51 protein-coding genes and 4 pseudogenes (1 of these 55 only partly in view) are annotated in these 55398 nt (G+C 71.9%); 16 read left to right on the forward strand and 39 right to left on the reverse strand.

Annotated features, from left to right (window positions below):
* The 3 genes and pseudogenes from ACZ4LX_RS28080 to ACZ4LX_RS28090 all read right to left on the reverse strand — a co-directional run.
* Window positions 1-103, reverse strand: a pseudogene (locus ACZ4LX_RS28080) (IS5/IS1182 family transposase); the annotation flags it as partial.
* Window positions 104-459: 356 nt separating this feature from the next.
* Window positions 460-884, reverse strand: a pseudogene (locus ACZ4LX_RS28085) (maturase); the annotation flags it as partial.
* A 539-nt stretch (window positions 885-1423) separates the two neighbouring features.
* Window positions 1424-1633 (reverse strand): hypothetical protein, encoded by a 210-nt coding sequence (locus ACZ4LX_RS28090; RefSeq protein ID WP_467649731.1) that lies wholly within the window; start codon window positions 1631-1633, stop codon window positions 1424-1426.
* 575 nt (window positions 1634-2208) lie between these two features.
* Here ACZ4LX_RS28090 and ACZ4LX_RS28095 point away from each other — a divergent pair.
* Window positions 2209-2478 (forward strand): annotated as a pseudogene (locus ACZ4LX_RS28095) (DUF5753 domain-containing protein); the annotation flags it as partial.
* A gap of 108 nt (window positions 2479-2586) precedes the next feature.
* Here ACZ4LX_RS28095 and ACZ4LX_RS28100 read toward each other — a convergent pair.
* From ACZ4LX_RS28100 to ACZ4LX_RS28115, 4 genes are read right to left on the reverse strand one after another with little or no spacing between them, the layout of a single operon-like run.
* On the reverse strand, window positions 2587-3744 hold the full coding sequence (locus ACZ4LX_RS28100; protein ID WP_467649732.1) for an acetyl-CoA C-acetyltransferase: 1158 nt from the start codon (window positions 3742-3744) through the stop codon (window positions 2587-2589).
* Window positions 3745-3779: 35 nt separating this feature from the next.
* Window positions 3780-4382, reverse strand: a complete 603-nt coding sequence (locus ACZ4LX_RS28105) for a TetR/AcrR family transcriptional regulator (protein ID WP_467649733.1) — start codon at window positions 4380-4382, stop codon at window positions 3780-3782.
* Entirely contained in the window at window positions 4379-5164 is a 786-nt protein-coding gene (locus tag ACZ4LX_RS28110; RefSeq protein ID WP_467649734.1) for an SDR family oxidoreductase, read from the reverse strand. The genes ACZ4LX_RS28105 and ACZ4LX_RS28110 overlap by 4 nt, the downstream gene beginning before the upstream one ends.
* On the reverse strand, window positions 5161-6327 hold the full coding sequence (locus tag ACZ4LX_RS28115) for an acyl-CoA dehydrogenase family protein (protein ID WP_467649735.1): 1167 nt from the start codon (window positions 6325-6327) through the stop codon (window positions 5161-5163). Before ACZ4LX_RS28115 ends, ACZ4LX_RS28110 begins: the two co-directional genes overlap by 4 nt.
* A gap of 46 nt (window positions 6328-6373) precedes the next feature.
* On the opposite strand from ACZ4LX_RS28115, the gene ACZ4LX_RS28120 reads away from it, so the two are divergent.
* Genes ACZ4LX_RS28120 through ACZ4LX_RS28140 form a run of 5 tightly spaced genes read left to right on the forward strand, consistent with a single transcriptional unit; the run spans window position 6374 to window position 11283 of the window.
* A complete protein-coding gene (locus ACZ4LX_RS28120) occupies window positions 6374-7222 on the forward strand; it encodes an enoyl-CoA hydratase (protein WP_467649736.1) in 849 nt (282 codons plus the stop codon).
* Window positions 7222-8397, forward strand: a complete 1176-nt coding sequence (locus tag ACZ4LX_RS28125; RefSeq protein WP_467649737.1) for an acyl-CoA dehydrogenase family protein — start codon at window positions 7222-7224, stop codon at window positions 8395-8397. Before ACZ4LX_RS28120 ends, ACZ4LX_RS28125 begins: the two co-directional genes overlap by 1 nt.
* On the forward strand, window positions 8397-9389 hold the full coding sequence (locus ACZ4LX_RS28130) for an acyl-CoA dehydrogenase family protein (protein WP_467649738.1): 993 nt from the start codon (window positions 8397-8399) through the stop codon (window positions 9387-9389). Before ACZ4LX_RS28125 ends, ACZ4LX_RS28130 begins: the two co-directional genes overlap by 1 nt.
* On the forward strand, window positions 9386-10459 hold the full coding sequence (locus tag ACZ4LX_RS28135; protein WP_467649739.1) for an acyl-CoA dehydrogenase family protein: 1074 nt from the start codon (window positions 9386-9388) through the stop codon (window positions 10457-10459). The genes ACZ4LX_RS28130 and ACZ4LX_RS28135 overlap by 4 nt, the downstream gene beginning before the upstream one ends.
* Before the next feature lie 35 nt (window positions 10460-10494).
* Window positions 10495-11283, forward strand: a complete 789-nt coding sequence (locus tag ACZ4LX_RS28140) for an SDR family oxidoreductase (protein ID WP_467649740.1) — start codon at window positions 10495-10497, stop codon at window positions 11281-11283.
* 64 nt (window positions 11284-11347) lie between these two features.
* Here ACZ4LX_RS28140 and hsaA read toward each other — a convergent pair whose 3' ends face one another.
* The 4 genes from hsaA to ACZ4LX_RS28160 form a co-directional block, all read right to left on the reverse strand.
* Window positions 11348-12514, reverse strand: a complete 1167-nt coding sequence (hsaA, locus tag ACZ4LX_RS28145; protein ID WP_467649741.1) for a 3-hydroxy-9,10-secoandrosta-1,3,5(10)-triene-9,17-dione monooxygenase oxygenase subunit — start codon at window positions 12512-12514, stop codon at window positions 11348-11350.
* Between the two features lie 41 nt (window positions 12515-12555).
* Window positions 12556-14139: a FadD3 family acyl-CoA ligase gene (locus tag ACZ4LX_RS28150; RefSeq protein ID WP_467649742.1), complete on the reverse strand. Its 1584-nt coding sequence runs from the start codon at window positions 14137-14139 to the stop codon at window positions 12556-12558.
* A gap of 54 nt (window positions 14140-14193) precedes the next feature.
* Window positions 14194-14988 carry an SDR family NAD(P)-dependent oxidoreductase gene (locus tag ACZ4LX_RS28155; protein WP_467649744.1) on the reverse strand — a complete coding sequence of 265 codons (795 nt, stop codon included), beginning with the start codon at window positions 14986-14988 and terminating at the stop codon, window positions 14194-14196.
* A 108-nt stretch (window positions 14989-15096) separates the two neighbouring features.
* Window positions 15097-16662: an FAD-dependent oxidoreductase gene (locus tag ACZ4LX_RS28160; protein ID WP_467649745.1), complete on the reverse strand. Its 1566-nt coding sequence runs from the start codon at window positions 16660-16662 to the stop codon at window positions 15097-15099.
* Window positions 16663-16866: 204 nt separating this feature from the next.
* Here ACZ4LX_RS28160 and ACZ4LX_RS28165 point away from each other — a divergent pair, with 204 nt between their 5' ends.
* Window positions 16867-17478, forward strand: a complete 612-nt coding sequence (locus tag ACZ4LX_RS28165; RefSeq protein WP_467649746.1) for a TetR/AcrR family transcriptional regulator — start codon at window positions 16867-16869, stop codon at window positions 17476-17478.
* 37 nt (window positions 17479-17515) lie between these two features.
* Here the strand turns inward: ACZ4LX_RS28165 and ACZ4LX_RS28170 are convergent, their stop codons facing one another.
* From ACZ4LX_RS28170 to ACZ4LX_RS28240, 15 genes are all read right to left on the reverse strand, one after another.
* Window positions 17516-18457 carry a 3-oxoacyl-ACP reductase gene (locus ACZ4LX_RS28170; protein ID WP_467649747.1) on the reverse strand — a complete coding sequence of 314 codons (942 nt, stop codon included), beginning with the start codon at window positions 18455-18457 and terminating at the stop codon, window positions 17516-17518.
* A gap of 96 nt (window positions 18458-18553) precedes the next feature.
* Window positions 18554-19369 carry a 2-keto-4-pentenoate hydratase gene (locus ACZ4LX_RS28175; RefSeq protein ID WP_467649748.1) on the reverse strand — a complete coding sequence of 272 codons (816 nt, stop codon included), beginning with the start codon at window positions 19367-19369 and terminating at the stop codon, window positions 18554-18556.
* Window positions 19362-20249, reverse strand: a complete 888-nt coding sequence (locus tag ACZ4LX_RS28180) for a MaoC/PaaZ C-terminal domain-containing protein (RefSeq protein ID WP_467649749.1) — start codon at window positions 20247-20249, stop codon at window positions 19362-19364. Before ACZ4LX_RS28180 ends, ACZ4LX_RS28175 begins: the two co-directional genes overlap by 8 nt.
* Entirely contained in the window at window positions 20246-21427 is a 1182-nt protein-coding gene (locus ACZ4LX_RS28185) for a lipid-transfer protein (RefSeq protein WP_467649750.1), read from the reverse strand. Before ACZ4LX_RS28185 ends, ACZ4LX_RS28180 begins: the two co-directional genes overlap by 4 nt.
* Window positions 21424-21870 carry a MaoC family dehydratase gene (locus ACZ4LX_RS28190; protein ID WP_467649751.1) on the reverse strand — a complete coding sequence of 149 codons (447 nt, stop codon included), beginning with the start codon at window positions 21868-21870 and terminating at the stop codon, window positions 21424-21426. Before ACZ4LX_RS28190 ends, ACZ4LX_RS28185 begins: the two co-directional genes overlap by 4 nt.
* On the reverse strand, window positions 21867-22985 hold the full coding sequence (locus tag ACZ4LX_RS28195; protein ID WP_467649752.1) for an acyl-CoA dehydrogenase family protein: 1119 nt from the start codon (window positions 22983-22985) through the stop codon (window positions 21867-21869). The genes ACZ4LX_RS28190 and ACZ4LX_RS28195 overlap by 4 nt, the downstream gene beginning before the upstream one ends.
* A complete protein-coding gene (locus ACZ4LX_RS28200) occupies window positions 22985-24025 on the reverse strand; it encodes a bifunctional MaoC family dehydratase N-terminal/OB-fold nucleic acid binding domain-containing protein (RefSeq protein ID WP_467649753.1) in 1041 nt (346 codons plus the stop codon). The genes ACZ4LX_RS28195 and ACZ4LX_RS28200 overlap by 1 nt, the downstream gene beginning before the upstream one ends.
* Window positions 24022-25188, reverse strand: coding sequence for an acyl-CoA dehydrogenase family protein (locus ACZ4LX_RS28205; RefSeq protein WP_467649754.1), 1167 nt, complete (start codon window positions 25186-25188; stop codon window positions 24022-24024). The genes ACZ4LX_RS28200 and ACZ4LX_RS28205 overlap by 4 nt, the downstream gene beginning before the upstream one ends.
* A gap of 49 nt (window positions 25189-25237) precedes the next feature.
* Entirely contained in the window at window positions 25238-26893 is a 1656-nt protein-coding gene (casI, locus tag ACZ4LX_RS28210) for a steroid-22-oyl-CoA synthetase (RefSeq protein ID WP_467649755.1), read from the reverse strand.
* Between the two features lie 206 nt (window positions 26894-27099).
* Window positions 27100-27861 carry an SDR family NAD(P)-dependent oxidoreductase gene (locus ACZ4LX_RS28215; RefSeq protein ID WP_467649756.1) on the reverse strand — a complete coding sequence of 254 codons (762 nt, stop codon included), beginning with the start codon at window positions 27859-27861 and terminating at the stop codon, window positions 27100-27102.
* Between the two features lie 13 nt (window positions 27862-27874).
* Window positions 27875-28522 (reverse strand): PaaI family thioesterase, encoded by a 648-nt coding sequence (locus tag ACZ4LX_RS28220; RefSeq protein WP_467649757.1) that lies wholly within the window; start codon window positions 28520-28522, stop codon window positions 27875-27877.
* Complete coding sequence (locus tag ACZ4LX_RS28225; protein WP_467649758.1) at window positions 28519-29409, reverse strand: MaoC/PaaZ C-terminal domain-containing protein; 891 nt, start codon at window positions 29407-29409, stop codon at window positions 28519-28521. Before ACZ4LX_RS28225 ends, ACZ4LX_RS28220 begins: the two co-directional genes overlap by 4 nt.
* Window positions 29410-29411: 2 nt before the next feature.
* Entirely contained in the window at window positions 29412-31598 is a 2187-nt protein-coding gene (locus tag ACZ4LX_RS28230) for an acyl-CoA dehydrogenase (RefSeq protein ID WP_467649759.1), read from the reverse strand.
* Between the two features lie 10 nt (window positions 31599-31608).
* The gene (locus tag ACZ4LX_RS28235; RefSeq protein WP_467649760.1) at window positions 31609-32769 is read right to left on the reverse strand and encodes a steroid 3-ketoacyl-CoA thiolase; all 1161 of its coding nucleotides are present in this window, start codon (window positions 32767-32769) and stop codon (window positions 31609-31611) included.
* Window positions 32770-32933: 164 nt separating this feature from the next.
* Window positions 32934-33680 carry an SDR family NAD(P)-dependent oxidoreductase gene (locus ACZ4LX_RS28240; RefSeq protein ID WP_467649762.1) on the reverse strand — a complete coding sequence of 249 codons (747 nt, stop codon included), beginning with the start codon at window positions 33678-33680 and terminating at the stop codon, window positions 32934-32936.
* Between the two features lie 217 nt (window positions 33681-33897).
* On the opposite strand from ACZ4LX_RS28240, the gene ACZ4LX_RS28245 reads away from it, so the two are divergent.
* A complete protein-coding gene (locus tag ACZ4LX_RS28245) occupies window positions 33898-35055 on the forward strand; it encodes a Rieske 2Fe-2S domain-containing protein (protein WP_467649763.1) in 1158 nt (385 codons plus the stop codon).
* Window positions 35055-35330 carry a ferredoxin gene (locus ACZ4LX_RS28250; protein ID WP_467649764.1) on the forward strand — a complete coding sequence of 92 codons (276 nt, stop codon included), beginning with the start codon at window positions 35055-35057 and terminating at the stop codon, window positions 35328-35330. The genes ACZ4LX_RS28245 and ACZ4LX_RS28250 overlap by 1 nt, the downstream gene beginning before the upstream one ends.
* Window positions 35331-35359: 29 nt before the next feature.
* Here ACZ4LX_RS28250 and ACZ4LX_RS28255 read toward each other — a convergent pair whose 3' ends face one another.
* Window positions 35360-35743, reverse strand: a complete 384-nt coding sequence (locus tag ACZ4LX_RS28255) for a hypothetical protein (RefSeq protein ID WP_467649765.1) — start codon at window positions 35741-35743, stop codon at window positions 35360-35362.
* 75 nt (window positions 35744-35818) lie between these two features.
* Window positions 35819-36157, reverse strand: a complete 339-nt coding sequence (locus ACZ4LX_RS28260; protein ID WP_467649766.1) for a maleylpyruvate isomerase N-terminal domain-containing protein — start codon at window positions 36155-36157, stop codon at window positions 35819-35821.
* 229 nt (window positions 36158-36386) lie between these two features.
* Here ACZ4LX_RS28260 and ACZ4LX_RS28265 point away from each other — a divergent pair.
* Window positions 36387-36665, forward strand: a pseudogene (locus ACZ4LX_RS28265) (carboxymuconolactone decarboxylase family protein); the annotation flags it as partial.
* A gap of 73 nt (window positions 36666-36738) precedes the next feature.
* Here ACZ4LX_RS28265 and ACZ4LX_RS28270 read toward each other — a convergent pair.
* The 8 genes from ACZ4LX_RS28270 to ACZ4LX_RS28305 form a co-directional block, all read right to left on the reverse strand.
* Window positions 36739-38202 (reverse strand): FAD-dependent oxidoreductase, encoded by a 1464-nt coding sequence (locus ACZ4LX_RS28270; RefSeq protein WP_467649767.1) that lies wholly within the window; start codon window positions 38200-38202, stop codon window positions 36739-36741.
* A gap of 14 nt (window positions 38203-38216) precedes the next feature.
* Window positions 38217-39146, reverse strand: a complete 930-nt coding sequence (locus tag ACZ4LX_RS28275; RefSeq protein ID WP_467649768.1) for a VOC family protein — start codon at window positions 39144-39146, stop codon at window positions 38217-38219.
* A gap of 41 nt (window positions 39147-39187) precedes the next feature.
* Window positions 39188-40372 carry an acyl-CoA dehydrogenase family protein gene (locus ACZ4LX_RS28280; protein ID WP_467649770.1) on the reverse strand — a complete coding sequence of 395 codons (1185 nt, stop codon included), beginning with the start codon at window positions 40370-40372 and terminating at the stop codon, window positions 39188-39190.
* An 8-nt stretch (window positions 40373-40380) separates the two neighbouring features.
* Window positions 40381-41436, reverse strand: coding sequence for a 4-hydroxy-2-oxovalerate aldolase (gene dmpG, locus ACZ4LX_RS28285; protein ID WP_467649771.1), 1056 nt, complete (start codon window positions 41434-41436; stop codon window positions 40381-40383).
* A 28-nt stretch (window positions 41437-41464) separates the two neighbouring features.
* Window positions 41465-42319, reverse strand: a complete 855-nt coding sequence (locus ACZ4LX_RS28290) for an acetaldehyde dehydrogenase (acetylating) (RefSeq protein WP_467649808.1) — start codon at window positions 42317-42319, stop codon at window positions 41465-41467.
* A 114-nt stretch (window positions 42320-42433) separates the two neighbouring features.
* Window positions 42434-43471, reverse strand: a complete 1038-nt coding sequence (locus tag ACZ4LX_RS28295) for a 2Fe-2S iron-sulfur cluster-binding protein (RefSeq protein ID WP_467649772.1) — start codon at window positions 43469-43471, stop codon at window positions 42434-42436.
* Window positions 43468-45165, reverse strand: coding sequence for an FAD-binding protein (locus ACZ4LX_RS28300; protein WP_467649773.1), 1698 nt, complete (start codon window positions 45163-45165; stop codon window positions 43468-43470). Before ACZ4LX_RS28300 ends, ACZ4LX_RS28295 begins: the two co-directional genes overlap by 4 nt.
* On the reverse strand, window positions 45162-46031 hold the full coding sequence (locus ACZ4LX_RS28305) for an alpha/beta fold hydrolase (RefSeq protein ID WP_467649775.1): 870 nt from the start codon (window positions 46029-46031) through the stop codon (window positions 45162-45164). Before ACZ4LX_RS28305 ends, ACZ4LX_RS28300 begins: the two co-directional genes overlap by 4 nt.
* 317 nt (window positions 46032-46348) lie before the next feature.
* Between ACZ4LX_RS28305 and ACZ4LX_RS28310 the strand changes: the two genes are divergently transcribed.
* Complete coding sequence (locus ACZ4LX_RS28310; RefSeq protein WP_467649776.1) at window positions 46349-46912, forward strand: flavin reductase family protein; 564 nt, start codon at window positions 46349-46351, stop codon at window positions 46910-46912.
* A 269-nt stretch (window positions 46913-47181) separates the two neighbouring features.
* Here the strand turns inward: ACZ4LX_RS28310 and ACZ4LX_RS28315 are convergent, their stop codons facing one another.
* Window positions 47182-48012, reverse strand: coding sequence for an IclR family transcriptional regulator (locus ACZ4LX_RS28315; RefSeq protein ID WP_467649809.1), 831 nt, complete (start codon window positions 48010-48012; stop codon window positions 47182-47184).
* A 252-nt stretch (window positions 48013-48264) separates the two neighbouring features.
* On the opposite strand from ACZ4LX_RS28315, the gene ACZ4LX_RS28320 reads away from it, so the two are divergent.
* The 4 genes from ACZ4LX_RS28320 to ACZ4LX_RS28335 all read left to right on the forward strand — a co-directional run bounded on the left by ACZ4LX_RS28320 (window position 48265) and on the right by ACZ4LX_RS28335 (window position 53589).
* The gene (locus ACZ4LX_RS28320; RefSeq protein WP_467649777.1) at window positions 48265-48870 is read left to right on the forward strand and encodes an acyl-CoA-like ligand-binding transcription factor; all 606 of its coding nucleotides are present in this window, start codon (window positions 48265-48267) and stop codon (window positions 48868-48870) included.
* A gap of 188 nt (window positions 48871-49058) precedes the next feature.
* Window positions 49059-50603 carry an MDR family MFS transporter gene (locus ACZ4LX_RS28325; RefSeq protein ID WP_467649810.1) on the forward strand — a complete coding sequence of 515 codons (1545 nt, stop codon included), beginning with the start codon at window positions 49059-49061 and terminating at the stop codon, window positions 50601-50603.
* A gap of 288 nt (window positions 50604-50891) precedes the next feature.
* A complete protein-coding gene (locus tag ACZ4LX_RS28330; RefSeq protein ID WP_467649811.1) occupies window positions 50892-53057 on the forward strand; it encodes a S9 family peptidase in 2166 nt (721 codons plus the stop codon).
* A 73-nt stretch (window positions 53058-53130) separates the two neighbouring features.
* On the forward strand, window positions 53131-53589 hold the full coding sequence (locus ACZ4LX_RS28335) for a Rieske (2Fe-2S) protein (RefSeq protein ID WP_467649778.1): 459 nt from the start codon (window positions 53131-53133) through the stop codon (window positions 53587-53589).
* Between the two features lie 44 nt (window positions 53590-53633).
* On the opposite strand, the gene ACZ4LX_RS28340 is transcribed toward ACZ4LX_RS28335, so the two are convergent.
* Window positions 53634-54284, reverse strand: a complete 651-nt coding sequence (locus ACZ4LX_RS28340; protein ID WP_467649779.1) for a cysteine hydrolase family protein — start codon at window positions 54282-54284, stop codon at window positions 53634-53636.
* A 112-nt stretch (window positions 54285-54396) separates the two neighbouring features.
* Here ACZ4LX_RS28340 and ACZ4LX_RS28345 point away from each other — a divergent pair, with 112 nt between their 5' ends.
* Complete coding sequence (locus ACZ4LX_RS28345) at window positions 54397-54891, forward strand: pyridoxamine 5'-phosphate oxidase family protein (RefSeq protein ID WP_467649780.1); 495 nt, start codon at window positions 54397-54399, stop codon at window positions 54889-54891.
* Window positions 54892-54912: 21 nt separating this feature from the next.
* On the opposite strand, the gene ACZ4LX_RS28350 is transcribed toward ACZ4LX_RS28345, so the two are convergent.
* Window positions 54913-55398 carry the 3' portion of a LysR family transcriptional regulator gene (locus ACZ4LX_RS28350; protein WP_467649781.1) on the reverse strand. 435 nt of this gene lie beyond the right edge of the window, so the window shows 486 of its 921 coding nt (coding positions 436-921); the start codon falls outside the window, past its right edge; its stop codon occupies window positions 54913-54915.

The following is a 55398-nucleotide window of genomic DNA, read 5'->3' on the forward strand; positions in this document are numbered from 1 at the left end:
GCGGAAGTTTGCACCGCCGGTCACCCTCACGGGTGACGATGAGCATCGTGACCCACTCGACCAGCGCATGAGGCAGGTCGAGTGCGGCAGGATAGAGAACCAACAGGGCTCCATTGCTGCTGAGTTGAGACGTCGAACACCTCCCTCAACGGCACGGGGCCCTGTCCGTTGCCCATCCCGACCTCACACCGGCCCGTCACCTGATCAGTGGCCACACTGAAAATGCTCAGTGAAAGCAATTGGCACACTCCAAGGATGAAGGGGCCCCGGCCTGCGACGGCGCCCCACCGCCGCAGGCCCAAACGGTGCGGAGCGGCTGCTCGCCCCTGGTTGCCGCCGCCCGCAAACGATCAACCAAAGCAGTCAACGAGAAGGGCCTGGATCAGTTCCGTTCCTCATCGTCGGACACATTCAGGACGAACACGGTTCCGTCAACCTGAAGAACTGGCGGATCCTCTATCCCGCCTTCAGCATCTGTCGGATGAGGCGGAGGAACCGGTTGTCGTGGATCTTCTCCGACAGGATGGTCAGCAGGACCTCGTGGTCCAGCTAACAGAAAGCGGATCACTTCGCCGACAAGTTTGTCCGACCAGGACGGCAGACCGAGCGGACGCGTTTTCCCGTTGGATTTCTGAATATGGACACGCCGCACCGGGCGGAAGTGGTAACGCTCGTGGCGCATGGCTTCGACGATGCGCCCGGTCTTGGCTTCGGACATGCCGTCCGCGGTTTCCCCGCAGGCCCCGGGTGTCATCGCGCCATGGTTGGCGTAGATGCGCCCGTAGGCCAGTAGATACAGGTTCGGGTTGAACAGCTGTCGATACAGTTCATCACACGGCAGGTTCCGCGTTCCGCCTGCCGCGTTCACGCAGGACATCAAGCACCGTTTCGGCGTTCTGCGTTACGCATACCTCCCAGCATCGTGATGTCCGATCACCTGGCCCTTTCGCCCTGCGGACGGCTTCCCGGTCCTCCTTGGCAGGTCGTTACTCCTGCGACTACTACGGGGCCTCCGTCACCTTGGGGCTCACGCCCTTCAGGTGATCCCATGTTCGTCTCTGTTGTACGTATCCAGCGCGGCTTAGGCGCCCCACTCATCTCCTTGCATTCCCTCACTGGGAATCAGTCCGCGCCTCGAAGGTTGCGATGGATACGCAATCACTCCACCGCAGGGCGCGGCATCGGTGTCAGGTGTGTTTCCGATGCATGCCAGCCATTTCATCCCTTGGAGATTGGGGTTCAGGCAGTACAGCTCTCGCCATATCGCGCGGGTCCCTCAACGCATCACTTCCCTACCTGAACGTGATCGCTGATTTCCTGGCATGCTGCTGTCCCCCTTCACCTTTCGGATCCAGGTGAGCCATCAGACCCAGAAACCTCCCTTCAGTTCCTCCCGGTTGAACCGGGGATACAACAGAGCGCCTCATGGCGCACTCGCGTTGGCGGCCGGCTCGGCCGTGATAAGGCCGACCGCGCTGACGGTGTCGGAGTCGTACGGATCGCCGCTCCACTCCATGACCTGCTGCACGGCGAGGGTGCGTGCCAGCCGTGCACCACGCGGCGTGGTGCTGAGCTGAAGGCGCAGTACGCCGAGCGGAGTTCCGGCTTCACGGGTGTCTTCCTGTTGCTTCACGAGAGCCATCCTGGGACGCCTTAACCGGTCGCGACCAGGCACAACTACCGTACGGGAAAGGGCGGTACGGACGCTCCGAGCGGCACCGGCACATAGCTGTACGGGTCTTGTACGGCTCCTGTACGGGTCGCGGCCGTGTCCGGGGGCACACCCTCCCGTTGAACCTGTTCCGTCGAAGCCGAGTCGATGACCGTGCGGACGACGGGCGGGCGGAAGGAGAAGCGGTGCCGGAGAGGGGCGTGGGGACGGTGCCGGGGAAGAAGAATGGCGGTGCGGCGCAGGCGAGGGTAAGGGAGGAACATGACCTGCCTGGCGTGTGGGTGGCCTACGGCACCCTCCTCGCCCACCTGCGCAAGCGGGCCGGGTTGACCCAGCCGACACCGGGTGCCGCCATCGGCTACTCGGCGGAGCAGGTCGCCTCGGTGGAACAGAGGCGTCGGCCGGCGAAGGCCGCGTTCACCGAGGCCGCCGAGGGGGCCGTGGGCGCGGGAGGCGTGCTGGACGTGCTCCAGCCCGAGGTGGACCGGGCGAAGCTCCCGCGGTTCTTCCGCAACTTCGCGGCCATCGAAGCGGAGGTGCTGAGCCGCCTCTCGTACGATCCGCTGCTGGTACCGGGGTTGTTGCAGACGGAGGCGTACGCACGCGCGGTGTTCGCCGGGCACTGTCCGCCGTTCAGCGAGGAGATCGTGGATCAGCACACGGAGGCGAGGCCGGCACGCCAGTTGCTGCTGAGCCGGGACCCGATGGCGGAGCTGTCGTTCATCATCGGGGAGGAGGCGTTGCGCGATCCCGTGGGCGACGCGGACGTCATGCGTGGTCAGTGGCAACGGCTGTTGGAGGTAAGTGAGCTGCGCAACGTAGAAGTGCAGGTGATGCCAGCGGCACGAGGGGACAGCGGCGCGCTCCGGACCGTCCCCGCGGAGCGGAGCCGGTCCGGGCGGCCGCAGGAATCGTCAGAGGCGTTCGATGATGGTCACGTTGGCCTGGCCGCCGCCCTCGCACATGGTCTGGAGACCGTAGCGGCCACCGGTGCGCTCCAGTTCGTGCAGCAGGGTCGTCATCAGCTTGGTGCCGGTGGCCCCCAGCGGGTGGCCGAGCGCGATGGCGCCGCCGTTGACGTTGACCTTCTCCGGGTCGGCTCCGGTCTCCTTGAGCCAGGCGAGGACGACCGGTGCGAACGCCTCGTTGATCTCGACCAGGTCCATGTCGTCGATGGACATCCCAGCCTTCTTCAACGCGTACGCCGTCGCGGGGATGGGCGCCGACAGCATCCGGATCGGGTCCTCGCCGCGCACCGACAGGTGGTGGACGCGGGCGCGGGGGGTGAGCCCGTGCTCGGCGACGGCGCGCTCGGAGGCGATGAGCAGCGCCGAGGCGCCGTCGGAGACCTGCGAGGAGACTCCGGCGGTCAGCCGGCCGCCCTCGACGACCGGCTTGAGGCCCGCCATCTTCTCCAGGGAGGTGTCACGGCGCGGCCCCTCGTCCACGGTCACCTCGCCGTAGGCGACGGTCTCCCGGTCGAAGCGGCCCTCGTCGATGGCGCGCAGGGCCCGCTGGTGCGAGCGGAGTGCGAAGTGCTCCATGTCCTCGCGGGTGATGCCCCACTTCTCCGCGATGAGTTCGGCGCCGTGGAACTGGTTGACGGGCGCGTCGCCGTAGCGGGCCCGCCAGCCCTCGGAGCCGGCGTACGGGCCGTCGGTGAGGCCCAGGGGTTCGGCGGCCTGGCGGCTGGCGTAGGCGATGGGGATCATCGACATGTTCTGGGTGCCGCCCGCGACGACCAGGTCCTGGGTGCCGGACATGACGCCCTGGGCGGCGAAGTGGACGGCCTGCTGGGAGGAGCCGCACTGGCGGTCGACGGTGGTGCCCGGCACCTCCTCGGGCAGACCCGCGGCGAGCCAGGCGGTGCGGGCGATGTCGCCGGCCTGCGGGCCGACGGTGTCGAGGCAGCCGAAGACGACGTCCTCCACCGCGGCCGGGTCGATACCGCTGCGCTCGACCAGTGCCTTGATGACATGGGCCCCGAGGTCGGCGGGGTGGACGGCGGACAGGCCGCCCTTGCGCCGGCCGACCGGGGTGCGGACCGCTTCGACGATGTAGGCCTCGGCCATGACTGCTCCTTCTTCTGCGCGTATGTGAGGGTGTATCAGGGGTTCGTGGTGATGCCTTCGAGGACCATGGACAGGTACTGCCGTGCGATCTCCTCCGGGCTGTGGGCGCCGTCGGGGCGGTACCAGGAGGCGGCCACCCAGACGGTGTCGCGGACGAACCGGTAGACCAGCCGGACGTCCAGATCGCCTCGGAAGGCCTCTTCGGCGACGCCGCGTTCCAGCGTCCGCAGCCAGGCGTTCTCGAACTGCTGCTGGGAGTCGGCGAGATAGGCGAATCGAGGCTGGGCTGCAAGGTGTCTGGACTCCCGCTGGTAGATGGCGACTGCGGGGCCGTGCCGGTCTATCTGCCGGAAGGACTGGGTGACGAGCGCCCCGATGGCCTCCCGGGGTGCGAGTCCGGCGGCGATGACGGTGTCGTATCCCGTCCACAGCTCGTCCAGGAAGGCCGAAAGGATCTCGTCGAGCATCGATTCCTTGGAATCGAAGTGGTAGTAGAGGCTGCCCGCGAGCATCCCGGCGGCGTCCGCGATGCGGCGGACGGTGGTGGCGTTGTAGCCCTGGGCCGCGAACACCTCGGCGGCGGTCGCCAGCAGTTCGGCGCGGCGCTCGGCGTTCGCGTGTCCGGTGATCGCGTTCACGCCCTCTGGCTGCTGACGGAGACGGTCTCCCCCGTCATGTACGAGGAGTAGTCGCTGGCCAGGAAGACGATGACGTTGGCGATCTCCCAGGGTTCGGCGTACCGGCCGAAGGCCTCGCGTTCGGTGAGCTCGGCCAGGAGTTCCGGGGTGGTGACCTTCACCAGGTGCGGGTGCATGGCCAGGCTCGGGGCGACCGCGTTGACGCGTACGCCGAAGTCGGCGGCCTCCAGCGCGGCGCACCGGGTGAGGGCCATGACACCGGCCTTCGCGGCGGCGTAGTGGGCCTGGCCGCGCTGGGCGCGCCAGCCGATGACGGAGGCGTTGTTGACGACGATGCCGCCGTTGTCGCGGTCCTTGAAGTGGCGCAGGGCGGTGCGGGTGCAGCGGAAGGTGCCGTTCAGGGTGACGTCGAGCACCTTGGACCACTGGTCGTCGCTCATGTCGACGAGGTCGGCGGTGCCGCCGAGTCCGGCGTTGTTGACGACGATGTCGAGGCCGTCGTGGCGTTCGGCGGCGAGCGCGAACAGGGCGTCGACCTGTCGCTGGTCGGTGACGTCGCAGGCAAGCGCGGCGACGTTGTCCGCACCGAACTCCTGTGCGAGGGTGGCGGCGCTCTCCTTCAGGCGGCGTTCGTGGGCGTCGCCGATGACGATCCGGGCGCCTTCCTCCAGGAACTTGCGGGCGGTGGCTCCGCCGATGCCGGCGCCTGCCGCGGCGGTGATCACCGCGGTGCGTCCGGCGAGAAGGGAATGGCCCGGTACGTAGGGCGGCTGCGGGGTCACGGGCGGATCTCCTTGGGCAGGCCGAGGACGCGCTCGGCGATGATGTTGCGCTGGATCTCGTTGGACCCGGCGTAGATGGTGTCGGAGCGGGAGAAGAGGAACAGCCGCTGCCAGTCGTCGAGTTCGTAGGGGCCCTCGGGTGCCGTCATCCCGCCGGCGCCCAGGACGCTCATGGCGAGTTCGCCGAGTTCCCGGTGCCAGGTGGCCCAGAAGATCTTGCCGATGGACGCCTCGGGGCCGGGCGCGCCGGCCGCCACGCCGTCGAGCATCCGCAGGGCGTTGCACCGGATGGTCTCCAGTCCCGTCCAGGCGCGGGCGAGCCGGTCGCGGATCAGCGGATCGTCGGCGGCGCCGTTGCGCCGGGCCAGGGCGATCAGGGTCTCCAGTTCGCGCCGGAAGCCGACCTGCTGGCCGAGGGTGGAGACGCCGCGTTCGAAGCCGAGCGTGGCCATCGCCACCCGCCAGCCGTCGCCGGGTTCACCGACGAGGTGGGCGGCGCCGGTGCGGGCTCCGTCGAAGAAGACCTCGTTGAACTCGGAGGTGCCGGTCAGCTGCTGGATCGGCCGTATCTCCACGCCCGGCTGGTCGAGCGGGACCAGGAGGTAGGACAGGCCCGCGTGGCGGGTGGAGCCCGACTCGGTGCGGGCGACGACGAAGCACCACTGGGCGTCGTGGGCGAGTGATGTCCAGATCTTCTGCCCGGTGACCACCCAGTCCTCGCCGTCCCGCTCGGCCCTGGTGCGTACGTTCGCCAGGTCGGAGCCGGCGTCCGGTTCGCTGTAGCCCTGGCACCACAGCTCCTCGACGGCGACGATCGGCGGCAGGAAGCGGGCGCGCTGCTCGGGTGTGCCGAAGGCCACCAGGGTCGGGCCGAGCAGCTGCTCGCCGATGTGGTTGACCCGGGCGGGGGCGTCGGCCAGGGCGTACTCCTCGTGAAAGGCGACCTGCTGCTCGATGGTCGCGCCCCGGCCCCCGTACTCCTTCGGCCAGCCCACGCAGGTCCAGCCCTCTGCGGCCATGTGCCGTTCCCAGGCGAGGCGTTCGGCGAAGGCCTCGTGTTCACGTCCGGGTCCGCCGCGGCCTCGCAGGCCCGCGAACGAGCCGGTGAGGTGGGCGGCCAGCCAGCCGCGGATCTCGGTGCGGAACTCCTCGACGCTGCTCATGGGGGTACGTTAATCTACCAAACACTTGTTAGGGAAGGAGGGGCCGATGTCCGCTGCCCATGACGAACCGGTGCGCTACGAGAAGCGGGGCCCGGTCGCGACGGTGACCATGAACCGGCCCGGTTACCGCAACGCGCAGAACTCCGCGATGACCTACGCCCTGGACCGGGCGTTCTACCGCGCGGCCGACGACAGCGAGGTGAAGACGGTCGTCCTGGCCGGGGCGGGCAAGCACTTCTCCGCCGGCCACGACATCGGAACCCCTGAGCGGGACGCGCATCTGCCGTTCGAACGCCGGGCGGGACTCTGGTGGGACCACTCGGACAAGAGCGGCGCCGAGAGCCGCTTCGCCCGCGAGTCCGAGGTGTATCTGGGCATGTGCCGCCGCTGGCGGGAGCTGCCCAAGCCGGTCATCGCCTCCGTGCAGGGCGCGTGTGTGGCGGGCGGTCTGATGCTGGCCTGGGTGTGCGACCTGATCGTGGCCTCGGAGGACGCCTTCTTCGCCGATCCCGTGGTCCGGATGGGCATCCCCGGGGTCGAGTACTTCGCCCATCCCTGGGTGATGCCGCCCCGGATCGCCAAGGAATTCCTCTTCACCGGTGACCGGATGACCGCACAGCGCGCGTACGAGGTCGGCATGGTCAACCGGGTCGTCCCCCGGGACGAACTCACCGCCCGTACGGAGGAACTGGCCCTGCGCATCGCGGAGATGCCGCGCATGGGACTGGCGCTGACCAAGCGTGCGGTCAACCAGGCCGAGGACCTTCAGGGCATGCACACCGGGATGGACTCCGTGTTCGGCCTGCACCATCTGGCGCACGCGCACAACGCCGAGACCGCACCGGACGCGCTCGGCGGCATGGACATCCGGGCGATGAAGAAGGCGGGCGCCTGATGGACCTCGATTTCGACGCGGCCGACGAGGCGTTCCGTACCGAGGTACGCGCATGGCTGGCCGCTCACGCCCCGGCCGCTCCCCTTCCGTCGCTGGAGACCGCCGAAGGCTTCGCCGCCCACCGGGAGTGGGAGGCGGTCCTGTCCGCCGACCGCTGGTCGGTGGTCTCCTGGCCCGAGGAGTTCGGCGGGCGCGGGAGTTCGCTGCTGCGCTGGATGATCTTCGAGGAGGAGTACTACGCGGCCGGGGCCCCCGGCCGGGTCAGCCAGAACGGCATCAGTCTGCTGGCCCCGACCCTCTTCGAGCACGGCACCGCCGGGCAGCGCGCCCGGATCCTGCCGACGATGGCACGCGGTGAGGTCATCTGGGCGCAGGCCTGGTCGGAGCCGGAGTCCGGTTCCGACCTGGCCTCGCTGAAGTCGACGGCCGTACGGACCGAGGGCGGCTGGCTGATCAGCGGCCAGAAGACCTGGTCGTCCCGGGCCGCGTTCGCCGACCGGGCCTTCGGCCTGTTCCGCAGCGACCCGGACGCGGACCGGCCGCACCGGGGGCTCACGTATCTGATGTTCCCGCTCGACGCCGAGGGCGTCACCGTGCGGCCCATCGGACGGCTCGACGGGAAGCCCGCCTTCGCCGAACTCTTCCTGGACGAGGTGTTCGTACCCGACGAGGACGTCATCGGCGAGCCCGGCCAGGGCTGGCGGGTCGCCATGAGCACCACGGGCAACGAGCGGGGTCTCACGCTGCGCAGCCCGGGTCGCTTCACCGCCGCCGCGGACCGTCTGACCACCCTGTGGCGGGAGCACGGCGACCCGGCGGACACGGCGCTGCGCGACCGGGTCGCGGACGCGGTGATCGGGGCCCGCGCCTACCAGCTGTTCTCCTACGCGGGTGCCTCCCAGGTCCTGTACGGCGACGGCGGACCCGCCGGGCCCACCTCCAGCCTCAACAAGATCTACTGGTCCGAGCTGGACATCGCCCTCCACGAGACGGCGCTCGACCTGCTCGGCCCGTACGGCGAACTCGCCGACCACGCCGGGGAAGCGCCGGACCACGGCAGCTGGTCCGAGGGCTACACCTTCTCGCTGGCCGGTCCCGTCTATGCCGGCACCAACGAGATCCAGCGCGACATCATCGCCGAGCGGCTGCTCGGCCTGCCGAAGGGACGCCGCTGATGCGCTTCCTCCTGGACGCCGAGCAGCGGGACTTCACCCGCTCCCTGGACGCTCTGCTCACCTCCTGCGACACCCCGGCCGTCGTGCGGTCCTGGGCCGCCGGCGACCTCGGCCCCGGACGGGCCGTCCGGGCCCGGCTGGCCGAGGCCGGGGTGTTCGCACTCGCGGTACCGGAGAAGCACGAGGGCCTGGGCCCGCTCCCCCTCGAACTCGCCCTCGCCTTCGAGGTCCTGGGACGGCACGCCGTCCCGGGGCCGCTCGTCGAGACGGTCGCCGCGGCCGCCCTGCTGGACCGGCTCGGCGACGACCGCGTCGCCGCGGACCGGCTGCCCGCCATCGCCTCGGGGAAGTCGGCCGTCTCCCTCTGTGTGACGAGCCTCGGCCCGTACGCCCTGGACGCCGAAGCGGCGGACACGGTGTTCGTGGTCGAGGGCGACACGTTGCGCCTCGCCGCCGGGCCGGGACCGGCACAGCCCTCGGCCGACCCCGGACGGCGGCTGTCGCGGCCGGTGGACGGGGCGGTCCTCGCCCAGGGCCCCGAGGTGGCGGCAGCCGCCGGATACGCGGCCGATGTGGCCGCGCTCGTCACGGCGGCCCAGGCGCTCGGAGTCGGCCGCACCCTGCTGGCCCGCACCGTCCGATACGTCACCCAGCGCACCCAGTTCGGCGTTGCGATCGGCTCCTTCCAGGCCGTCAAGCACCGGCTGGCCGACACCCTGCTGGCCCTGGAGTTCGCCGAGCCGCTGGTGCACGGCGCCGCGCTCGCGCTCGCCGCCGGCGACGAGGGGGCGGGGCGCGACATCGCCGCGGCCAAGGTCACGGCGGGCGAGGCCGCCTACGCGGCGTCGCGCACGGCCCTTCAGCTGCACGGCGCCGTGGGCTACACCGACGAACTCGACCTGTCCCTGTGGATCCGCAAGGCCCGGCCCCTGCGCGACGCCTGGGGCACCCCGGCCGCCTGCCGGGCCCGTGTCATGGGAGCGGCCCGATGAGACTCACCCGGGAACAGGAAGAACTGCGCTCGGCCGTGAGGTCGGTACTGACGCAACATCAGGAAGCGGATGCATGGGCACCGTTGACCGAGCAGATCGGGGCGGCCGGGCTGGCCGTGCCCGAGGCGTACGGCGGTGCGGGCGGCGGCGCCCGCGACGTCCATGTCCTGATGGAGGAGCTGGGCCGGAGCCTGAGCCCGCTGCCGTGCCTGGGCTCGGCCGTACTCACGGCGGGGGCGCTGCTCGCCTCCGGTGACAAGGAGGCAGGCGGAAGACTGCTGCCGGGAATCGCCGAGGGCACCTCGGTGGGCACCCTGGCCTGGGCCGAGCAGGGCTCCTGGGACCAGGCCGCGATATGCGCCGAAGCGGTGCCCATCCCCGGTGGCGGCCATCTGATCACCGGCACCAAGGAACACGTACTGGACTGGCCCGGTACGGATGTCCTGCTCGTCGCGGCCCGGACCGCCCACGGGGTGTCGCTCTTCGAGGTGGCGCCCGGCGGCGCCGGGGTGCGCCGGGAACCCGTCGTGACCATGGACGGGACCCGGGCCCAGGCGCGATGGGTGCTGGGCGGGGCCGAGGGACGGCTGCTGGGCGTGGACGGCGACGGCGGCCGGTATCTGGAGCACGTGCGGGACCTGGCGTGCGCGGCGCTCGCCGCGGAGCAGGTGGGAGCGGCCGAGCGCTGTCTGGAGCTCACCGTCGAATACGCCAGGAACCGCGTCCAGTTCGGGCGTCCCATCGGCTCGTTCCAGGCCGTCAAGCACCGGCTGGCGGACGCCTACGTCCTGGTGGAGTCGGCCCGGTCGGCCGCGCTCGGGGCCGCGTTCGCCGCCGACGAGGACCCGGACGCGCTGCCGAGGGCCGCCGCCGTCGCGAAGTCCGTCTGCTCCGAGGCCTTCTCGGCGGTGGCCGGCGAGATGATCCAGCTGCACGGCGGGATCGGCATCACCTGGGAGCACGACGCGCACCGCTACTTCAAGCGGGCGCACGGGTCGGGCGAGCTGTTCGGAGCACCCGCCCGCCACCGGGAGCGGCTCGCCGCCGGGATCGGCCTGGCCACCCGGTGAACGCGTTCCAGCAGAAGGAGAAGGACGTACAACGCATGAATATCGAGAACCCGTTGGACTTCACGGGCCGCGTGGTGCTGGTCACCGGCGGCACCAAGGGCATCGGTGCCGCCATCGCCGGGGCGTTTCTCGGCGCCGGGGCGGACGTGGTCGTCTGTGGCCGCACCACCCCGGACACGCTGCCCTCGGCCGGGGGCCGGGAAGCGGTCTTCGTCCCCGCGGACGTACGCGACGCGGCGGCGTCCTCCCTGCTGGTGGACGCGGCGGTGGAGCGCTTCGGCCGCCTCGATGTGCTCGTCAACAACGCGGGCGGCTCCCCGGACGCCGACGCGGCCACCGTCTCGCCGCGTTTCGTGGAGAAGATCGTCGCGCTCAACCTGCTCGCGCCGTTCTATGTGGCCCAGGCGGCCCACCGCGTCATGCGGGCCCAGGACGGCGGCGGTTCGGTCATCAACATCGGCAGCGTCTCCGGCCAGGACCCGCAGCCCGGCACCGCCGCCTACACGGCCGCCAAGGCCGGGCTGCTGGCCCTCACCAAGGCGCTCGCCCTGGAGTGGGCCCCCTCGGTCCGGGTCAACCACATCACCACGGGGCTGATCCGCACCGAGAGCGCGGCGTCGGTCTACGGGGAGGACGGCGGGGCGGCGGTGGCGGGCGTCATCCCGATGGCGCGGATGGCGGTGCCCGACGACGTCGCCCGCGCCTGTCTCTTCCTCGCCGGGGAGCTGTCCGGATACGTCAACGGGGCGGATCTGGCGGTGCACGGGGGCGGGGAGTTCCCGGCCCGCTACCTCGCCGCACGATCGGCGGGCGGGCCGGCCTGAGCGCACGGCAGAGGTCCCGGACCCCTGGAATCCGTCCCAGGGGTCCGGGACCTCCGATGTGCGCTCAGACCAGGTTGTCCTCGACCGTCAGGCCGAAGGCGCCCCGGCCGTACATGGCGAGCGCGCGTTCCACGTCGTTGGCGACGTGGACGCTGCCCGCGTGGGCGTCGCGCCAGGCGCGCTCGACGGGGTTGCCGCGCCGCAGCGCGTTGCCACCGGCGGTCTTGAAGAGCAGGTCGATCGCGGCGACGGCCCGTTCGGTGCCCCGGACCTGGTCACGCCGGGTACGCAGGCGCAGCTCCATGGGTATCTCCCGTCCGGCGGCGGCGAGTTCGGACAGCTCGCGCAGGTTCCGGTCCATCTGGAGCACGGTCGCGTCGATGTCGGACGCGGCGCGCGCGATGGCGACCTGGGCGAACGGATCCTCGGCGAAGCTGCCGCCGCCCAGGCTCAGCCGTACCCTCTCCTTCATCCGCGACACATACGACGCGTAGCCGCCGAAGACGGCCCCGATCACCGGTGCGGTGACGGCGCTGGTGAAGATCGCGCCGAACGGCAGCCGGTACAGCGGCCCCGGGTTGACCAGCTGTCCCGGGACCTTCAGCCGTGCCTGTTCGTAGTTGCGGAGCACCCGGTGGGCGGGCACGAAGGCCGTCTCGACGACCACGTCGTTGCTGGCGGTGCCGCGGAGCCCGACCACGTCCCACATGTCCTCGATGCGGTAGTCGGACCGGGGCACCAGGACGGTGAGGAAGTCCACCGGCCGTCCCTGCGCCCCGACGACGAGGGCGCCGAGCAGCGCCCACGAGGCGTGCTCGCACCCCGAGGAGAAGCTCCACCGGCCGGACAGCTCGTAGCCGCCGTCCACGGGGGTGAGCCGTCCCACGGGGGCGTACGACGAGGAGATGCGCGTGTCCTGGTCCTCCCCCCACACATCCTGCTGCGCCTTCTCGGGGAACAGACCGAGCTGCCAGGGGTGGACGCCCAGGACGGACGTCACCCAGCCGGTGGAGCAGCACACCGCGGAGATCTCCCGCACCACCTCGTAGAAGTGGACCGGATCTCCCTCCAGCCCGCCGAACCTGGCCGGCTGGAGCATCCGGAACACACCGGCCCCGGCCAGCTCACGGATCGTGGCGTCCGGGATGCGCCGCGCCTCGTCCGTGGTCTCGGCCCGCTTCTCGATGGCCGGCAGCAGGGCGCGTACCGATTCCAGAACCTCGTTGCCCACAGTCCGTCTCCCTACCTTTGTCGTCCGGTGAGGCGTGTCGGTCAGACCGTCCGCAGGGCGGTCTTGTCCACCTTTCCGGTGGCGTTGCGCGGAAGGGTCCCCAGGACCACGACTTCGCGGGGGACCTTGAAATTGGCGAGCCGGTCCCGGCAGTAGCCGATGAGCCGGCCCGGCTCCGTCGCGCTGCCGGGCCGGAGCGTCACGTACGCGCGTCCGACCTCGCCCAGGCGCGCGTCCGGGATCCCGACGACGGCGGCCTCGGCGACGGCGTCGTGACCGGCGAGCACCTGCTCGACCTCGGCCGGATAGACGTTGAACCCGCCGACCACGAACATCTCCTTGGAGCGTCCGGTGATGACCAGGTTGCCCCGGGTGTCGAGGTGGCCGATGTCTCCGGTGTCCAGCCAGCCGTCGGCGTCGACCGCCGCGGCGGTGGCCTCCGGATCGTCCAGGTAGCCGTGCATCACGTGGTAGCCGCGTACCAGGATCCGGCCGTCCTGTCCGGCGGGCAGCGGGTTCCGGCCGCCGTCGGCGACGAGCACCTCGGTGCCGTCGATCGGACGGCCTGCGGTCAGCGCGACGGTCTCGGCGTCGTCGCCCGCCGAGCACACGGTGACGGTGCCGCAGGTCTCGGTCAGTCCGTACGCGGTGAGCACCTCGGGGAAGAGCTCGGCGCGCATCCGCCGGACGAGGGCCACCGGGACGACGGCCGCGCCGGTGACCGCCAGCCGCAGCGAGGACAGGTCGAAGAGTTCCCGGCGGGGCGCGTCCAGCAGTTCCGTGTAGATAGTGGGCGGGCCGGGCAGCACGGTGATCCGCTCGGACTCGACGGCGCGCAGGGCCCGGTCCACGTCGAACACCGGCTGGAGCACCATCGTGGCGCCCCGCAGCAGGCAGGCCAGTACGCCGGCCTTGTAGCCGAAGCAGTGGAACATCGGGTTGATGACGAGGTAGCGGTCCTCGCCCGTGACTCCGGTCCGGCCGCTCCAGGCCCAGTAGGTGGCGAGGTTCTGCCGGTGGGTGGTCAGAGCGCCCTTGGGGCGGCCGGTGGTGCCCGAGGTGAAGAGCAGGTCGCAGGGGTCGTCGGGGCGTACGGCGGCGCTGCGTGCGGTGGCCTCGGCCTCGGGCAGGCGCGCACCGTGCCGGATGAACTCCTCCCAGCCCAGGGTGGCGGGCGTGGTGGCGGCGTCAAGGGTCACCACGTGTTCCAGCGCGGCCGGCCGAGGCTCCGGCGCTCCGCCGTCCCCGGTGGTCAGCATGGACAGGTAGTCCTTGCCGAGGAAGCCGTTCTCGATGAACAGCAGCCGCGCACCGCTGCGTCGCAGGAGCAGACGCGCCTCGGCGCCCCGGTAGCGGGTGTTGACGGGGACCAGCACCCCACCCGCCGATGTGACGGCGAGCGCGGCGACGGCCCATCGGTGGCTGTTGGGCGCCCATACGGCGATCCGGTCGCCGGGCTGCGTGCCGAGCGCGACGAGCGACTTCACGGCCGCTCGCACCAGGTCGCGCAGATGGCTCCAGGTCAGCCGTACGTCACCGTCCACGACGGCTTCCCCGCCGGGGTTCCGGCTCGCGGCGAGGTCGAGGGCGCCGGGGATCGTGAGGGGGTGCTCGGTCTCGCTCATCTGCTCTCCGGAAGGGGGACGGACGGTCGGCTCGGGCTGATACCCGAAGTGCGGTCAGGAGGAGGGCGGCAGCATCTTCCTCGACGCCTCGTGGGCGGCGAGAGCCAGTTCGGCGCGGGGGAACCCACTGCGCTTCTCCGCCGCCCCGGCATTGCCTCCGGCGACCAGGACAGGTCCGTCGGCGAGGTGTTCCAGCCCCTCCCTGGCGACGTCGTCCGGCTCGGCGACGCGCAGTCCGGGCAGGTCCATCCGGAGCCCGGCGCGTTCCATGGCGGGGGTCCGGGTCACACCGAGGACGAGTTCCAGGACGTGCACGCCGTGCGGCCGCAGTTCCAGCCACAGGCCCTCGGCGAAGACCCGGCTGAAGGCCTTGGCCGCCGAGTAGACGCTGATCTGCGCCTGGCCCAGGTATCCGGAGAGCGATCCGACCAGCATGATGCCGCCCCGGCCGCGTTCCTTCATCAGGGCGCCGAAGTGGTGGGTGAGGGCGAGCTGCGCGGTGATGTTGAGATCCAGGACGCCCTGGACGCGGTCCAGTTCGCCGGTGACGAACTCGTGGCCGTAGCTGTTGGCTCCCGCGTTGAAGATCAGCAGGCCGACCTCAAGACCGTCGGTGACCGCGCGGACGGCGGCCAGGGCCCCGGGGTCGAGCAGGTCGAGTTCGAGTGTGCGGACCTCCACGCCCTTGGCGCGCGCCTTCTCGGCCGTCTCGTCCAGGGGGCCGGGCTTGCGGGCGATGAGCACCAGGTTGATCCCGGCGTCGGCGAGCTGGCCGGCGAACGAGGCGCCGACCCCCTCGGACCCTCCGGCGACGACCGCCCAGGGTCCGTACACGTTCTTGTCGGTCATCGAAGGTGCCTCTCTTGTCCTGGCCGGCGCGGTGCCGCGACCGTAGAGCGCTGTTCATGGGGTGTGTCCCGGGCATCCCACTGGCCGGGACGCCCGGGACGGGCCGGGTCAGGTGGTGGTGCCGGGCAGCCCCGCCAGGTGCCGGACCGCCAGGGAGGCGAAGACCATGGCGGTGCCGATGGGGACGCCGGGGCCGGGATAGACGCCGCCGGTGAAGGACGCGCTGGTGTTCCCCGCGGCGTACAGACCGGTCAGCGGGCGGCCTTCGGTGTCCAGGACGCGGGCGTCGGCGTCCGTGCGCAGCCCGCCCTTGGTGCCGAGGTCGGCGAGGACGAGGCGGGCCGCGTAGTAGGGCGGCCGGTCGAGCGGGACCAGGCACGGGTTGGGGCCGGGGGCGTTCTCGGCCCTGGCGAAGAACAGGTCGTACGGATCCTCCCCCCGGTGGTGGTCCGCGTCGGTCCCCTCGGCCGCGAAGCCGTTGAACCGGCCGACGGTGTCCGCGAGGGCGGCGGCCGGAACGCCGATGAGTCCGGCGAGTTCCGGCAGCGTGTCCGCGCGCACCCAGGTACCGGCGGCCAGGCAGTCCGCCGGGTCGGCGGGAGGCACCGTGATGGCGGGCAGGGCGCCGCCCTCACGGGAGTCGAAGATCAGGTGGACGGCTGTGTCCGAGCCCCCGGCTGCGGCGATGGCGCGTCCCATACGGTCGTACGGCAGCGACTCGTTGGCGAACCGCCGTCCCGAGCCGTCCACGACCAGGCCGCCGCGCAGGCCGAGGGTGAACGCGGCCGAACCGTCCGGGAGTTCGGTCCCCGGGCACCACCAGGCCTCGTCCATGAGCCCGGTGGCGGCACCGGCCGCGACGGCCGCGCCGAGCAGCTCTCCGGTGTTGGTGCCGCGGGGCGCCATGGTCCAGGCAGCCCCGCCGGGCACCCCGTGCTCGGTGCGCAGTTCGCCGTCGCCCTCGAAGCCGCCCGCGGCCAGCAGCACGCCGCGCCTCGCCCGTATCCGGACGGTGCCGTGCGGTGTGCGTGCCTCCACTCCGGTGACCCGGCCGTCCCCGGTGACGAGACCGGTGACGTGGTGCCCGGTGCGCACGGCCGCGTTGCCGGTGCGGACGGCCGCGAGCAGGAGGCGGCCGATCAGGGCCCGGCCCGCGCTCAGGGGTGCCCCGTCGGGGTGGCCCTGGCCCGCGCGGTCCCGGTCGACCGCCGGACGTACCAGGGGCAGGAGTTCGCCGAGCAGCTCCGGCGCCAGGTCCAGCGGGACGAAGGAGCGGCCGGCGTCCATCCGGCCGGGGGCGGCGACGTAGTCAGGGAAGGCCCGCCACTCGAACTCGATGGCCGGGTCCCGTTCGAGCCGGGCCACCAGTTCGGGGGCGTGCCGCAGGAAGGCCTCCCCGCGCGGCGCTTCGAGGTCGCCGGTGAGAGCCCGCAGGTAGGCGCGGGCCGCTTCGGTGGAGTCACCGAGCCCGGCGCGCTCCTGCACCTGGGTGCCGGGCAGCCAGCAGGCGGCTCCGGAGTAGGCGGAGGTGCCGCCGAGCAGCTCCGTCCGTTCGAGTACCACGGTGTCGAGGCCTTCACCGGCGGCCACCAGGGCCCCGGTCATCGCTCCCGCCCCGGATCCGACGACGATCACGTCGTGGGTGGCGTCCCAGTCCTGCCGGCCGTCCCGCATGGGCGTGCCCTTCCTGCCGCTCGGTGGTGTGCGGCCCCAGCAGACCTTTTCGGGACGGACGCCGGCGGGGCCGGTCCCGCTGAGCGGTACGGCGAGGCACCGACCCCGCCGGGCGGTGTGCGGGGCGAGCGCGCCTGACGGGTGGCCGGGCCCGGCGTATTGTCTGAGCAGCTGTAGACACCACCGAGCTCCGGGAGGGAGAGCGTGCCCAGAATCGCCGAGGCCAGGGCAGGGGCCGAACCCACATCGCCCCGGCAGCGCGCACGCCGTCAGAGCATCCTGAAGGTGGCGGCGGACATGGCCGCCACGACGGGTCTCGAGCGGGTGCAGATGCAGGAGGTCGCGAAGTCCGCGGGGGTCGCCATCGCCACCCTGTACCGGTACTTCCCGTCGAAGACCCATCTGTTCACCGCGCTGATGGCCGACCAGATCGAGGGGTTCGCGGCGCGGGTGCCCGAGCGCCCGGCGGACACCCTGCCCGAGGACGCCGTCTTCGAGACGCTGGGCAGCGCCACACGCAATCTGCTGCGCAGGCCGGCTCTCGCCACCGCGATGATCCAGTCGGCGAACGCGGCCCGCGCCTCGACCGTCCCGGACCTGGCACGGATCGACTCGGGGTTCATCGATCTGCTGGCGCGGGCCTGGGGCGTGGAGGAGCCCACGGACCACCACGTCACGCGTCTGCGGCTGCTGGTCCTGCTCTGGTACGGGGTGCTGCAGTCGCGGCTCAACGAGCGGCTGACCCCTCGGGAGGCCGACGCGGACCTGCGGATGGCGTGCCATCTCCTGCTCGCCCCGGGGCCGGACGCCGGCTGACCCCGGCCGGCGGGGCCGGCCGGGGCAGCTCGTCGGTTCAGCGGGGCTGCTGCGTCCCCGTCGTGTCGAGTCCGGCGACGCTGTAGGCCGCGTAGGTCCGGTGCGGGTCGCGGCCCCGGAAGTAGCCCGTCAGCTGTTCGTCGAGCTCCGCCGGGGTGAAGGTGCCGTCCGCTGCGGTGAACTTCTTTTCCACGGTGGGCGGGGCGAGCAGCGCGACCATGTCGCCGTAGACCACGAAGACCTGCCCGTTGATCTCGTCGGCGGCCGGTGAGGCCAGATGTCCGACCAGGGTGGCGACGCGCTCGGGAGCCATGATGTCGAGGCCGCCGGGCGTGGTCGCGCCCTCGCCGAAGGCCTCGGCCGTCATGGCGGTGCGGGCCCGGGGGCAGATCGCGTTGGCGCGTACGCCGTAGCGGGCCAGGCCCTGCGAGGTGGCGAGCGTCAGCGCGGTGATGCCCGCCTTGGCGGCGGAGTAGTTGGGCTGGCCCGGCGAGCCGAAGAGGAAGGCCTCGGACGAGGTGTTGATGACACGGCCGTAGACCGGTCCGCCGGAAGCCTTGCTCGCCGCGCGCCAGTGCACGGCCGCGGCGCGGGAGACGGCCGCGTGCCCCTTGAGGTGGATGCGCAGGACGTCGTCCCAGTCGGACTCGGTGAGGTTGAACAGCATCTTGTCGCGGAGGACGCCCGCGTTGTTGACGACGATGTCCAGACTGCCGAAACTCTCCACGGCGGCCTCCACCAGCCGGTCACCCATGGACCAGTCGCCGACGTCGCCGGTCACCGCCACGGCCTCCGCGCCCAGGGACTTGATCTCCGCGGCCACGTCGTCGGCCGCCGGACCGATGTCGTTCACCACCACATGGGCGCCGAGCGCCGCGAGTGCCAGTGCCTCGGCGCGGCCGAGCCCCGCCCCCGCACCGGTGACGACGGCGGTGCGCCCCTCCAGGGTCCTCGCCGAGGGGGTGTGCGTCGCGCTCATGCTGCCTCATTCCGTGTTCCGTCGATCCGCTGGATACGCGGGCGCACCCCGGGGTTGCCACCGGGGTGCGCCACACACACGAAACTAGTATTGATTTCAGTTCATGGCCGGGTGCTGTCCCGTTGAGTGGACGAAGCCGACGGAGACGGACCCGAGACCCTCGAAGTCGGCCCGGTAGGAATCCCCCGGCCGCACGTTGACGGCCTTGGTGCACGATCCCGGCAGGATCACGTGACCGGCCTCCAGCCGCACCCCGAACGACGCGACCTTGCGGGCCAGCCAGGCGACGGCCTCGGTGGGGTCGCCGAGCACCGCACTGGTGTTGCCCCGGGCGATCAGCTCGCCGTCCCGGTAGAGCACGGCCCCGATGTCGGCCGGGTTCAGGCTGTCCGGCCGCACCCGGGCCGAGCCCAGGATCACCCCGGCGGACGACGCGTTGTCGGCGATGGTGTCGGCGATCCCGATCCGCCAGTCCTTGATCCGGCTGTCGATGAGTTCGAGGCTCGGAACGATGTACTCGGTGGCCGCCAGCACGTCCTCGGTGGTGCACCCCTCCCCCGGCAGGCTCCGGCCGAGTACGTACCCGATCTCGACCTCGATCCGGGGGAAGCAGTACCGGTCCGCCTCCACGGGGACCTCTTCGGGCAGCACCATGTCGGAGAGCAGATGGCCGTAGTCGGGCTCGTCGACGCCCATCATCTGCTGCATGACCTTCGAGGACAGACCGACCTTGTGCCCGCGAACGGTGCGGCCCGCCGCCAGATGCCGGCGGATGTTGATCAGCTGGATCTCGTAGGCGTCGCTCGCGTCGACATCCGGCCAGGTGGTGGTGAGCGGCTCCACCGGGCTGCGGTCTCGCTGGGCGGCCCACAGTGCCGAGGCGGCCTCGGCGCGCTGCGCGGGATCAAGCATCGGGGTTCTCCGTCGGGTCGGGGATGGTGGTGCGGAATCGGGCGCGGCCGCCGGTGAGCACCGCACGGCCGTCGCCTGCCGTCGCCTCGAAGCACACGGCCCGGTCAGCCCTCGCCCCGGAGCCCACGGCTCGGTCGCCGGGGTCGTCCGGGCCGGGAGCCTCGGTCCAGCCGGCCAGGCCGAGCCGGTCGCCGGGGAACGCCGGTGCGGCGAACCGGGCCTCCAGTTCCACCAGGTCGGCCGGGTGCGCCCCGAGGGCGGAGGCCAGCGGCAGCAGACCGGCGGCGAGCGTGCACAGTCCGTGCAGGAAGGGCCGGTCCATCCCGGCCGCCTTCGCCGCCTCCGGGTCGATGTGCATGGCGTGCCGGTCGCCGAGCAGCCGGTAGAGGGCCGCCTGCCGGTCGTGCGTGGCGACGGTGAGGGTGTGTTCGGCCGGCCGGTCCGGGCGGCGCGGGGCGGACGGGCCGCGCTCGCCGCCGAACCCTCCGCAGCCCGGTGCGAAGATCGACCAGGTGGCCGTGAAGCGTTCGCAGGACACTTCGACGTCGAAGACGGCGGCGGCACCCTTGTCCCGGACCGCGGAGACCCGCGCCGTGGTGGTCAGCTCGCCCGAAGGCGCCAACGGCCCGTGCACAAGCAGGTGCTGGCTGCCGTGCACGGCAGTGGTGATGTCGAAGGCGCCGAGTGCGCCGAGTGCGTCGGGCGCCCACTGGGCCAGGGTCAGCGCGAAGGTGGGAAGCACCCGCAGCCGCTCCTCGTACACGAGGTCCAGCCGGTCGGCCGGGGCGCCGACCGCGAGCGCGTACAGGATCGCGTCGCGTGGGGTCCAGGAGACGGTACGGGTGCCGAGTTCACGGCCCTGCCACGGGGAGACGGTCATCGGTCGGCTCCCAGGATCAGTCCGCTGGTGGGCACTCCGGTGCCGGCGGTGACCATGACGTGGTCGGCCCTGTCCGGCTGGTTCACCGAGGTACCCCGGACCAGCCGGACCCCTTCGGCGATGCCGTTCATGCCGTGCAGATACGCCTCGCCCAGCTGCCCGCCGTGCGTGTTGAAGGGCAGCCGGCCACCGAGCTCCAGGTGGCCGTCGGCGATGAAGTCCTTCGCCTCACCCGGCTTGCAGAAGCCCAGTTCCTCCAGCTGCGGAAGGACCAGCGGAGTGAAGTGGTCGTAGAGGACGGCCGCGTCGATGTCACCGGGTCCCAGACCGCTCTGCGCGTACAACTGCCTTCCGACCAGCCCCATTTCGGGGATTCCGGTGATCGTCGGCCGGTAGTAGCTGGTCATCATGTGCTGGTCGGCGCCGAGTCCCTGGGCCGCCGAGCGGATCACCGCGGGCGGGTGCGGCAGGTCGCGGGCGCGTTCGGCGGACACGATCACCAGGGCCTGGCCGCCGTCGGTCTCCTGGCAGCAGTCCAGCAGTCGCAGCGGTTCGGCGATCCAGCGGGAATCGCGGTGGTCCTGGAGAGTGATGGGGCGGCCGTGGAACCAGGCGGCCGGATTGGTCGCGGCGTGCTTGCGGTCGACGACCGCGACCCGGCCGAAGTCGTCGGTGCCGGCGCCGTATTCATGCATGTAGCGGCGGGCGAACATGGCCACCCACTGGGCAGGGGTATTCAGCCCGAAGGGGGTCATCCAGGCGTACGCGGCCCGGTCGGCGGTGGTGTCCATGGGGCGGGCGGCCTGCCCGAGCCCGTAGCGCTCGCCGGAGCGTTCGTTGAAGGCCCGGTAGCAGACGACCACATCGGCGACCCCGGTGGCCACGGCCATGGCGGCCTGCTGGACGGTGGCGCAGCCGGCTCCGCCTCCGTACCCGATGCGGGAGAAGAAGGTGAGGTCGCCCATTCCGGTGTTCCGGGCCACATGGTTCTCGGCGTTGGTCTCCGCGGTGAAGGTGACCAGACCGTCGACATCGCGGGGGGTCAGACCCGCGTCCGCGAGGGCGGCGAGCACGGCCTCGCAGGCGAGCTGGAGTTCGCTGCGCCCGGAGTTCTTGGAGAACTCGGTGGCTCCGATGCCGGCCACCGCCGCGGCTCCGGACAGCACGACGGCGCTCATCGTTCCTCCCCGGGCAGCTGCACCGAGACACTTCCGGTGACATGGGCACCCAGGCTGTTGGAGCCCGTGACCGCGATCTCGACGCGGCGCTCCTCGTCCGACGTGGCGGTCACCGTGCCGGTGAGCACCATCGTGTCGCCGGGGTGATTGGGGGCGCCGAGCCGGATCCGGATGGCCTTGACGGAACAGGCGGGGCCTGCCCAGTCGGTGACATAACGGTCGACGAGGCCGTTGCTGGTCAGGATGTTCATGAAGATGTCCTTGGAGCCGCGTGCGCGGGCCAGTTCCGGGTCGTGGTGGACGTCCTGGAAGTCCCGGCTCGCGAGGGCGGTGGCGACGATCAGGGTGCGGGTGACCGGGACCGGCAGCTCGGGGAGTACGTCGCCGACGCTCACCGATTCGTAGGTGCGCGAGGGCCGGACGGCATGCGGGGACGGGGTCACGAGATCACCGCCGCGCCGGTCAGCAGGGCTCCGAGGTGTTCGAGGTCGGCGCCCGCGCCGCCCAGGGTGGTGGAGATCTGTTTGCCCCACAGGAAGTGGCGGTGCACCGGGTGGTCGGTGTCCACGCCGATGCCGCCGTGCAGGTGCTGGACCCGGTGGACGGTGTTCAGACCCCCTTCGGTGGCCCACCACTTGGCGACCAGCGCGGCCCGGTCGGCGCTCTCCGCGTCGAAGGGCTCCGCCAGTGCGTCCACCGCCTGCCACAGCGTGACCCGCATCGCCTCGATGTCGATGTAGCAGTCGGCGAGCTGGTGCTGGACGGCCTGGAAAGTGGCGAGCGGGCGGCCGAACTGCTCGCGCTCGCGCAGGTGCCCGGCCGCGTGCGCCAGCGCCCCGTCGGCCACGCCGGTCTGCACGGCGGCCAGAGCGACGAAGGCGTTGCGCACGAGATGCGCCGCGGCCCCGTCGCCCGGCGTGCCGACGGCCTGTGCCGGGGCACCGTCCAGGGTGAGGTGGGCACTCATGTCACGGGTGGTGGTCTCCGCGTGCTCCCAGCTCACCCCCGTGGCGTCCGAGGCGACGAGGAAGAGACCGGAGCCGTTGCCGGTGGTGGCCGTCACCAGGACGTGCCGGGCGCCCGCGGGGGCGGGTACCACCGCCTTGACCCCGCTGAGACGCCATCCGGGCCCGTCGGCGACCGCGGCCGTACGGGGCGTCAGAGGCTCGGCGGGGCCGAACTCCTCCAGGGCGACGGTCAGCCGGTCCGTACCGGCCGAGAGGCCGGGCAGCAGACGTGACCGCTGGTCTCCGTTTCCGTACGCGGCGACGGAGAGCGCACCGGTCAGCGCGGGCCACAGCGGCAGCGGCGCCACCCGCCGTCCCTGTTCCTCCAGGAGGACGCAGAGTCCGGCCATGCCGAGTCCCGCGCCGCCTTCCTCTTCGGGCAGGGGGGCCGCGAGCAGTCCGGCGGCGGCGAGATCCGCCCACAGCCGTTCGTCGACGCGGCCCGCCGAGGTCTCCACCGCACGCAGCCGCTCGGGCGTGACGCGGTCGGAGAGGATCTCCCGCGCCAGGTCACGGACCGCTTCGAGCTCTTCTCCCAGGGAGAAATCCATCAGGGCGCCTCCGTCGGGGCGGGCCGGAACACCGGCAGGGTCGGATCGGGGTCGGCGTCGAGCCAGTCGAGAACCACCGGCATGCCGATGGTGACCTCGCCGGGGGCGACACCGGTCAGGTTGGTGATGAGCCGGGTGCCTTCGGCGAGTTCGACGACGGCGACGAGGTACGGCGAGTCGAAGGCCGGGTGCCGCGGATGATGGTTCACGACGAAGCTGTAGACGTGGCCGTGCCCGGCGGCCTCGACGCAGTCCCACTCCAGCGAGCCGCATTCGGGGCAGCACGGACCCGGGGGGTGGCGCAGCAGGGTGCAGGCGGTGCAGCGCTGGATGAGCAGCCGGTGCTGTCGCGCGCCTTCGAAGAAGAACGCGTTGTCGCGGTTGACGGCCGGACGCGGACGCGAGGCGGGCGCGGGTGCGGGTGCGTGTCCCTGTGCCGGCGCCTCTGCCGGCGCCTGTTCAGGTTCCGGTGTCTTCCGCCGTTCCGCTGCCGGTTCGGACGCGGGCCGGAACCGCAGCGTCCGCCACCGCTGGGTGGCGACCGTCTCGCCGTCCCGGTCGGTGTACGTCTTGAGGGTGGTGACGAACCGTCCCGGGCCGAGGCCGGTCCTCTTCTCCGCCGAGACCGACTCCACCGTCTCGCGCACGGCGATGTGGTCCCCCGGCGCCAGCTCCCGCAGGAAGGTGAACTCGGAGTCGGTGGCGACCACCGAGGTGTAGCCGCCCTCGGCCAGCAGCGCGACCAGATCGTCGAAGCCGTCCGGGCCGCCGGGCCTCGGGCCGACGGTGGCCGCGTATCCACGCATCGTCCATGCCTGGACCATCGACGCGGGCGCCACCACTCCTTCGCGACCGGTGGCGCGGGCCGCTTCGGCGTCGGTGTACACCGGGTTGGTGTCGCCCATCGCCTCGGCCCAGTGGCGGATCATCGGCTGGTTGACCGGATCCTGCGCCGCTGTCGTGGGCCGCAGTTCGCGACCGGTGAAGGCCCGCAGCCGCTCCTCGTAGTCCGGCCCCGGCCGCTCGCCGTGCCCGGTCATGCGCCACGCCCCTTGCGCGGCAGCCCGAGGCCCTGCGTCGCGACCATGTCGCGCAGGATCTCGTTGACTCCGCCGCCGAAGGTGTTCACGATGCCCTGGCGGGAGAGCTGTTCGACCTGCCCGGCAAGGACGGCGCCCGGTGACTCGGGCCGGATGCGGCCGGCGGCGCCGAGGATCTGGGTCAGCCCGCGCTGGACGGCGATGTGGGTCTCGGTCCCGTAGGCCTTGGCCGCGCCCGCGTCGGCGCCGGTCAGCTCGGACCGGGCGACGGCGTAGGTCATCTTCCAGTTCATCAGCCGCATGGCCTCCAGCCGGGCATACGTACGCGCGAACTCCTGTCTCACCCAGGGGATTTCGGCCGTACCGTTCTCCTGTGCCCAGTCCAGGACCCGTTCCCACAGCTGGATCATCCGGCCGCCGAGGGCGGCGAGGCCGATGCGTTCGTGGTTGAGCTGAGCGGTGATCAGCCGCCAGCCGCCGTCCACGTCACCGACCACGTCGGTGGCCGGGACGCGCACCCCGCTGTAGTACGTCGCTGTGACGACCATGCCGCCGACGGTGTGGATGGGGCTCCAGGAGAAGCCGTCGTCGGCGGTGGGCACGATCAGGATGGAGATGCCCTTGTGCTTGGGGGCTTCGGGATCGGTGCGGGCGGCGAGCCATACGTAGTCGGCGGTGTTGGCGCCGCTGGTGAAGATCTTGCCGCCGTCGACGACATACGTGTCGCCGTCCCGGACCGCGCGGGTGGTCAGCGAGGCGAGATCGGTGCCGGCCCCCGGCTCGGTGTAGCCGATCGCGAAGACGATGTCGCCGGAGAGGATGCCGGGCAGGAACCGCCTCCGGTGCTCCTCGGAGCCGTACGCCATCAGAGTCGGGCCGACGGTGTTGACGGTGACGAACGGGAAGGGCAGACCCGCCCGCTGGACCTCGTCGAAGAAGACGTACTGGTCCTCGACCGACCGGCCCTGGCCGCCGTACTCGGTGGGCCAGCCGATGCCGAGCCAGCCGTCGGAGCCGAGCCGTTTGACGACCTCGCGGAAGCGGTCGCCGCCCACGCCCTCCTCGCCGACGCGACGGCGTTCGTCCTCGGGCATCAGGCCCGCGAAGTACGCCCGCAGTTCCCGCCGCAGCTCCTGGTGCGCGGCGCTCTCGCGCAGTTGCATGTGTGGTTCTCCTTGGTTGTCGCCGCCGGGCGGAGGTGAACGTGTCCGCTCAGGGCAGGAAGCGTGCGCGCCCGTTGGCCAGGAACTCGGCACGCAGGGCGGCCTTGTCGTCGTCGGTCATCGGCGTGTACACGGGCCGGCCCCGCCCCGCCCAGCGGTACACCGGGTCTCCGGTGCGCCAGCCGTCGAGCTGCATCTCCTTCTTGCGGAGCTTGTTGGAGGCGGTGGCGGGCAGCGCGTGGGAGACGCGGACGAAGCGGGGGGCTCCCTTGGTGCCCAGGTCCTCCTGGCGGTCCAGGAAGCCGGGCAGGTCCAGGTCCTCCAGGCGGGTGCCGTCGGCGATCTCGACGGCGGCCATGACCTGGTCGCCCGAGCGCGGGTCGGGGACGCCGAAGACTCCGGCGGCGACGACACCGGGGTGCCTGCGCAGGATGCGTTCGGTGAGCAGGGCGGAGATGTTCTCCCCGTCGACGCGGATCCAGTCGCCGGAGCGGCCCGCGAAGTAGAAGTAGCCTGCCTCGTCGACGTATCCGAGGTCTCCGGTCCAGTACCAGCCGTGGCGGACGCGTTCCGCGTTCGCCGCCTCGTTGTTGTAGTAGCCCTCGAAACGGGCGGCACCCTCGGTGTCGACGATCTCCCCGATGGCCTCCTCCGGGTTGCGCACCCGGCCGTAGGCGTCGAGCACGGCGGGCGGGCAGGTGGTCCGGTCCGTGGGGTGCACGATGCGGACACCGTCCCTGGCCGGCCTGCCGAGCGCGCCCGTGGGTGCGTCGGGGACCCGTTTGAGCATGCCGGCGCCCTCGCTGGAGCCGTAACCCTCGACGAGACGGCAGCCGAAGCGGTCCAGGAAGCGGCTCGCGTCCTCGGGCGAGGCCTCGGTACCGAAGGCGTGGGTGAGCCGGTTGTCGGCGTCGTCCGGGGTTTCGGGGCGGGCCAGGACGTAGGCGATCGCCTTGCCGACGTAGGTGAAGTAGGTGGCGCCGAAGTGCCGGACGTCGGGGAGGAACCCGGAGGCGGAGAACTTCCGGGTGAGGGCGATCGTGGCGCCCGCGCTGAGGGCGGGGGCCCAGAGCGCCATCAGGGCGTTGCCGTGGAACAGCGGCATCGGGCAGTAGCAGATGTCCTGGCGGGTGATGTCGTACTTGGCGCTGTTGGCGGCGCCGAGCGCGGCGAGCCGGCCCTGCGAGCAGATCGCCGCCTTCGACGTGCCGGTGGTGCCCGATGTCAGGAGCAGCAGCATCCGGGTGGCGGCGGTGACCCCGGAGGCGTGGACGGGCAGTCCGGCGTACGCGGCGAGGCGGTCGCCGTACTCCGGTGCGTCGACGACGAGGAAGCGGTCCGGGTCCACGCCGATGTCCAGTCCGGCGAGCAGAGCGGCGCCCGCCCGGTCGGTGACGATCACCTGGCAGTCGGTGTGCCGTACCTCCCGCTCCAGTTCGGCGCCCCGGCGGGTGGGATTGATGCCGACGACGGCGGCACCGGCGAGGGCGGCGGCACCCAGCCAGAGGATGTACTCGGGTTCGTTGTCCAGGAGTACCCCGATGTGGAACGGCCCTTCGGCGCGCAGTTCCCGCGCCCAGGCGGCGCGGGCCGCGCTCTCCTCGACCACCTCGCCCCAGGTCCAGGACCTGTCACGGGTCAGCAGGCCCGGGTGGTCGTCCCCGGTCCGGGCGAGCAGCAGGTCGGCAATCGTCTCGTGTGGCAACGTCGGTCCCTCTCACCCGGTGGCCGGGTCTGCCGGTGTCGGTACGGGCGGGGCGCGCGGCGCGCCCTGTGGTGGCCGCGGCGCTTCCCCCCGGTGGCCGAGGCGCGGTTCATGGTGATCGTGGCGCCCGGCATGGCGACGCTAGCCGCGGGCGGGACGGCCCGGTCCGGGCCGTCCCGCTGACCGGGAGGGCAAGCCGGCCCCGGTCAGCCGAAGTTGGCCTGGCCGCCGTCGAGGGGCACGGTGGCCCCCGTCAGGTAGCGGGCGTCCGGGCCGCACAGCATCACGACGGCCCGGCCGATGTCCTGCTCGCAGTCACCGACGTACCCGAGCGGGATGGACGCGCAGAACTCCGCGGCCTCCTCCGGATGGGCGGCCTGCCAGCCCTCGTAGGCGGGCGAAGCGGCGTGCGGGGCGATCGCGTTGACCCGGATGCCGTCGCGGCCCCATTCGTTGGCCGCGGCCCTGGTCAGCGACCGCAGGGCGGACTTGGCCGCCGCGTAGGCCCCGTACGTGCTCAGGTCCCAGCGGACCATGGCGGAGGTGACGAGGTTGACGACGGAACCCCCGCCGTCGCGCGCCAGGTACGGATGCGCGGCCTTCATGAGGGCGAACGCCGCGAACGGGCCGCTCTCGAAGCCCCTTCGGAACTGTTCGTCGCTCAGTGAGAGGAGCGGTCCGTAGCATCCGGTGTAGGCGTTGTTGACCAGGATGTCGAGGGAGCCGAAGCGCTCGGCGATCTCCTCCACCACGGAGGGGATCCGGTCCGTGTCGAGTACGTCGAGGACGTACGGCTCGGCCTTCACCCCCCGTTCGCGCAGCTGCCCGCAGGTGGCCTCCAGCTTGGCCCGGGTCCGTCCGAGCGCGGCCACCGAGGCTCCTTCGGAGGCGAGGGCCAGTGCGATGCCCTGGCCGACGCCCTGTCCGGCGCCGCTGATGACCGCGACCTTCCCTTCGAGAATTCCCATCGTTTCGGACTCCTCAACTCGGCCGGGGAAGCTGCTTGTTGATGAAGAGACCTTCGGCCGTGACGCAGGCCTGGCCGCCGGCCCGGATCTCGCCGACCGTGCGGATCCGCGATCCGTCCACCGAGACCTGGCGTCCGGTGACCGTCAGAGGTTCGAACAGCGGGGTGGGCCGCAGATAGCGCAGGGTCAGTTCCGCGGTCATGCCGGACGGGCCGCCCCAGTGGTTGGCCACTCCCAGCGTGTGGTCGAGGAGCAGCGCCGAGATCCCGCCGTGCACATGGCCGGGCGGCCCCTGGTAGGGCAGGTCGAGCGTGACGACGCCTTCGACGGAGCCGTCCTCCTTGCCGTGCAGGTGCAGCGGCGGCGCGATCGCGTTCTCCGGGCCGGTGACGGGATCGTGCCGGGTCACTCCCTCGCCGCGCCACATCTCGGCGAGGCGTTCCTCCGTGGAGGGCGCCGACTCGGTGAGTCCGTCGGCGAGGGCGTCGAGCCGGGCGGCGATCGCGTCCATGTCCGAGGCGGTCCCGTCGCCGGCGCGCAGCAGGGCCGTGATGACCCGGCGGGCGGCGGCGACCGCCAAGTCGACCCCGTCCTTGTGGGGTTCGGCGACCAGGCGGGGGCCGGTGACTGCGGCGGTGCTCTCTTCGCGGGGGATGCTCATGCCGTCACCGTCGCCGTCGCGTGGGTGAGCACGGGGGCACCGTCGCGCTCCGGGCAGGACACATGCAGCAGGAGCCGGCGCGTGCCGTCGGCGGCCGGTTCCTCGTGCCATACGGAGGTCGCGAGGGACTCACCGGGGACCAGGGGCCCGGCGAAGCGCACGGTGAGGCCGGTGAGACGGGTGACATCGCCGTCGAGGACGCCGTCGACGACGGCCTTGCAGACGATGCCGTACGAGGCGAGTCCGTGCAGGATCGGCCGCTCGAAGCCGGCCGCCCGCGCGAAGGCCGGGTCGGCGTGGAGCGGGTTGAGGTCGCCGTTGAGCCGGTACCACAGGGCCTGCTGGGGTGTGGTGGCCGAGGTGAGCACGGTGTCGGCGGGACGGGCGGGTGCCGTCCACGGCTCCTCGGGGCCCGGCTCTCCGCCGAAGCCGCCCTCGCCGCGCGCCCAGATGCGGGTGGTGGAGGTCCACAGCCGCTCGCCGCCGGGCCCGGTGGCCACGGACTCCAGGACGATGAGGGCGGCCTTGCCCTTGTCCCACAGCTCGGCGACGCGGGAGCTGAGTGTCGCGGTGCCCGATACCGGCAGGGGGCGGTGGGTCCGGAGGCTCTGGCCGGCGTGGAGCACGGCCCGCAGGTCGATGTCGATGCCGGGCAGATGGAATCCCGGCGGGGCGGCCTCGCCCGCCGAGATGCCGGAGCCCGCCACCATGGCGAAGGTCGGCAGCACGCCGAGGCCGCGCTCGTAGGTCAGGTGCGGCTCGGGGCCGGTGGCGGCGTCGCCACCGGCGCCCAGGCTCAGGTGGTACAGGAGCACGTCGCGGGTGGTCCAGCGGATCTCCTGGACGGAGGGGTCCGCGGCCAGCGCCTTGTCGCGGTCGATGGGCATGATCAGCCTTTCTCGGTGGGCTCGGGATCGCGGGGCAGGCCGAGCATGCGCTCGCCGATGATGTTCAGCTGGACCTCCGTCGTACCGCCGGCGATGGACAGGCAGCGCGCGTTGAGGAACTGCCAGGTGGCGTCCAGGCGTTCGCCCTCACCGGTGAGGGCGGCGGAGCCCTGCCATTCCACGCAGGTCTCCCAGACCCGCTGCTGGTGTTCGACGCCGAGCAGTTTGGCGACGGACGCCTCGGCGCCGGGCTGCTGCCCGGAGACGGTGCGCAGGGTGGTGCGCAGGGCGAGAACCGCGCCGGACTGGGCGTCGCAGAGGTGCCCGCCGAGCGTGGTGAGCTGTTCGTCGTCGAGGCCGTCCGAGGCGGCGGCCATCTCCAGCAGGGCCTCGGCGCCGGAACCGACCGAGTCGTGGGAGAGGGCGACGCGTTCGTTGGCGAGCGTGGTCCGGGCGAGCTTCCAGCCGGCGCCCGGGGCGCCGACGAGCAGTTCGTCGGGGATGAACACCTCGTCGAGGAAGACCTCGTTGAACTCGGCGTCCCCGGTGATCTGCCGCAGCGGCCGGATGTCGATTCCGGGGCTCGTCATGTCGAGGAGGAAGTAGGAGATGCCCTTGTGCTTGGGCACGTCGGCGTCGGTGCGGGCGAGCAGGACGCCCCAGTGGGCGTCGCGGGCCATGGACGTCCACACCTTCTGGCCGGTGACCCGCCAGCCGCCGTCCACCTTCTCGGCACGGGTGGTGAGCCCGGCGAGGTCGGATCCCGCACCCGGTTCGCTGAACAGCTGGCACCAGCGGAGGTCGCCGCGCAGGCTGGGGCCCAGGAAGCGTGCCTGCTGGGCCGGGTCGCCGTGGGCGACGAGGGTGGGCACCACCCAGCCGCCGATGATCATGTCCACGGGGGTGAGTCCGGCGGCCCGCAGCTCCTCGGCGATGACGAGCTGGTCCACCGGTCCGGCGCCCTTGCCCCAGGGAACCGGCAGATGCGGTGCGGTGTAGCCGTGGTCGGCGAGGTGGGTGAGCTGTTCCTTGCCGTCCAGGGCCGCGGCGGCCCGCAGTTCGGCGCGAATGCTCTCGCGTACGGTCTCCGCCTCGGCCGGCAGCTCCACGCTCAGGGTGCGGCGGGTGCCGTCCAGGGTGAGGCGGGCGACGCGGCGGCGCCAGGCGGCAGTCGGACCGAGGGCGATCCGCAGGGTCTGGGCGCGGCGCAGCGCGAGGTGGGCGTCGTGCTCCCAGGTGAAACCGATGCCGCCGAGCACCTGGATACAGTCCTTGGCGACGGCGAACGCGGCGTCGACGCCTGCCGCCCCGGCGACCGCGGCGGCCAGGGACGCCTCCGTGCGGTCCACGGCGTCGTGCGCGCGGGCGGCGTCCCAGGCACAGGCGCGGGCCTGTTCGGCCTGGGCGAGCATGCGGGCACAACGGTGCTTGACGCCCTGGAACTGGCCGATGCGGCGGCCGAACTGCTCCCGCACCCGGGCGTACTGCGCGGCGGTCGTCACACAGCGGTCGGCGAGACCGGCGGACTCCGCGGCGAACAGTGTCGCGGCGAGGTCCAGGGGGGTGCGCGGGTCGACGTCCAGCAGGTCGACGGCCGGAACCGGCACCGCCCGCACGGTCACCCGGGACGAACGCCGGGTGAGGTCGTGGCTGCGGACGTCGGTGGTGTCCACGGCCGCGCGGGGCAGCACCAGCCAGGTGGTACGGCCCTTGTCGGCCGCGGGCAGCACGAACACATCGGCGAGGTGGCCGCCGATGACGAGTTCCGAGGTGCCGGTGACCGTGGCCGTGCCGTCGGCGGCGCGGGTCAGGGCGAGGGTGCCGGGAGCGAGTCCCACCGCGCCGATGGCGGTGCCGGCGGCGAGCGGGGCGAGATACGTCCGGTGTCCGGCCGCGTGCAGGACGGCGGAGGCGAGCGTCGTCGGCAGGAAGGGCCCGGGGGCTGTGGCCCGGCCCAGTTCCTCGGTGACGACGGCGAGTTCGACGAGTCCGTACCCGGCGCCGCCGTCCTCCTCCGGCAGGTGCAGCCCGAGCAGCCCCTGTCCGGCGAGGCCGCTCCAGTGGGCGGGAAGCGTCTCCTTTTCGGCGTCGGCCGCCGCACGGAGGGTGTCCTCGGTGATGTGCCGGTTGGCGAAGGCGCGTACGGCGTCGCGCAGGTCCAGGTGTTCCTGGGTGAGTCCGATGGTCATGGCGCGCCCCTCAGATGCGTTCGATGACGGTGGCGGTCGAGTGCGCTCCGCCGGCGCACATGGTGATGAGGGCGGTGGACTTCCCGGTCCGCTCCAGTTCGTGCAGGGCCTGGGTGATGAGCCGGGCGCCGGTGGAGCCGACGGCGTGACCGAGTGCGATGGCGCCGCCGTTGACGTTGACCTTGTCCATGTCGGCCTTGTGGACCTGGGCCCAGGACAGGACGACGGAGGCGAAGGCCTCGTTGATCTCGACGAGGTCGATGTCGGCGAGCGTCATCCCGGCCTTGGCGAGGACGCGTTCGGTCGCGGCGACGGGTCCGTCGAGGTGGTAGTACGGGTCGGAGCCGACCATCGTGGAGGCCACGATCCGGGCGCGGGGGCGCAGTCCTTCGCGGGCTGCGCGCTCCCGGCTCATCAGGAGCACGGCGGCGGCGCCGTCGCTGATCTGGGAGGAGTTGCCCGCGGTGTGGATGCCGTCGGGCAGCACCGGCTTGAGGGCGGCCAGGGCCTCGGGGGTGGTCTCGCGCAGTCCCTGGTCCCGGGTGACGGCCGCGGTCTCACCGGTGGGTCCTTCGGGACCGGTGACGGGGGCCTCGACCCCGATGATCTGGCTGTCGAAGCGTCCTTCCGCCCAGGCGCGCGCGGCCTTCTGCTGGGAGGCGAGGCCGAGGGCGTCCGCGTCGGCCCGGGCGATGCCCCGGTTGCGGGCGATGCGTTCGGCGGCGGTGAACTGGTCGGGCATGTCCAGGGTCCAGCTCTCCGGCACCGGGGAGCCGTTGCCCGGGGTGAGCGCGGCGCCGAGGAACACCCGGCTCATCGCCTCGACCCCGCAGCCGATGCCGGTCTCGACGGCGCCCGAGGCGATCAGGCCCGCGACCAGGTGCACGGCCTGCTGGGAGGAACCGCAGGCGCAGTCGACGGTGGTGCAGGCGGTGGTGTACGGAAGTCCGGTGTGCAGCCACGCGTTGCGGGTGACGTTGTTGGACTGCTCCCCGGCCTGGGTGACGCACCCGCCGATGACCTGGTCCACGGTCCCGGGGTCGATACCGGCCCGCTCCAGGAGGCCCTTCTGCGCGAGCCCGAGCAGTTCCGCCGGGTGGAGTCCGGACAGGACACCGCGGCGCCGGCCGACCGGTGTCCGCACGGCTTCGACGATGACGGCCTCGGTCATGGCTCTCCAAAGATGTGAGGGGCCCGTTGGGGGCCGGGACACTGTGCGACGAAAACTAGAATTCGTTCTCGAAAACTGCAAGAGCCAGTCCCGCTCAGTGGCCGGCCCGCCCACGGACGGCCGCGCACCGGGTAGGACGCCCCGCGCCCGGGCGCCCAGGTGTGTCAGATGTGGGACCCTCCGTCGGCCCGGATCTCCGCACCGGTGAGGAAGGCCGCGTCCGCGGAGGCCGCGAACGCGATGACCCCGGCGATCTGCTCCGGCTGCCCGGCGCCGAACACCGGCCGGATGCGCCCGTAGTACGAGGCGTCGAGGTCCGGCGGCAGCACGTGCGGTCCCGCCAGCGGGGTGGCCACCGAGCCGGGCGAGACGGGCACGACCCGGATGCCCCGGTGCGCGACCTCGGCCGCCAGGGAGAGCGAGAAGCCGAGGACCGCGCCCTTGGAGGCGGCGTACGCGGTCATGTACGGGTTCCCGTGCGCCGCCGCCGACGAGGCCACGTTGACGATCACCCCGCTGCCGTCGGGGAGATGGGGAAGCGCCTCCCGGCAGAACAGGGCCGTGCCCACCGCGTTGACCGCGAAGAGGCGCTCCATGTCGGCCACGGTCAGCCGCGCGATCGGGGTCGTGCGGTGGATGCCCGCGACGTTGACCAGGACGTCGATCCCGCCGAGCAGACCGGCCGCCTCTCCGACGGCCGCCACGACCGCGTCCTCGTCCGCGACGTCGGCGACCCGGGTCATCAGCCGTCCGGGCCCCGACGCCGCCCCCGAGGTCACCGCCAGGCCCTCCTCCGAGAGGTCCACGCCGTACACGGCCGCGCCCTCGGAGACCAGGCGCAGGGCGGTGGCCCGCCCGATCCCGGACCCCGCCCCGGTGAGCAGGACCTTCTTCCCGTCAAAACGCTGCATGCCAGGCTCCTTCACGGTATGTGCCGTCGAACAGAGCGGCGGACTGTACGCGCGCCCGGTACCCGGGCCCGGCCCCCGTTCCACCGACCGGGACGGGCCGCGGACGCGGCCGTGGCGCCGGGTACCGGTCAGTGGGACTCCCCCGCCCGCGCGCCCCGGTCCGGGCCTAGCGTCCGGAACCTGGAGACCAAGGGTCCTCGAAGGGGATGAGAGCAACGTGAGCGCAGTCGAGTCGGCACACGACGACGTCAGGGCCATCGAGGCCACCGCGGCACCCACCCGTTTCGCGCGCGGCTGGCACTGCCTCGGCCTGTCGGAGAAGTACAAGGACGGCAAGCCGCACCCGGTCCACGCCTTCGGCCAGAAGCTGGTGGTCTTCCAGGCGGGCGACGGCACCCTCAACGTCCTGGACGCCCACTGCCGTCACATGGGCGGCGACCTCTCCCAGGGCACCGTCAAGGGCGACCAGATCGCCTGCCCGTTCCACGACTGGCGCTGGGGCGGCGACGGCCGCTGCAAGCAGATCCCGTACTCCAAGCGGGTACCGCTGCGGGCACGCACGGCTGCCTGGCAGACCCTGGACCAGGACGGGATGCTCTTCGTCTGGAACGACCCGGAGGGCAACCCGCCGCCCGAGGACGTGCGCATCCCCCGCATCGAGGGCGCGACGAGCGAGGAGTGGACCGACTGGCTCTGGTACGAGACCGTCGTCGACGCCAACTGCCGCGAAGTCGTGGACAACGTCGTGGACATGGCCCACTTCTTCTATGTCCACTACTCCTTCCCGACGTACTTCGAGAACGTCTTCGAGGGCCACACCGCCACCCAGCGCATGCGGGCCACCGGCCGCCCCGACGCCCGCCCCCAGGAGGACGGCAAGGCGCAGAAGACGATCGGCAGCACCTCGGTCGCCTCGTACCACGGCCCGTCGTTCATGATCGACGACCTCCGGTACCACTACGAGACCGGTGACGTGGACTGCGTCCTGATCAACTGTCACTACCCCGTCGACGAGAACCGGTTCGTCCTCCAGTACGGGATCACGGTGCAGCGCTCGGCCGCCATGCGGGGCGAGGCGGCCGACCAGCTCGCCTCCGGAATGGCGCAGTTCATCAAGCTGGGGTTCGAGCAGGACATCGAGATCTGGAAGAACAAGGCGCGCATCGACAACCCGCTGCTCTGCGAGGAGGACGGTCCGGTCTACCAGCTGCGCCGCTGGTACGAGCAGTTCTACGTGGACGTGGCCGACGTGACACCGGAGATGACCGACCGTTTCGAGTTCGAGCTGGACACCACCCGCCCGGTGGAGGCCTGGCAGAAGGAGGTCGACGCGAACCTCGCCCGCAGGGCCGCCGCCTCGGCGGGACCGGTCTGATGCGGCCCGACAACCGGCTCACCGACGGCGTGCCGATGCGGCCCCTGGCCTGCGAGCGGTGCGCCGCCCGGGTCCTGGTGCGCAAGAGCAGCTGGCAGCAGACGAGCGTGCAGTGGGACGCGGAAGCCATGACCGCCTGTGCGGAGCGCGCGGCGGCGGCCACGGCCTTCGAGGGCTGCGGATCGCTGCGCGAGACGATCCGCGGGGCGGCACTGACCGGGGCGATCGAGGTCGTGGACGGCGGCGGCCCGGCCCGGCAGCCCGCAGTGCCGTAGCCCCGCATTCCGGCGCCGGCGCGGCGGTCCTACTCCTCCGGCTCCCACTCCCGAAGCAGGCCGAAGAGCCCCGCGTCGCCCTCGAACCGCAGGGAGTCCGCCGGGATCCGGCCGTACAGGAAGAGGACCAGCTCACCGGCGGTGGCGTGGAAAGAGACGCCGGCCGGGTCCGGACCCTGCGGCGCGCCCGTGGCGGGCACCGGAATGCGGGTGGCGCGGGCACCGTCGGCGTCGGTCGTGAGGCGCCAGGAGCGGCCCTCGGCGGCGTGGAATTCGAAGGCGGTCGGCTTGTGCAGCCAGGCGCACGGCGACGCACAACAGGTGGAGAGGAACTCGTCGACGCCGTCGAGCGCCACCTCGACCGGCAGTGACTCCGCTGCGGAGAAGGCGAGTTGGGCATCATAGGTGTGCACTGCGGACTCCTGGACCCGATGCCGGGCAACCCCGCCGCCGTCGCGCGGCGACTGCGATCCGCCCCACCACGTCCATCAGCCGCGGTCCGGCCCCGCCTCCCGCAGCGCGTCCAGCAGCACTTGTGTCGAGGCATCCAGCCAGGCCACGAGGGCATCGCGCTCACGGGGCGGTGCCAGGGCGGCGCGGGCGGCGACGGCCTCGGCCGGCGGAGCGTCGGCGGGCCCCGCGCCGACGATTGCGGCCCAGAAGCGGTCCCCACCGCCCAGGTGCTTCGCCAGATCGGCCAGGGACCACTCGGGGCAGGTGGGCCCCCGCGCGTCGAGCGCGGGGGCGGAGGCGACGGCGGCACGGAAGGCGGCCGACCGTTCGTCGATCAGCCGCAGCAGACCGGTGAAGTCAGGTGTCGTTGTCACACCGCCTCCCTATCACCGCGCCCCTGCCACCGGACAACGGTTTTCGGGGCCGAGGCGCGGGGTTGCGCGGGCCCGGCGGCGGCCGGTGACGCAGGCTCAGCGGGTCACGGCGGTCTCGCGGCCGACGCGGGACCGCTTCTGCGCACCCCGGAGAACAGTCGCCGCGGGACCGCTTCTCCGGGTTGCGCACGGCGTAGATGCCAGTGATGAGCCCGTCCTCAAGGTGCACCGGCCGCACCTGGTCGCGGCCCGGCGCCATTCCACGGTGTTCAGCGAGGCCGAGCGGGCCGCGCCGGCGCTGACCGAGGAGGGCACGCGCATCATCGACGGCCACGAGGGCGTCTCGGACGGGACCTGGGAACGGGGCCGCGAGCACTACGACGAGGAGCAGCTCGTCGCACTGGTCGCACTGATCGCCATGATCAACGCCACCAACCGGATCGGCGTCATCCTCGACAACCGGGGTGGCGCCTACCGGCCCGGTGCGCTGGACGCCGTCGCCGGCTGACTGCCTCGGCCGCGCGGGAGCCGGCCCGGGGCCGAGGCCCCGGGCCGGCTCCCGCGGCTCCCCGGCCGGTGTCTCAGCCGGCCTGCGCCGCCGCCCGGCCGGCCCGCCGTCCGAAGAACGTCCCGTCGCCGAGCGAGGTACCGCTGACATATCCCTCGCCGTGGATGCCGGCCGCCGCCCTGCCGGCGGCGAACAGGCCCGGGACCGCGAGGCCGGACACGTCGAGCACCGCCCCGTCCACCGTGGTGTGCAGCCCGCCCAGCGTGAAGCCGGCCGCCCCCGTGCCCGCCGCCGCGCCCGGCTCGCCGCCCCGGTGGAATCCGGCCCTCGGGTCGATCGCGGCGAAGGGCCCCTTCAACGGCCGCAGCCAGCGCGGGTCCTTGTGGAAGTACGGGTCCTCGCCATGCTCCGCGTGGCCGTTGTACGTGGCGACCGTGGTCTCCAGGGCGCCCCTGGGCATACCGAGTTCGTCCTCCAGCTCCGCGAGGGTCTCCGCGACGAAGCGGGGGACCACGCCCCAGCGTTCGCGCTCGGGGACCGACTCGTAGCCCTCCTCGTCGGTGATCACCCAGTAGGGGGCGGGCTGGGTCAGGACGGCGGCGACGCTGTACAGGCCGGGGTAGACGTCCTCGTTGATGAAGCGCCGGCCGTGGGCGTTGACGAGCATGCCCCGGGTGACCATCGCCGGCAGCGCGGTCAGCGCCAGTTCGGCCGAGCCCATCCGGCGGGTGGCGGCTCCGATCGCGGCGGCCATCCGGATGCCGCTGCCGTCGTCGAGTCCGTCGCTGACCCTGCCGTGCCCGACAAGGTGCGGCGCGTGGGCGAGGACCATCTCCTCGTTGTCGACGAACCCGCCGGTGGTCAGCACCACTCCGCGCCGGGCCCGGTGCGCGAGGTCCCGGCCGTGGCGCCGGGCGGTGACCCCGACGACCCGGCCGTCGTCGTCCACGATCAACGCGGTGGCGAGGGTGTCGTCGTGGGAGACGGCCCCCGCCCCGAGCGCGGCGGCGATCAGCTTCTCCATGACGAGCCGGCCGCCGAAGCCCTCGACCGCGCAGCGGTGCCCGCGCGGTGCGGGCCGGGCGAGCTCGTTGTACGGCCAGGCGTTCTCGCCCAGCCACATGAGCCCGTCCCGGGTGGTGGGCATCCAGGTGGGCGCGTCCCACAGACTCGGCTCGAAGGTCAGCCCCCGGTCCACGAACCACTGGAAGTGGGCGGCGCTGCCGTCGCAGTACAGGCGCAGCTTCTCCTCGTCGGCGTGCGGCCCGAGCGCCGCGCGCAGATAGGCGAACATCTCGTCCGCGCTGTCCTCGAAGCCGCAGGCGCGCTGCACCGGGGTCCCGCCGCCGAGATACAGTTCGCCGCCGGACAGGGCCGAGGAGCCGCCGGGGCCCCCGGCCCGTTCCAGGACCAGGACCTCCGCGCCGGCCGACGCCGCCTCGTACGCGGCGGCTGCCCCGGCGCAGCCGAACCCGACGACCAGCACATCGGTCTCGGAGTCGTACCGGCCGGTGTCCGCGGCGCGGACCGGTGTCACCGGCCGGGCGCCTCTCACGCGGCCGGGCCGGGCGGGGTGAAGGCGGCCAGCGGCTCGGACCCCGACCAGTCGTGGCCCCAGTAGCTGTCCGCGGTGATCTCCTCGGCCGTGTAGTACCGCTCGTCGACGCGCATACCGTCGCAGCCGTACTCGATGTCCCAGCCGCCGGGCGCTCGCACGTAGAAGGACACCATCTTGTCGTTGGTGTGCCGGCCCAGTGTCGAGGAGAGGGAGAACCCCCGCGCGGCGACGTTGTCGAGGGCACGGCCGACCGCGTCCAGCTGGTCGACCTCGACCATGAGATGGACGAGTCCCGGTTCCTCGCCGTGCGGGGCGGGCACCACGGCGAGGCTGTGGTGGCGTTCGTTGACGCCCATGAAACGCACCCTGCGGGGCGGCCCGTCGGAAGCCGGTCCGCCGAGCCGCATCGCGCCGCGCGGCAGGAAGCCGAGCACCTCGGTGTAGAAGGCGACGGTCTCCTCCTGGCGGGTGGTGGGCAGCACGACATGCCCCATGCCCTGGCCGCCGGTGACGAACCGCTGGCCGAGCCCGGTCAGTACCGGGCTGTGGTCGAGGACCGGCGCGTAGAAGATCTCGACGCGCACTCCGGCGGGATCCTCGAAGGTGATCCCCTCCTCGACGCCGCGGTCGTCGGCCTCGTCCGGGGTGAGGGCCTTGGCTCCCGTACCGGACGACTCGACGGCGCGGCCGACGGCGGCGAGGGCGAACCGGTCGCGCACCTCCCAGCCGATGGACAGCACCCGGTCGCTGTCGCCGGGCAGCAGGACGAGGCGGGAGCGGCGCTCGTCCATGCGCAGGTACAGGCCGTCGGGGCGGGGCCCCGAGCCCTCGGCGAAGCCGAGGGCTCCCACGGCGAGTTCGCGCCAGCGGTCGATGTCACGGGACTGGACCCGGAGATATCCGAGGCCTCGGATCTGCGTCATTGCTGTTCCCCTCTGAGGATTCGTGCTCCGGACAGGCGGCGTCAGATCATCGAACGCATCGGGCCCTGCGGCGGGTCGATGCCGATCTGGGTCAGGGCCGAGGCGTGGAAGACCGAGCCCGGCACATGGATGGCGTGGGCGAGACCGGTGTGCGCGTCGCGCCAGAAGCGCTGGATCGGATTGTCGAGCCGCATCGCGTTGCCGCCGGAGCGCGCCACGATCTCGTCGACGGCGCGGACCGCTCGCCAGGCGGCCGCCGCCTGGGTGCGCCGGCCGACGGCCCGCTGCTCGAAGGTGATCTCGCGGCCGGCCGCGACCGCGTCGTACATCCGGTCGATGTTGTCGAGCAGCGCCGCTCGGGAGGCCGCGATCTCGGCGGCCGCCTCGCTGATGGCGTAGAGGACGTACGGGTCGTCCTTCACGGCCTGGCCGGTGATCTGGACGCGGGTGCGCTGGTGGTCGAGGTGGTGCGCGAGGGCGCCTTCGCAGATGCCGATCACGGCGGCGGTGATACCGAGCGGGAACGCGGCGGAGAACGGCAGCCGGTAGGCGGGGTTGGCCAGTTGGGCCTCGGTGGCCAGGGAGCCGTCCACGACCTTGTTGTACTCGATGACGCGGTAGCCGGGCACGAAGGCGTCCTTGACGACGACGTCCTTGCTGCCGGTGCCGCGCAGCCCGACGACGTCCCAGGAGTCCTCGACGATCTCGTAGTCGGCGCGGGGCAGGATGACGTGCACGGACCTCGGCGGGCTGAGCCGGTTGCCGTCGGCGTCGGCGAGGAAGCCGCCGAGGAAGATCCAGCGGCAGTGGTCGGTGCCGGAGGAGAACTGCCAGCGGCCGTTGAAGACATAGCCGCCGTCGACGGGCCGCAGCAGGCCCATCGGTGCGTACGGGGAGGCGATCCAGGTGTCGGGGTCCTCGCCCCAGATCTCCTCCTGGACCCGGGGGTCGGCCATCGCCATCTCCCACGGGTGGACACCGACGACACCGGTGACCCAGCCGGTGGCCCCGTCCAGGGAGGCGATCCTCATGACGGTCTCGGCGAACTCCCGCGGATGCAGTTCGAGACCGCCGTGCGTCTTCGGCTGGAGCATGCGCATCGCCCCGGTGTCCCGGAGGATCTTCGCCGTCTGGTCGTCGAGCCGGCCGAGCGCCTCGTTGGCCGGGCCGAGCGCGCGGATCTCGTCGGCGCGTGCCTCGACTGCTTCGAGTACGGGATTGGACATGGCTGTTCTCACTTCCCCGAGGAGTGCTGGGCGGTCGCGGAGCGGTTCTTCGCCGCGAGGGCGACCGCGATCTCGATGAGCTGGTCCTCCTGGCCGCCGACGAGCTTGCGGCGGCCCGCCTCCATGAGGATCTCGGCGCCGGAGACCTGGTAGGCGGCGGCCTGGCGGGCGGCGTGCTTCAGGAAGCTGGAGTAGACCCCGGCGTATCCCATCGTCAGCGACATCCGGTCCAGCAGGCACTCGCCGTCCATGACGGGCCGCACGACGTCCTCGGCCGCGTCGATGATCTTCAGTACGTCGATGCCGGTACGGATCCCCAGCTTCTCGGCGACGGCGGCGAACCCCTCGACGGGGGTGTTGCCCGCGCCCGCCCCGAACCGGCGGGTCGATCCGTCGATCTGGGTGGCCCCGGCCCGGCCGGCCAGCACCGAGTTGGCGACCCCGAGGCCCAGGTTCTCGTGGCCGTGGAAGCCGACCTGGGCATCGTCGCCGAGCTCGGCGACCAGGGCGGCGATCCGGTCGCTCGTCTGCTCCATGATGAGGGCGCCCGCGGAGTCGACGACGTACACGCACTGGCAGCCCGCGTCGGCCATGATCCGCGCCTGCCTGGCCAGCGCCTCGGGCGGGCTGCTGTGCGACATCATCAGGAACCCGACCGTCTCCAGGCCGAGTTCGCGGGCGAGGCCGAAGTGCTGGACGGAGATGTCGGCCTCGGTGCAGTGGGTGGCGATCCGGCAGATCGCGGCGCCGTTGTCCGCGGCCTCCCGGATGTCGTCCTGGAGGCCGAGGCCCGGCAGCATCAGAAAGGCGATCTTCGCCCGCCGGGCGGTCTTCACCGCGGCCCTGATGAGCTCCTGCTCGGGGGTGTGGCTGAAGCCGTAGTTGAACGAGGACCCGCCGAGGCCGTCGCCGTGCGTGACCTCGATGACGGGCACGCCCGCGTCGTCCAGGGCGGCGACGATCGAGGTGACGTGTTCGACGGTGAACTGGTGCTGCTTGGCGTGCGATCCGTCCCTGAGGGACGAGTCGGTGACCCGGATGTCCAGGTCGGAGCTGTAGGGCATGGCTCGTGTACTCCTCGGTCTGCGGCGGTCAGGCGCCGGCGCGGCGGGCGGTGATCCGGTGGGCGAAGCCCTCACCGACCCGGGTGGCGGCGGCGGTCATGATGTCGAGGTTCCCGGAGTAGGGCGGCAGGAAGTCGCCCGCGCCCTCCACCTCGATGAAGACGGCGACCCGGGCGAGCCCGCCGCTCACCGCCGTCTCCCCGTCGAACTGCGGCTCGGCGCGCAGCCGGTAGCCGGGCACGTAGGCGGCGACGCGGGCGACGGTCTCGTGCACGGACGCGGTGACGGCGTCCCGGTCGGCATCGGCGGGGATCGCGCAGAAGACGGTGTCCTGCATCAGCATGGGCGGCTCGGCCGGGTTGAGGATGATGATCGCCTTGCCCTTGGCGGCCCCGCCGATCGTCTCGATGCCCCGGCTGGTGGTGAGCGTGAACTCGTCGATGTTGGCGCGGGTGCCGGGCCCGGCGGACGGCGACGCGACGCTCGCGACGATCTCCGCGTACGCGACCTCGGCGACCCGGGACACCGCGTGCACGATCGGGATGGTGGCCTGGCCGCCGCAGGTGATGAGGGAGACGTTCGGTGCGTCGAGGTGGTCGCCGAGGTTGACGGCCGGCACGACCGCGGGGCCGATCGCGGCGGGGGTCAGGTCGATGGCCTGGATACCGAGTGCGGCGTACTTGGGGGCGTTGGCCCGGTGGACGTACGCGGACGTGGCCTCGAAGACCAGGTCCGGGCGCTCGTCGCCGCCCAGCAGCGCGTCGACGCCGTCGGCGCTCGCGTGCAGGCCGTGGTCGGCGGCGCGCTTGAGGCCGGGGCTCTGCTCGTCGATGCCGATCATCCAGCGCGGCTCGATGTCGGGCGAGCGCAGGAGTTTGTACATCAGGTCGGTGCCGATATTGCCGGATCCGACGATCGCGGCGGTCGCCTTGGTCACGGTTCGAACCTCATCCGGGTCGAGTGGGAACGGAGAACGGGAAGGGGCGGGGAGGGCGGCTCAGCCGTCGTAGGTGGCCTTCAACCGGTCGCTGAGCGGGCGCGCCTGGCAGGCGAGGATCAGGCCGTCGGCGAGGTCGGCGGCGTCGAGGACCTCGTTGCGCTCCATGACCACGTCGCCCTCGGTGAGTACGCAGGCGCAGGCGCTGCAACTGCCCTCGCGGCAGGAGTACGGCGCGTCCAGTCCGGCGGCCAGCAGGACGTCGAGCAACGGGGTGTCGCGGGGCCAGCCGACGGTGTGGCGCACCCCGTCCAGCTCCACCTCGGCCGTGCTGACGGGCCCTGCGGTGTCCGTCTCCCGTGCCGGGCCGCGTGCGGCGAACGGGTCGCCGGTCAGTGAGGTGAAGCGCTCGACCGTGATCCGGTCCGGTGGTACGCCCAGCTCCGTGAGCGCGCCGGCCGCCAGGTCCATGAAGGGGCCCGGCCCGCAGACGAAGGCGGGCCGCCCGGCGTAGGGGCGGGCGAGGGCGCGCAGGCCGGATGCGGTGGGCCGGCCCTGGACGGACTCCAGCCAGTGCAGGACGGTGAGCCGGTCTCCGAACTCAACCGCCAGGGAGGCGAGTTCAGCACGGAAGATGACGGACTGCTCGTCGCGGTTGGCGTACAGGAGGGTGACCGCGCCGGTCCCCGCGTGCAGGGCGGTGACGAGGATCGACATGACCGGGGTGATGCCGCTGCCCGCGGCGCACAGCAGGAAGTCGCCGTCGAGCGAGTCCGGGGTGAAGGTACCGGCGGGCCGCAGCACCTCCAGGGTGTCGCCCTCGGTGACGTGGTCGCAGATCCAGTGGGAGGCGTACCCCCCGGCCGTGCGCTTGACGGTCACCTTCAGGTGCTCGTCGCGCGCCGGAGAGCTGCACAGCGAGTAGCAGCGGGCGGCTCCGCCGGGGCGCTCGGAGGGCACCCGGACGGTGAGGAACTGGCCGGGCCTGTAGGTGAACCGGGCCCGGTCCCCGTCCGCCGGCTCCAGGACGAGCGAGTGCGCGTCGGCCGTCTCCCGGATCACCTTGACGACCCGTACGGTCAGCGGCGTCCCGCTCATGGGGTGGCTCCGGCGGAGGCGGCCCCCGTCCGGGCGGCCTCGGCCGCGTGCCGGGCCGCGACGTAGCCGAACACGATGGACGGGCCGATGGTGGCGCCCGGTCCCGCGTACTCGTTGCCCATCACGGCCGCGGAGGTGTTGCCGGTGGCGTACAGCCCTGCGATGACCGAGCCGTCCTCGCGCAGGACCTGGCTGTGCTCGTCGCAGACCAGGCCGCCCTTGGTGCCGAGGTCGCCGACCTCGATGCGGATGGCGTAGTAGGGGGCCTTGTCGAGCTCGTCGAGGTTGGGGTTCTTCATCGTCGGGTCGCCGTAGTAGCGGTCGTAGGCGCTGTCGCCCCGCCCGAAGTCGGTGTCCCTGCCGGTCCGCGCGAAGCCGTTGAACCGCTCCACGGTCGCGATGAGCGTGTCCGCCGGGACGCCGATGCTCCGGGCGAGTTCGGCGACGGTGTTCGCGCGGTGCACGGTGCCGTTCTCGTAGAACGCCTTGGGGAACGGCATCCCGGGCAGGATCTGGGCGAACGGGTAGCGGGCGCGGGCCTTGCCGTCCATGACGAACCAGGCGGTGGTGTGCCCGCCCTCGATCTGGTCGTGGACGAAGTTGACGTACGGGGAGGACTCGTTGGTGAACCTTCTGCCGTCGGCGGAGACGATCACCGACGGGGGGATGCACCGCTCGGAGACCAGCGGGATGGTGGCGCCGGAGGGGTGGTGCACGGACGGCATCCACCAGGCGTCGTCCATGAAGTCCAGTGCGGCGCCGAGTTCCCGGCCCGCGAGGATTCCGTCGCCGACGTTCTCGACGGCTCCGGCGCTGTGGTTGTCGCGGCCGCCCTCGGGCAGGTACTGCTCGCGCATCTCCTGGTTGTGGTCGAACCCGCCGGTGGCGAGGAGCACGCCGTGGCGGGCGCCGATCCGGACGGACCTGCCGTCCTTCCGCACGACGATGCCGGTGACCTTGCCGTTCGTGTCGGTGACGAGTCCGGTCATCGGGCTGCGCAGCCGGACGGGGACGCCCGCGTCCTTCAGCGCCATCCGCATCCGCGCCACCAGTGCCCGTCCACCGGTGGCCATGTGGCGTCGGCGGACCATGTTGGACGAGACGCGCCAGGCCGCGATCACGGAGGCCCAGCGTCCGCGCCAGGTCCGCTTGACCATGGCGAGGTTCCGGTAGTCCTTGGCGGTGATCCAGAGCCCGAGGGGGCCCTTGAGACTGTTGCGCCGCTGGTGCTTCTCGTCCGCGCCGAGCTTGCGGGTGTCGAAGGGCAGCGCCTCGATCGACCGGCCGAGCGGGCGGCCCCCGTCGTACTCGGGGTGGTAGTCGGCGTAGCCCTTGACCCAGAAGAACCGCATCCAGCGGCTCTTCTCCAGCAGCTCCATCGCGGCGGGGCCCTGGTCGACGAAGGCGTCGAGCCGGGCAGCGGGTACGCGGTTCTCGGTGAGCAGGTCGAGATAGCGTCGTACGGACTCGCGGCTGTCGTCATGTCCCTTGGCGCGCAGGGTGGGGTTGTTGGGGACCCAGATGCCGCCCCCGGAGATGCCGGTCGTGCCCCCGTACATCGCTCCCTTCTCGACCACGACGGTGCTCATCCCGCTGTCGGCCGCGGTCAGGGCGGCGGCCATGCCGCCTCCCCCGCTGCCGACGACGACGAAGTCGAACTCCTCGTCCCAGGCGTCCTGGGCCGCGGCGCTCACGCCGCGTCCTTCCGGGTGAGGAAGGCGAGAACCGCGCTCTCCCAGGCGGCCTTCTGTTCGATCATCACCCAGTGCCCGCAGTCCGGGAAGACGTGCAGTTCGGCGTCGGGGATGGTGCGCATCGGCAGGATCGACATATCGACCGGGCTGACCCGGTCGTCGCGGCCCCAGGTGAGCAGGGTCTTCGCGCGGAGCCGGTGGAGCATCGCCCAGTACGGTGCCTCGTCGGACGCGGCAGCCGCGGCGGCACCGGCGGCGAACGCCTCGCTGCCGTACATCCGGCGGGCACTGGCGAGTGTCTGCGGATCGGTGGCCTGGGCCCACCGCTCCTCGATGAGCTCCTCGGTCACCAGGGACCGGTCGTAGACCATGGAGTTCAGCCAGCGGATCAGTCCCTCGCGGGAGGGGGCGTCGGTGAACTCGGTGAGCAGCTTGATGCCTTCACCGGGCCCGGGGCTGAACAGGTTCCGGCCGATGCCGCCGATCGTGACGAGGCGGCGCACCCGGTCGGGGTGGGCGAGTGCGAACCTGGTGCCGACGATGCCGCCCATCGAGTTGCCGATGATGTCGACCTGCTGGAGCCCGAGCCCGTCCAGGAACCGGGTGACGGACGAGGCGGCCGTCGCCATGGGGTGGCCGTCGGTGGGGTCGCTGACCCCGAACCCGGGGAACTCCAGGACCAGGCAGCGGAAGTGTTCGGCGAACGTGGCCAGGTTGTGCCGGTAGTTGCGCCAGCCGGTGACCCCGGGTCCGGATCCGTGCAGCATCAGCAGGGGCGGGCCCTCACCGGCCTCGTGATAGCGCAGCACGCCTTGATCGGTGGCGATTTCACGCAGTGTGGAGTCGTGGCTCAGCGCCGTCATCATCCCTGCCTCGGTTGACCTCGGTGTCCGGTGGACCTGACGGCCCGGCGGCCGGCCCGCGGGGGTGTTCCCCGGGCGGCCGTGGGTGCCGTGTGATCGGTTCCTGGACGGTAGCCACGGGCCGCCGGGCCACGTGGCGGACGTCTCGGTCAGCGGGATGCGTACGTCCGCCGGGGTGCGGGCGGTCCGCGGGCGGCCACGGCAGGGGACCGTTCCACTCATCGGGAACGGCCCCCCGGCGCTCCGGGCCGCTGTCCTACTTTCGGCCCCCTGCCCGGTCCCGGGCACACCACCGCACCGTCCCCGTCGAGGTGAACCCGATGACCGCAGAGTCCCTGTCCGCGCTTGAGGCATGCGAGGAGACCGAGCCGACCCCCGCGCGGATGCGGCGCACCATGGGGACGTTCGCGTCCGGGGTCACGGTGGTGACGGGTACCGGCCCGGACGGCGTTCCCGTGGGTTTCGCGTGCCAGTCGTTCGCCTCGGTGTCGCTCGAACCGCCCCTGGTCCTGTTCTGCGCCGACCACCGGGGACGGGCGTGGCCGCGGATCAGAGAGGCGGGAAGGTTCGCCGTGAACATCCTGGCCGAGGAACAGACGGATCTGTGCGGCCGGTTCGGATCGGGCAAGGGCCGCAAGTTCGAGGGGCTGGACTGGGAGATCTCCCGCTGGGGAACGCCGTCGCTGCCGGGCGTCCTGACCCGGGTGCACGCCGAGGTCCACGACGTGCACAGCGCGGGCGACCACGATGTGGTGGTGGGCCGGGTCCTCGCCCTGGAGACCGTGACCGACCGGCAGCCGATGCTCTTCTTCCGGGGCGGCTTCGGCGTCGGAAGCCCGGCGGCGCCTCCCGGCGCGTGGGGCTGGGGCGACCACTGGGGGTGAGGCCGGCGGGCCCCGTTCGTATACAGGGGCCCTCGGTCCGTCCCGGCCGGCCACCGGCCGCCGTGCTTCGACCCGCTCTGCTGCCGACCGCCGACCGACCGCATCCCGGCGGCCCGCCGCGATCGCCGCACCGCCACGCGATCAGCCACTCGTCACCGCACCGCCACGCGATCAGCCACCGGTCGCCGCAGCCCGGCCCACAATCTGCCGCCGGTCGCCGCAGCCCGGCCGCGGCGAACAGACGAGCCGGTCCCACGACCCCGCCCGCTCTACTGCCAGTCGCCGTACTGCCCCGCGGCGAGCAGACGGTCCATGGTCTGAGGGGACCATGTCTCCTCGGGTGCGACGGCTGCCCGGCGAGCCGCTCTGACCGGCGCCTCCGGCTCGGGGAACAGCTCGCGCGACACCTGCCGCGCCGCGTCCACGACCAGCGGCGCCACCTTCTCCAGCGGGGACCAGGCATCCCCCACCAGGGAGATCGCGGCCACCGGCCCCTCGGGCCCACGCACGGCGGCGGCGACGCAGGCGATGTCCGGGAAGCATTCACCACGCTCGAAGGCCAGGCCGTGACGGCGCCGGATGCGGTTGAGTTCCTGGTGCAGCGTGCCGAGGTCGGCGATGGTGCGCCGTGTCAGGCGGCCGATGGATTCGGCGGCCCTGGCCTCGACGTCCTCCGGTTCGAGCCAGGCCAGCATGGCCTTGCCGAGCGCGGTCGAGTGTGCGGGGGCCCGGCCGCCGACGCGGGAGGGAACGGCTGCGGCGAAGCGGCCGCCGACCTTGTCGAGGTAGTGCACCTCCGCCCCGTCCAGGACGGCCAGATGGACGACCAGGCCGGTCTTGATCTGCAGATGGTGCAGCCTGGCAGCGGCGGCCTCACGGATCCTGCTGTGCGCGCCGTCCCCGCCGCCGAGGCCGAGGGCGCGACGGCCGAGTCCGTAGCCGAGGCCTGTGTGTTCGAGCCAGCGCAGCCGTACCAGCTGGTCGAGTATCCGGTGCGCCGTCGACCTGGGCAACTGGGTGGAGCGGGCCACTTCCTCCAGCGAGAGCCGGGCCGTCCGGCCCTCGAAGACGTCCATGATCAGCGTCACGCGTTCGACCATCGACGGCGGCAGCTCTCGACGAACCGGCGCATGCACGTGGGGAGCATCTTGGACAGCCGTCATGGGTGCCTCCAGTCACAGACTGAAATGAATTCTTGTTTTCCGGAATGTAACAGCGCGCCCCGAGCCCAGTGAAGAGATGCGCACCGTCTCTTTTGACCGCACACGTCACCGGCGGGCCGGTGCGCCGCCCCCGGCCCGTGCCGGGATAGAATTTTGCCCAGGGTGCAAAATTGCATAGCATGCATCTTCATGAGTGCCGACGACACCGCCCTCGGGCTGCGTGAACGCAAGAAGCGCGCCACGCGCGACGCCCTTGCCGACGTGGCGCTGCGCATGGCCGCGGACCAGGGGATCGAGAACGTGACCGTGGAAGCGGTCACCGACGCGGTCGGCGTCTCAGTGCGTACGTTCTTCAACTACTTCCCGTGCCTCGACGACGCGATCACCCGCCCCGGTCTCGAAAGTGCCGAACGGACCTGTCGGGCCGTGCTGAACGCCCCGGAACACCTCACGGCCCTCGAAGCTCTCAGCGAGGCGCTGGCCCAGGAACTCGCCCAGATCGAGGAGGACCACGAACGCTGGGAGCTCCAGATGGCGGTGCTCAGGACGAGCCCCTCACTGCTCCCTCGGTTCCTGACCGCCCAGGGCGCCGACGAACGTGCCCTGGTGGCCGCCCTGGCCGAGCGTCTGGGACGGGACCCCGAGACCGATCTCCAGCCCCGGCTGCTGGCGCACGTGGCGATCGCCGCCGTGCGCGCCACCGTCGAGGTCTGGGTGGCCTCCGGCCGTACCCGTACGTTCCAGAGCCTCTACCGTGAGGCGTTCGCCTCGCTCGCCACCGGATTGAAGACCTGAAGCCCGCGGGCCTTCACCCCTCGCCGGAGAACGGCGCACCCCAGAACCGCTCTTCACCGAGCCCGTCCCCGCAGACCCGCTCTGCCCAGAACCAGTCACCAGAGAATGAGGAACGTCAGCCGATGACCGCTGTCGTCACATCCGAAACCGGTACCGCCGGTGCACCACCCGAGGGGGCCGCGTCCGGTATGACGCGCCGCCAGATACTCCAGGCCATGTCGGGCCTGATGGCCGGGATGTTCGTGGCCATCCTGGCCTCCACCGTGGTCTCCAACGCCCTGCCCAGGATCATCGCCGATCTGAACGGCAGCCAGTCCTCGTACACCTGGGTCGTCACGGCCGAACTCCTCGCCATGACGGCGACCGTCCCGATCTGGGGCAAGCTGTCCGACCTCTACGACAAGAAGCTGCTCATCCAGCTCTCCCTGTCGATGTTCGTCGTCGGCTCGCTCGTCGCCGGCTTCTCGCACAGCGTCGGGCTGCTCATCGTGAGCCGCGTCGTGCAGGGCATCGGCGCGGGTGGTCTCACCGCACTCGCCCAGGTCGTCATGGCTGCGATCATCCCTCCGCGTGAACTCGGCCGCTACTCCGGCATCTTCGGTGCCGTGTTCGCCGTCGGCACCGTCGCGGGCCCGCTCATCGGCGGCGTACTCGTCGACACCTCCTGGCTCGGCTGGCGCTGGTGCTTCTTCATCGGCGTGCCGTTCGCGCTGCTCGCCATCGTGCTGCTCCAGCTGACCCTGAAACTGCCCGTGGTCCGCCGGGAAGTGAAGATCGACTATCTCGGCGCCGTCCTCATCATGAGCGGCGTCAGCGCCCTGCTGCTCTGGGTGACCCTGGCGGGCAACCAGTTCGACTGGGCGTCGTGGCAGACCGCCGCCCTGGTCAGCGCGGGCGTGGTCCTGCTGGGCACCGCGGTCCTGGTCGAATCCAGGGTCAAGGAACCGATCATCCCGCTGGACATCTTCCGCAACCGCACCGTGGCGCTGACGACGGTCGCGAGCATGCTGGTCGGCGTGGCCATGTTCGGCGGCACCGTGTTCCTCTCGCAGTACTTCCAGATCTCGCTCGGCAAGACGCCCACCATCGCGGGCCTGATGAGCCTGCCGATGATCATCGGTCTGATGGTCTCCACGACCGTCGCGGGGCAGATCATCTCCTCCCGGGGCAAGTGGAAGGGGTTCCTGATCGCGGGCGGCATCATCATGACCGCGGGCATGGGCCTGCTGTCCACGATCGGCGCCGACTCCTCGTTCGTCGTGCTCAGCCTGTACATGGTCGTGCTCGGCGTCGGCGTCGGCATGCTGATGCAGAACCTGGTACTGGCCGCCCAGAACGACGTACCCGCGGCGGAGCTCGGTGCCGCGACCTCGGTGCTCTCGTTCTTCCGCAGCCTCGGTGGGGCGATCGGGACGAGTGCACTGGGTGCCGTTCTCGGTCACCGGGTGGCCTCGGAGATGGAGAAGGGCTTCGGCGGGGCGGCGGACAACGGGGGCGCCGGGCACGGCGTTCCCGACCTCAGCACCCTTCCCGAACCGGCCCGGCAGGTGGTCGAGAACGCGTACGGTGTCGCCACCGCTGATGTCTTCCTGATCGGTGCCCCCTTCGCCTTCCTCGCCCTGATCGCGGTAATCTTCATCAAGGAGAAGCCGCTCAAGACACAGAGCGGCATGGAACGGCTCGCGGAGGAGAGCGCAGCGGCGGAGAAATCAGCCGGCGCCCTGACGCACTGATCGCCTAACATCCGTCACAGGAGCCCCGTACCGCACGCACCCGCGTGTGGTACGGGGCTCCTGTGCGTTCCGTGACCACCGCGCCCCGCTTCCCTCCGCCCGGAACGGATCCGTTTCACCACACAGAAGGGACCGGTTTCACCACCCGGAACGGGCCGCTTTCACCACTTGGAAGAGATCGGTTCCACCACGCGGAGCAGATCCGTCTGACTTCCGCGTCACCAACGAAAGGAACAGGAACAGGTGTCCACTCCCACCGCCCCGTCCTCCCCCTCCTCCGACGGAGACATGTCCACCAGCGCGGCAGCCACCGCCGCGGAGCGCTTCCCCGTCCAGTTCGCCCGCACCCGGCGCTTCTCGCTGGGCGTGCCCCGGCAGTTCACCGTCTCCCCCGACGGCGATCGGGTGCTGTTCGTCCGGAGCACATCGGGGACGGACCCCGTGAGCAGGCTCTGGCTGTACGAGAACGGTGCGGAGCGGCTGCTGGCCGATCCCCTGGGGCCCGGCTTCGCGGACGACGCCCCGGGCGAGGTGCCGCCCGAGGAACTGGCCCGACGCGAGCGGGCCCGGGTGACCTCGTCCGGAGTGGTGTCCTACGCCACCGACACCGCCGCTCGGCTGGTCGTCTTCGCGCTCCAGGGTGTCCTGTGGGTGCTCCGCACCGACGGCGGCACCCCGCGCCGGATCGCCACGGCCGGACCGGTCGTCGATCCGCGCCCCTGTCCCGACGGCTCAGTGATCGCGTACGTCTCCGGGGGCGCCCTGCGGGCCGTACGCGCCGACGGGACCGACGACCGGCCGCTCGCCGAACCTGAAGGCGAGCACATCACGTACGGTCTGTCCGACTACGTCTCGCAGGAGTCGATCGGGCGCTCGCGCGGCTACTGGTGGTCCCCGAGGGGCGATGCGCTCCTGGTCGCCCGGGTGGACACGGCCGGGGTCCGGCGCCGGTACATCGCCGACCCCTCGGACCCGGAGCGGCCGCCCCGCGTGATGGCGTACCCGGCCGCCGGCACGGCGAACGCGAACGTGTCGGCGCACATCGTGCGGCTGTCCGGCGAACGGACCGACATCCGTCTGCCCGGGGAAGCCGACGAAGGACATCCCGAAGGCGTGTGGACGGACCGGGCGTTCGAGTACGTCGTGGCGGCGGACTGGGACCACCGCGGACCGCTCGTCTCCGTACAGACGCGGGACCAGCGGTCGGTCCATGTCCTGGAGGTGGACGAGGCCTCGGGCGCGAGCCGTACCGCCCACCGGACCCACGACCCCGCCTGGGTCGCCCTGCGTCCGGGCACACCACTGCGTCTCCCCTCCGGAGCACTCGTCGTGCCCGCGCGGCCCGGCGGGGACACTCAGGGGCTGGACATCGGCGGCGTCACGACGCCCCCGGGCCTGGAGGTCCGCGAGGTGACCGGCACGGCGGACGGGCGGGTGTACTTCACGGCGGGCGACGAGCCGACCGAGATCCATGTCTGGTCGTACTCCTCCTCCACCGCCTCCTCCCCCGACGCCCCAGACGGGCGGCTCGTACAGGTCAGCAGCCGACCCGGCGTGCACACCGCAGCGGTCGGCGGTCCGACGGTGGTCCTCGACAGCCGGACGCCGGACGGTCACACGGTGACGGTGCTGCGCGACGGCGCTCCGGCGGGCAGCATCGCGGTGCTGGCCGAACAACCGTCGGTCACCCCGCGGCCGCTGTCCCTGAGCCTGGGCGAGCGGGAACTGCGCAGCCGCCTCTATCTGCCCTCCTGGCACCGGCCGGGCGACGGTCCGCTGCCGGTACTGCTCAGCCCGTACGCCGGCCATGGCATGCAGATCGTCCTGAAGGTGCGGGCCTGGTGGGTCGCGGTCGCCCAGTGGTTCGCCGAGCAGGGTTTCGCGGTGCTGGTCACCGACGGACGAGGCACCCCGGGGCGTGGTGAGGCGTGGGAGAAGTCGGTGCACGGCGACCGCCTCACGGTCGTCCTGGAGGACCAGATCGACGCCTTGCACGCGGCCGTCGCCCGTCACCCGGAGCTCGACCTGACCCGGGTGGCGATGCGTGGCTGGTCCTTCAGCGGCTATCTGGCGGCGGCGGCCGTCCTGCGGCACCCGGAGGTCTTCCACGCGGCGGTGGCGGGAGCGGCCCCCGCCGACCGGCGGCTCTACGACACCCATTGGGAGGAACGCTTCCTCGGACACCCGGACGTGCAGCCCGGGAACTACACCCGCAATTCGCTCCTGGACGAGGCAGCGGCGCTGACCCGGCCGCTCATGCTCGTGCACGGTCTTGCCGATGACAACGTGGCCGTGGCACACACACTGCGGCTCTCCGCAGCACTGCTCGCCGCGGGCAGGCCGCACACGGTTCTGCCGTTGTCGGGCTCCGGCCACCTGGTCGGCCAGGAGCGGACCGCGAGCGGTCTGTTGCTGCTGGAGCGGGACTTCCTGCGGAAGTCCCTGGGGCGTTGAACACAGATCACCGGCTACGCGTATCTCCGGACGAAGCGTCGGAGCCGGGAACACCGCGGAAGGAATCACCAGCATGAGCGCATCGCAGGACCACGAGACCCACGTCGGGCGGCGGACCGTCTTCACGGCGGCCGGTGCCGTCTCCGTGGCCACCGTACTGACCGCGTGCGGCGGCTCGACGGAGGCGGCGGCCGGTTCCGGTTCCGTCAAGCAGGCCGACGACGGTGGGGACGGCGGAGCAGGCCCGGCGCTCGCGAAGACCACCGACATCCCTGAGGGCGGCGGCATGATCTTCGCCGAACAGGGGGTCGTGGTGACGCAGCCCGCGGCAGGTGAGTTCAAGGCGTTCTCGTCCAAGTGCACCCACATGGGGTGCGCGGTGTCGAGCGTCTCCGACGGCACCATCAACTGCCCCTGTCACGGGAGCAAGTTCGACGTGGCGACGGGTGCCGTCACCACAGGTCCGGCCACCACGCCGCTGCCCGCCGCCCAGATCACGGTCGAGGGCGACTCGATCAGCCTGGCGTCCTGAGGGACAGCCCTTGACGGGCCTTTCCGCCGCCCCGGGCCGCCTCTTCATCCCCTCGTCCCGCTCCTCCCGCTCAGCCAGCTGCCGAGCAGGGCGTCGGTGGTGGTCACGGTGGCGACGAGAGCCAGGGTGTTGCGGATCATCGCGGGGGTGTAATCGGCGGGCACCCCCGCGATGGCATCGGCCGGGACCACCGCGGTGTAGCCGAGGTTCACCGCGTCGAAGACCGCGTTGGGAATCGCCACATTCGCCGAAACGCCGGTGACGACCAGAGTGCGACAGCCCAGGTTACGGAGCAGGGCGTCCACGTCCGTACCCGCTATCGGCGACAGCCCATGGAGCCTGCGGACGACAAGATCCTCGTCCGCCACCTCGATGGGCTCGGCGATCCGCACCGCCGTGGTACCGGAATGCTGCTGTACGGGAAGCCGCCCCGCGGCACGGAAGAGACGGGCGTTGCTGTTGGCGCCGCGGCCGTCCGGGCGGCGTTCGGCCACCGCGTGCAGCACCTGGACGCCCGACTCGTGGGCGGCGGAGACAAGGCGTGCGACGTTGTGGAGGGCTCCGGAGGACCTGGCCTCCTTCGCCAGTTCGGGCAGCGCGCTGCCGGGTCCCACCACTCCCTGCTGGCACTCCACCGTCAGCAGGACGGTGGTGGCCGGATCGGTCTGCTCGGCCAGCTGTTCCCTGGGCGGCACGGCTGCCCCTCTCGGTGACGGATCGGCCGCGCGAGGCTAACCTCCATTGCGCGATGAAGGAAGAGGCCTCATGATTTCTGACACATAGTCAGCTATGCGGAAGGAGCCTTCCATGACCGTCAGCCAGCGGCGGGGACGCCGGGTCATGATGACGGACGAGGAGCGGGACGCCTACCTCGCAGGACAGCGCACCTGCCGGGTCGCCACCGTCGGCACGGACGGCCGCCCGCACGTCGGCGCGCTCTGGTTCTGCTGGGACGGGACGTCGCTGTGGCTCTACTCCATCACCCGGAGCCTGCGCTGGTCGCAGCTGAGCCACGACCCGCGGATCTCGGTGGTTGTCGACGACGGGGTGGAGTACGGAGAACTGCGCGGCATCGAGCTCTCGGGCGAGGCCGTCTTCGTCGGCGAGGCGCCGCGCACCGGGGAGACCTGTCCCGAACTCACCGTTCCCGAGAAGCTGTTCGCCGCCAAGTACTTCGACATGGAGACGATGCCGCACGATGGCCGGCACGCCTGGATGCGACTCACGCCCGACGCCGTCGCATCCTGGGACTTCAGTAAAATGGCCGGGCCGGCCAGTCCGGCCGGCCCCACCGGAGCATGATCGGCCGGGTCACCCCGGCGGCTACGCGTCCGCCAACGGATCGTCCAGCTCCCGCCCCGCCTCCCGGAGCGCCGCGACCGCCGCCCTGATCGAGGGACGGCGGTCCGCGTCCGCCCGCCACACCGCGTGCACGCGCCGTCGCATCTTCTGCCGCACCGGCACCAGCCGCACCCCGTCGGGCACGGGCCCCCGGCCCAGCCGGGGCGCAACGCAGACACCCATTCCCGCGGCGATCAGGGCGAGTTGGGTGTGGTGCTCACCGGCAAGATGGGCGATCCGCGGCTCGATCCCCTTGGAGCGGAGGGTGAACACCAGCCATTCGTAACAGAATTCCCCCTCGGGCCAGGACACCCAGTCGTCGTCGGCGAAGTCCTCCAGGTCGACCTTGTCCCGATCCGCGAGCGGATGGCCGGCGGGCATGGCGATGTCAGGTGTGTCGTCCAGTAGTTGGGCGCGGGCGAGGCCGCCCGGGACGGGCAGCCGCTTATTGCTCCAGTCCAGCACCAC

The sequence above is a fragment of the Streptomyces sp. NPDC026062 genome, assembly GCF_055568375.1.

What these genes read in the sequence shown, in the direction of transcription:
- ACZ4LX_RS28150 (WP_467649742.1), bottom strand. Translation starts at nt 14,139, where the DNA reads ATGAGCGAGACCGAGCACCCCCTCACGATCCCCGGCGCCCTCGACCTC.
- ACZ4LX_RS28345 (WP_467649780.1), top strand. Translation starts at nt 54,397, where the DNA reads ATGACCGTCAGCCAGCGGCGGGGACGCCGGGTCATGATGACGGACGAG.
- ACZ4LX_RS28160 (WP_467649745.1), bottom strand. Translation starts at nt 16,662, where the DNA reads ATGCGGGACGGCCGGCAGGACTGGGACGCCACCCACGACGTGATCGTC.
- ACZ4LX_RS28215 (WP_467649756.1), bottom strand. Translation starts at nt 27,861, where the DNA reads ATGGGAATTCTCGAAGGGAAGGTCGCGGTCATCAGCGGCGCCGGACAG.
- ACZ4LX_RS28185 (WP_467649750.1), bottom strand. Translation starts at nt 21,427, where the DNA reads ATGAGCGCCGTCGTGCTGTCCGGAGCCGCGGCGGTGGCCGGCATCGGA.
- ACZ4LX_RS28175 (WP_467649748.1), bottom strand. Translation starts at nt 19,369, where the DNA reads ATGCTTGATCCCGCGCAGCGCGCCGAGGCCGCCTCGGCACTGTGGGCC.
- ACZ4LX_RS28240 (WP_467649762.1), bottom strand. Translation starts at nt 33,680, where the DNA reads ATGCAGCGTTTTGACGGGAAGAAGGTCCTGCTCACCGGGGCGGGGTCC.
- ACZ4LX_RS28335 (WP_467649778.1), top strand. Translation starts at nt 53,131, where the DNA reads ATGAGCGCATCGCAGGACCACGAGACCCACGTCGGGCGGCGGACCGTC.
- dmpG (WP_467649771.1), bottom strand. Translation starts at nt 41,436, where the DNA reads ATGCCCTACAGCTCCGACCTGGACATCCGGGTCACCGACTCGTCCCTC.
- ACZ4LX_RS28295 (WP_467649772.1), bottom strand. Translation starts at nt 43,471, where the DNA reads ATGAGCGGGACGCCGCTGACCGTACGGGTCGTCAAGGTGATCCGGGAG.
- ACZ4LX_RS28115 (WP_467649735.1), bottom strand. Translation starts at nt 6,327, where the DNA reads ATGAGCAGCGTCGAGGAGTTCCGCACCGAGATCCGCGGCTGGCTGGCC.
- ACZ4LX_RS28100 (WP_467649732.1), bottom strand. Translation starts at nt 3,744, where the DNA reads ATGGCCGAGGCCTACATCGTCGAAGCGGTCCGCACCCCGGTCGGCCGG.
- ACZ4LX_RS28235 (WP_467649760.1), bottom strand. Translation starts at nt 32,769, where the DNA reads ATGACCGAGGCCGTCATCGTCGAAGCCGTGCGGACACCGGTCGGCCGG.
- ACZ4LX_RS28180 (WP_467649749.1), bottom strand. Translation starts at nt 20,249, where the DNA reads ATGACCGTCTCCCCGTGGCAGGGCCGTGAACTCGGCACCCGTACCGTC.
- ACZ4LX_RS28130 (WP_467649738.1), top strand. Translation starts at nt 8,397, where the DNA reads ATGCGCTTCCTCCTGGACGCCGAGCAGCGGGACTTCACCCGCTCCCTG.
- ACZ4LX_RS28230 (WP_467649759.1), bottom strand. Translation starts at nt 31,598, where the DNA reads ATGACCATCGGACTCACCCAGGAACACCTGGACCTGCGCGACGCCGTA.
- ACZ4LX_RS28250 (WP_467649764.1), top strand. Translation starts at nt 35,055, where the DNA reads ATGCGGCCCGACAACCGGCTCACCGACGGCGTGCCGATGCGGCCCCTG.
- ACZ4LX_RS28280 (WP_467649770.1), bottom strand. Translation starts at nt 40,372, where the DNA reads ATGTCCAATCCCGTACTCGAAGCAGTCGAGGCACGCGCCGACGAGATC.
- ACZ4LX_RS28140 (WP_467649740.1), top strand. Translation starts at nt 10,495, where the DNA reads ATGAATATCGAGAACCCGTTGGACTTCACGGGCCGCGTGGTGCTGGTC.
- ACZ4LX_RS28195 (WP_467649752.1), bottom strand. Translation starts at nt 22,985, where the DNA reads ATGGATTTCTCCCTGGGAGAAGAGCTCGAAGCGGTCCGTGACCTGGCG.
- ACZ4LX_RS28135 (WP_467649739.1), top strand. Translation starts at nt 9,386, where the DNA reads ATGAGACTCACCCGGGAACAGGAAGAACTGCGCTCGGCCGTGAGGTCG.
- ACZ4LX_RS28320 (WP_467649777.1), top strand. Translation starts at nt 48,265, where the DNA reads ATGAGTGCCGACGACACCGCCCTCGGGCTGCGTGAACGCAAGAAGCGC.
- ACZ4LX_RS28305 (WP_467649775.1), bottom strand. Translation starts at nt 46,031, where the DNA reads ATGATGACGGCGCTGAGCCACGACTCCACACTGCGTGAAATCGCCACC.
- ACZ4LX_RS28310 (WP_467649776.1), top strand. Translation starts at nt 46,349, where the DNA reads ATGACCGCAGAGTCCCTGTCCGCGCTTGAGGCATGCGAGGAGACCGAG.
- ACZ4LX_RS28315 (WP_467649809.1), bottom strand. Translation starts at nt 48,012, where the DNA reads ATGGTCGAACGCGTGACGCTGATCATGGACGTCTTCGAGGGCCGGACG.
- ACZ4LX_RS28205 (WP_467649754.1), bottom strand. Translation starts at nt 25,188, where the DNA reads ATGCAACTGCGCGAGAGCGCCGCGCACCAGGAGCTGCGGCGGGAACTG.
- ACZ4LX_RS28155 (WP_467649744.1), bottom strand. Translation starts at nt 14,988, where the DNA reads ATGACCGACAAGAACGTGTACGGACCCTGGGCGGTCGTCGCCGGAGGG.
- ACZ4LX_RS28220 (WP_467649757.1), bottom strand. Translation starts at nt 28,522, where the DNA reads ATGAGCATCCCCCGCGAAGAGAGCACCGCCGCAGTCACCGGCCCCCGC.
- ACZ4LX_RS28290 (WP_467649808.1), bottom strand. Translation starts at nt 42,319, where the DNA reads ATGTACAAACTCCTGCGCTCGCCCGACATCGAGCCGCGCTGGATGATC.
- ACZ4LX_RS28120 (WP_467649736.1), top strand. Translation starts at nt 6,374, where the DNA reads ATGTCCGCTGCCCATGACGAACCGGTGCGCTACGAGAAGCGGGGCCCG.
- ACZ4LX_RS28275 (WP_467649768.1), bottom strand. Translation starts at nt 39,146, where the DNA reads ATGACGCAGATCCGAGGCCTCGGATATCTCCGGGTCCAGTCCCGTGAC.
- ACZ4LX_RS28170 (WP_467649747.1), bottom strand. Translation starts at nt 18,457, where the DNA reads ATGAGCGCGACGCACACCCCCTCGGCGAGGACCCTGGAGGGGCGCACC.
- ACZ4LX_RS28225 (WP_467649758.1), bottom strand. Translation starts at nt 29,409, where the DNA reads ATGCCCATCGACCGCGACAAGGCGCTGGCCGCGGACCCCTCCGTCCAG.
- ACZ4LX_RS28325 (WP_467649810.1), top strand. Translation starts at nt 49,059, where the DNA reads ATGACGCGCCGCCAGATACTCCAGGCCATGTCGGGCCTGATGGCCGGG.
- ACZ4LX_RS28330 (WP_467649811.1), top strand. Translation starts at nt 50,892, where the DNA reads ATGTCCACCAGCGCGGCAGCCACCGCCGCGGAGCGCTTCCCCGTCCAG.
- ACZ4LX_RS28125 (WP_467649737.1), top strand. Translation starts at nt 7,222, where the DNA reads ATGGACCTCGATTTCGACGCGGCCGACGAGGCGTTCCGTACCGAGGTA.
- ACZ4LX_RS28200 (WP_467649753.1), bottom strand. Translation starts at nt 24,025, where the DNA reads ATGACCGGGCACGGCGAGCGGCCGGGGCCGGACTACGAGGAGCGGCTG.